This is a genomic window from Telluria sp. RT2P19, from assembly GCF_059685725.1.
The window spans coordinates 1-45,371 of record NZ_JCASIL010000029.1; the positions used below are offsets into that span (position 1 = coordinate 1).

68 protein-coding genes are annotated in these 45,371 nt (G+C 62.0%); 50 read left to right on the plus strand and 18 right to left on the minus strand.

What is annotated here, in order from left to right:
- The 8 genes from AC56KW_RS24610 to AC56KW_RS24645 form a co-directional block, all read right to left on the minus strand.
- A partial coding sequence (locus AC56KW_RS24610) for a hypothetical protein (protein ID WP_497173257.1) occupies positions 1–392 on the minus strand: 392 nt, incomplete at its 3' end.
- Positions 392–571 carry a hypothetical protein gene (locus tag AC56KW_RS24615; protein ID WP_497173258.1) on the minus strand — a complete coding sequence of 60 codons (180 nt, stop codon included), beginning with the start codon at positions 569–571 and terminating at the stop codon, positions 392–394. The genes AC56KW_RS24610 and AC56KW_RS24615, both read right to left, overlap by 1 nt.
- Positions 568–699, minus strand: a complete 132-nt coding sequence (locus AC56KW_RS24620) for a hypothetical protein (protein ID WP_497173259.1) — start codon at positions 697–699, stop codon at positions 568–570. Before AC56KW_RS24620 ends, AC56KW_RS24615 begins: the two co-directional genes overlap by 4 nt.
- 106 nt (positions 700–805) lie before the next feature.
- Positions 806–1,186, minus strand: coding sequence for a hypothetical protein (locus tag AC56KW_RS24625; RefSeq protein WP_497173260.1), 381 nt, complete (start codon positions 1,184–1,186; stop codon positions 806–808).
- Positions 1,183–1,356 carry a hypothetical protein gene (locus tag AC56KW_RS24630; RefSeq protein ID WP_497173261.1) on the minus strand — a complete coding sequence of 58 codons (174 nt, stop codon included), beginning with the start codon at positions 1,354–1,356 and terminating at the stop codon, positions 1,183–1,185. Before AC56KW_RS24630 ends, AC56KW_RS24625 begins: the two co-directional genes overlap by 4 nt.
- Positions 1,353–2,249: a recombination-associated protein RdgC gene (locus tag AC56KW_RS24635; protein ID WP_497173262.1), complete on the minus strand. Its 897-nt coding sequence runs from the start codon at positions 2,247–2,249 to the stop codon at positions 1,353–1,355. The genes AC56KW_RS24630 and AC56KW_RS24635 overlap by 4 nt, the downstream gene beginning before the upstream one ends.
- 25 nt (positions 2,250–2,274) lie before the next feature.
- Positions 2,275–2,400 carry a hypothetical protein gene (locus AC56KW_RS24640; protein WP_497173263.1) on the minus strand — a complete coding sequence of 42 codons (126 nt, stop codon included), beginning with the start codon at positions 2,398–2,400 and terminating at the stop codon, positions 2,275–2,277.
- Positions 2,401–2,419: 19 nt separating this feature from the next.
- Positions 2,420–2,860 (minus strand): hypothetical protein, encoded by a 441-nt coding sequence (locus AC56KW_RS24645; protein WP_497173264.1) that lies wholly within the window; start codon positions 2,858–2,860, stop codon positions 2,420–2,422.
- Positions 2,861–3,346: 486 nt separating this feature from the next.
- Between AC56KW_RS24645 and AC56KW_RS24650 the strand changes: the two genes are divergently transcribed.
- Complete coding sequence (locus AC56KW_RS24650) at positions 3,347–3,712, plus strand: hypothetical protein (protein ID WP_497173265.1); 366 nt, start codon at positions 3,347–3,349, stop codon at positions 3,710–3,712.
- A gap of 75 nt (positions 3,713–3,787) precedes the next feature.
- On the opposite strand, the gene AC56KW_RS24655 is transcribed toward AC56KW_RS24650, so the two are convergent.
- The 8 genes from AC56KW_RS24655 to AC56KW_RS24690 all read right to left on the minus strand — a co-directional run bounded on the left by AC56KW_RS24655 (position 3,788) and on the right by AC56KW_RS24690 (position 7,545).
- Complete coding sequence (locus AC56KW_RS24655) at positions 3,788–4,162, minus strand: hypothetical protein (protein WP_497173266.1); 375 nt, start codon at positions 4,160–4,162, stop codon at positions 3,788–3,790.
- Between the two features lie 5 nt (positions 4,163–4,167).
- Positions 4,168–4,644 carry a helix-turn-helix domain-containing protein gene (locus AC56KW_RS24660; protein ID WP_497173267.1) on the minus strand — a complete coding sequence of 159 codons (477 nt, stop codon included), beginning with the start codon at positions 4,642–4,644 and terminating at the stop codon, positions 4,168–4,170.
- The gene (locus AC56KW_RS24665; RefSeq protein WP_497173268.1) at positions 4,637–5,011 is read right to left on the minus strand and encodes a hypothetical protein; all 375 of its coding nucleotides are present in this window, start codon (positions 5,009–5,011) and stop codon (positions 4,637–4,639) included. Before AC56KW_RS24665 ends, AC56KW_RS24660 begins: the two co-directional genes overlap by 8 nt.
- Before the next feature lie 156 nt (positions 5,012–5,167).
- A complete protein-coding gene (locus AC56KW_RS24670; protein WP_497173269.1) occupies positions 5,168–5,659 on the minus strand; it encodes a hypothetical protein in 492 nt (163 codons plus the stop codon).
- A gap of 19 nt (positions 5,660–5,678) precedes the next feature.
- Positions 5,679–5,957 carry a hypothetical protein gene (locus tag AC56KW_RS24675; RefSeq protein ID WP_497173270.1) on the minus strand — a complete coding sequence of 93 codons (279 nt, stop codon included), beginning with the start codon at positions 5,955–5,957 and terminating at the stop codon, positions 5,679–5,681.
- Positions 5,958–6,034: 77 nt separating this feature from the next.
- Positions 6,035–6,460 (minus strand): hypothetical protein, encoded by a 426-nt coding sequence (locus tag AC56KW_RS24680; protein WP_497173271.1) that lies wholly within the window; start codon positions 6,458–6,460, stop codon positions 6,035–6,037.
- Positions 6,461–6,541: 81 nt separating this feature from the next.
- The gene (locus tag AC56KW_RS24685) at positions 6,542–6,790 is read right to left on the minus strand and encodes a hypothetical protein (protein WP_497173272.1); all 249 of its coding nucleotides are present in this window, start codon (positions 6,788–6,790) and stop codon (positions 6,542–6,544) included.
- Positions 6,791–6,831: 41 nt separating this feature from the next.
- Complete coding sequence (locus tag AC56KW_RS24690) at positions 6,832–7,545, minus strand: XRE family transcriptional regulator (RefSeq protein WP_497173273.1); 714 nt, start codon at positions 7,543–7,545, stop codon at positions 6,832–6,834.
- 389 nt (positions 7,546–7,934) lie between these two features.
- Here AC56KW_RS24690 and AC56KW_RS24695 point away from each other — a divergent pair, with 389 nt between their 5' ends.
- From AC56KW_RS24695 to AC56KW_RS24735, 9 genes are all read left to right on the plus strand, one after another.
- The gene (locus AC56KW_RS24695; RefSeq protein WP_497173274.1) at positions 7,935–8,219 is read left to right on the plus strand and encodes a hypothetical protein; all 285 of its coding nucleotides are present in this window, start codon (positions 7,935–7,937) and stop codon (positions 8,217–8,219) included.
- A 51-nt stretch (positions 8,220–8,270) separates the two neighbouring features.
- Positions 8,271–8,459: a hypothetical protein gene (locus tag AC56KW_RS24700; protein ID WP_497173275.1), complete on the plus strand. Its 189-nt coding sequence runs from the start codon at positions 8,271–8,273 to the stop codon at positions 8,457–8,459.
- A gap of 50 nt (positions 8,460–8,509) precedes the next feature.
- The gene (locus AC56KW_RS24705; RefSeq protein WP_497173276.1) at positions 8,510–8,713 is read left to right on the plus strand and encodes a helix-turn-helix domain-containing protein; all 204 of its coding nucleotides are present in this window, start codon (positions 8,510–8,512) and stop codon (positions 8,711–8,713) included.
- A 234-nt stretch (positions 8,714–8,947) separates the two neighbouring features.
- Positions 8,948–9,199 (plus strand): hypothetical protein, encoded by a 252-nt coding sequence (locus AC56KW_RS24710; protein WP_497173277.1) that lies wholly within the window; start codon positions 8,948–8,950, stop codon positions 9,197–9,199.
- Positions 9,196–9,918, plus strand: a complete 723-nt coding sequence (locus AC56KW_RS24715) for a hypothetical protein (RefSeq protein ID WP_497173278.1) — start codon at positions 9,196–9,198, stop codon at positions 9,916–9,918. Before AC56KW_RS24710 ends, AC56KW_RS24715 begins: the two co-directional genes overlap by 4 nt.
- Positions 9,915–10,364, plus strand: a complete 450-nt coding sequence (locus tag AC56KW_RS24720; RefSeq protein ID WP_497173279.1) for a hypothetical protein — start codon at positions 9,915–9,917, stop codon at positions 10,362–10,364. Before AC56KW_RS24715 ends, AC56KW_RS24720 begins: the two co-directional genes overlap by 4 nt.
- Positions 10,361–11,275, plus strand: coding sequence for a DNA cytosine methyltransferase (locus AC56KW_RS24725; RefSeq protein WP_497173280.1), 915 nt, complete (start codon positions 10,361–10,363; stop codon positions 11,273–11,275). Before AC56KW_RS24720 ends, AC56KW_RS24725 begins: the two co-directional genes overlap by 4 nt.
- Complete coding sequence (locus tag AC56KW_RS24730; RefSeq protein WP_497173281.1) at positions 11,272–11,700, plus strand: HNH endonuclease signature motif containing protein; 429 nt, start codon at positions 11,272–11,274, stop codon at positions 11,698–11,700. The genes AC56KW_RS24725 and AC56KW_RS24730 overlap by 4 nt, the downstream gene beginning before the upstream one ends.
- 101 nt (positions 11,701–11,801) lie before the next feature.
- The gene (locus tag AC56KW_RS24735; RefSeq protein ID WP_497173282.1) at positions 11,802–12,218 is read left to right on the plus strand and encodes a hypothetical protein; all 417 of its coding nucleotides are present in this window, start codon (positions 11,802–11,804) and stop codon (positions 12,216–12,218) included.
- Between the two features lie 14 nt (positions 12,219–12,232).
- Here the strand turns inward: AC56KW_RS24735 and AC56KW_RS24740 are convergent, their stop codons facing one another.
- Positions 12,233–12,478 (minus strand): hypothetical protein, encoded by a 246-nt coding sequence (locus AC56KW_RS24740; protein WP_497173283.1) that lies wholly within the window; start codon positions 12,476–12,478, stop codon positions 12,233–12,235.
- A 35-nt stretch (positions 12,479–12,513) separates the two neighbouring features.
- On the opposite strand from AC56KW_RS24740, the gene AC56KW_RS24745 reads away from it, so the two are divergent.
- From AC56KW_RS24745 to AC56KW_RS24800, 12 genes are all read left to right on the plus strand, one after another.
- Complete coding sequence (locus AC56KW_RS24745) at positions 12,514–13,047, plus strand: Ref family recombination enhancement nuclease (protein WP_497173284.1); 534 nt, start codon at positions 12,514–12,516, stop codon at positions 13,045–13,047.
- Positions 13,048–13,115: 68 nt separating this feature from the next.
- Complete coding sequence (locus AC56KW_RS24750; RefSeq protein ID WP_497173285.1) at positions 13,116–15,665, plus strand: DNA methyltransferase; 2,550 nt, start codon at positions 13,116–13,118, stop codon at positions 15,663–15,665.
- Positions 15,662–16,150, plus strand: coding sequence for a hypothetical protein (locus AC56KW_RS24755; RefSeq protein WP_497173286.1), 489 nt, complete (start codon positions 15,662–15,664; stop codon positions 16,148–16,150). Before AC56KW_RS24750 ends, AC56KW_RS24755 begins: the two co-directional genes overlap by 4 nt.
- A 29-nt stretch (positions 16,151–16,179) precedes the next feature.
- Entirely contained in the window at positions 16,180–16,905 is a 726-nt protein-coding gene (locus AC56KW_RS24760) for a phage antirepressor KilAC domain-containing protein (RefSeq protein WP_497173287.1), read from the plus strand.
- The gene (locus AC56KW_RS24765) at positions 16,895–17,467 is read left to right on the plus strand and encodes an HNH endonuclease (RefSeq protein WP_497173288.1); all 573 of its coding nucleotides are present in this window, start codon (positions 16,895–16,897) and stop codon (positions 17,465–17,467) included. Before AC56KW_RS24760 ends, AC56KW_RS24765 begins: the two co-directional genes overlap by 11 nt.
- The gene (locus tag AC56KW_RS24770; protein WP_497173289.1) at positions 17,460–18,143 is read left to right on the plus strand and encodes a hypothetical protein; all 684 of its coding nucleotides are present in this window, start codon (positions 17,460–17,462) and stop codon (positions 18,141–18,143) included. Before AC56KW_RS24765 ends, AC56KW_RS24770 begins: the two co-directional genes overlap by 8 nt.
- The gene (locus AC56KW_RS24775) at positions 18,140–18,397 is read left to right on the plus strand and encodes a hypothetical protein (RefSeq protein ID WP_497173290.1); all 258 of its coding nucleotides are present in this window, start codon (positions 18,140–18,142) and stop codon (positions 18,395–18,397) included. Before AC56KW_RS24770 ends, AC56KW_RS24775 begins: the two co-directional genes overlap by 4 nt.
- A gap of 1 nt (position 18,398) precedes the next feature.
- Positions 18,399–18,872 carry a dATP/dGTP diphosphohydrolase domain-containing protein gene (locus tag AC56KW_RS24780; RefSeq protein WP_497173291.1) on the plus strand — a complete coding sequence of 158 codons (474 nt, stop codon included), beginning with the start codon at positions 18,399–18,401 and terminating at the stop codon, positions 18,870–18,872.
- On the plus strand, positions 18,869–19,123 hold the full coding sequence (locus AC56KW_RS24785) for a DUF7220 family protein (protein ID WP_497173292.1): 255 nt from the start codon (positions 18,869–18,871) through the stop codon (positions 19,121–19,123). The genes AC56KW_RS24780 and AC56KW_RS24785 overlap by 4 nt, the downstream gene beginning before the upstream one ends.
- Positions 19,120–19,470, plus strand: a complete 351-nt coding sequence (locus tag AC56KW_RS24790) for a PDDEXK family nuclease (RefSeq protein ID WP_497173293.1) — start codon at positions 19,120–19,122, stop codon at positions 19,468–19,470. Before AC56KW_RS24785 ends, AC56KW_RS24790 begins: the two co-directional genes overlap by 4 nt.
- A 40-nt stretch (positions 19,471–19,510) precedes the next feature.
- A complete protein-coding gene (locus AC56KW_RS24795) occupies positions 19,511–19,975 on the plus strand; it encodes a hypothetical protein (protein WP_497173294.1) in 465 nt (154 codons plus the stop codon).
- A gap of 102 nt (positions 19,976–20,077) precedes the next feature.
- Entirely contained in the window at positions 20,078–20,620 is a 543-nt protein-coding gene (locus AC56KW_RS24800) for a hypothetical protein (protein WP_497173295.1), read from the plus strand.
- Between the two features lie 631 nt (positions 20,621–21,251).
- On the opposite strand, the gene AC56KW_RS24805 is transcribed toward AC56KW_RS24800, so the two are convergent.
- Complete coding sequence (locus AC56KW_RS24805; RefSeq protein ID WP_497173296.1) at positions 21,252–21,605, minus strand: hypothetical protein; 354 nt, start codon at positions 21,603–21,605, stop codon at positions 21,252–21,254.
- Positions 21,606–22,030: 425 nt separating this feature from the next.
- Here AC56KW_RS24805 and AC56KW_RS24810 point away from each other — a divergent pair, with 425 nt between their 5' ends.
- The 28 genes from AC56KW_RS24810 to AC56KW_RS24945 form a co-directional block, all read left to right on the plus strand.
- A complete protein-coding gene (locus tag AC56KW_RS24810) occupies positions 22,031–22,336 on the plus strand; it encodes a hypothetical protein (protein ID WP_497173297.1) in 306 nt (101 codons plus the stop codon).
- Positions 22,321–22,479 carry a hypothetical protein gene (locus AC56KW_RS24815; protein ID WP_497173298.1) on the plus strand — a complete coding sequence of 53 codons (159 nt, stop codon included), beginning with the start codon at positions 22,321–22,323 and terminating at the stop codon, positions 22,477–22,479. The genes AC56KW_RS24810 and AC56KW_RS24815 overlap by 16 nt, the downstream gene beginning before the upstream one ends.
- Positions 22,476–22,796, plus strand: coding sequence for an HNH endonuclease (locus AC56KW_RS24820; RefSeq protein WP_497173299.1), 321 nt, complete (start codon positions 22,476–22,478; stop codon positions 22,794–22,796). The genes AC56KW_RS24815 and AC56KW_RS24820 overlap by 4 nt, the downstream gene beginning before the upstream one ends.
- Positions 22,797–23,063 carry a hypothetical protein gene (locus AC56KW_RS24825; RefSeq protein ID WP_497173300.1) on the plus strand — a complete coding sequence of 89 codons (267 nt, stop codon included), beginning with the start codon at positions 22,797–22,799 and terminating at the stop codon, positions 23,061–23,063.
- Positions 23,064–23,218: 155 nt separating this feature from the next.
- Complete coding sequence (locus AC56KW_RS24830) at positions 23,219–23,674, plus strand: terminase small subunit (RefSeq protein ID WP_497173301.1); 456 nt, start codon at positions 23,219–23,221, stop codon at positions 23,672–23,674.
- Between the two features lie 10 nt (positions 23,675–23,684).
- Positions 23,685–25,391, plus strand: a complete 1,707-nt coding sequence (locus AC56KW_RS24835) for a terminase large subunit (RefSeq protein WP_497173302.1) — start codon at positions 23,685–23,687, stop codon at positions 25,389–25,391.
- Positions 25,388–25,558 carry a hypothetical protein gene (locus tag AC56KW_RS24840; RefSeq protein WP_497173303.1) on the plus strand — a complete coding sequence of 57 codons (171 nt, stop codon included), beginning with the start codon at positions 25,388–25,390 and terminating at the stop codon, positions 25,556–25,558. The genes AC56KW_RS24835 and AC56KW_RS24840 overlap by 4 nt, the downstream gene beginning before the upstream one ends.
- A 3-nt stretch (positions 25,559–25,561) precedes the next feature.
- Positions 25,562–26,806: a phage portal protein gene (locus tag AC56KW_RS24845; RefSeq protein ID WP_497173304.1), complete on the plus strand. Its 1,245-nt coding sequence runs from the start codon at positions 25,562–25,564 to the stop codon at positions 26,804–26,806.
- Entirely contained in the window at positions 26,803–27,762 is a 960-nt protein-coding gene (locus tag AC56KW_RS24850; RefSeq protein WP_497173305.1) for a S49 family peptidase, read from the plus strand. The genes AC56KW_RS24845 and AC56KW_RS24850 overlap by 4 nt, the downstream gene beginning before the upstream one ends.
- A gap of 66 nt (positions 27,763–27,828) precedes the next feature.
- A complete protein-coding gene (locus AC56KW_RS24855; protein ID WP_497173306.1) occupies positions 27,829–29,160 on the plus strand; it encodes a phage major capsid protein in 1,332 nt (443 codons plus the stop codon).
- A 61-nt stretch (positions 29,161–29,221) separates the two neighbouring features.
- Positions 29,222–29,371 (plus strand): hypothetical protein, encoded by a 150-nt coding sequence (locus AC56KW_RS24860; RefSeq protein WP_497173307.1) that lies wholly within the window; start codon positions 29,222–29,224, stop codon positions 29,369–29,371.
- Positions 29,372–29,563: 192 nt separating this feature from the next.
- On the plus strand, positions 29,564–29,980 hold the full coding sequence (locus AC56KW_RS24865; RefSeq protein WP_497173308.1) for a hypothetical protein: 417 nt from the start codon (positions 29,564–29,566) through the stop codon (positions 29,978–29,980).
- Between the two features lie 2 nt (positions 29,981–29,982).
- On the plus strand, positions 29,983–30,408 hold the full coding sequence (locus AC56KW_RS24870; protein WP_497173309.1) for a hypothetical protein: 426 nt from the start codon (positions 29,983–29,985) through the stop codon (positions 30,406–30,408).
- Positions 30,408–30,773, plus strand: a complete 366-nt coding sequence (locus AC56KW_RS24875; RefSeq protein WP_497173310.1) for a hypothetical protein — start codon at positions 30,408–30,410, stop codon at positions 30,771–30,773. Before AC56KW_RS24870 ends, AC56KW_RS24875 begins: the two co-directional genes overlap by 1 nt.
- Positions 30,774–30,783: 10 nt before the next feature.
- The gene (locus tag AC56KW_RS24880; RefSeq protein ID WP_497173311.1) at positions 30,784–32,325 is read left to right on the plus strand and encodes a LamG-like jellyroll fold domain-containing protein; all 1,542 of its coding nucleotides are present in this window, start codon (positions 30,784–30,786) and stop codon (positions 32,323–32,325) included.
- Positions 32,322–32,861 carry a head-tail connector protein gene (locus AC56KW_RS24885; RefSeq protein WP_497173312.1) on the plus strand — a complete coding sequence of 180 codons (540 nt, stop codon included), beginning with the start codon at positions 32,322–32,324 and terminating at the stop codon, positions 32,859–32,861. Before AC56KW_RS24880 ends, AC56KW_RS24885 begins: the two co-directional genes overlap by 4 nt.
- Positions 32,858–33,205 (plus strand): phage head completion protein, encoded by a 348-nt coding sequence (locus AC56KW_RS24890; RefSeq protein WP_497173313.1) that lies wholly within the window; start codon positions 32,858–32,860, stop codon positions 33,203–33,205. The genes AC56KW_RS24885 and AC56KW_RS24890 overlap by 4 nt, the downstream gene beginning before the upstream one ends.
- Complete coding sequence (locus tag AC56KW_RS24895) at positions 33,198–33,680, plus strand: HK97-gp10 family putative phage morphogenesis protein (RefSeq protein ID WP_497173314.1); 483 nt, start codon at positions 33,198–33,200, stop codon at positions 33,678–33,680. Before AC56KW_RS24890 ends, AC56KW_RS24895 begins: the two co-directional genes overlap by 8 nt.
- A complete protein-coding gene (locus AC56KW_RS24900; protein WP_497173315.1) occupies positions 33,677–33,919 on the plus strand; it encodes a hypothetical protein in 243 nt (80 codons plus the stop codon). Before AC56KW_RS24895 ends, AC56KW_RS24900 begins: the two co-directional genes overlap by 4 nt.
- On the plus strand, positions 33,916–34,314 hold the full coding sequence (locus AC56KW_RS24905; RefSeq protein ID WP_497173316.1) for a hypothetical protein: 399 nt from the start codon (positions 33,916–33,918) through the stop codon (positions 34,312–34,314). The genes AC56KW_RS24900 and AC56KW_RS24905 overlap by 4 nt, the downstream gene beginning before the upstream one ends.
- A gap of 107 nt (positions 34,315–34,421) precedes the next feature.
- Positions 34,422–34,886: a hypothetical protein gene (locus AC56KW_RS24910; protein ID WP_497173317.1), complete on the plus strand. Its 465-nt coding sequence runs from the start codon at positions 34,422–34,424 to the stop codon at positions 34,884–34,886.
- Positions 34,887–34,994: 108 nt separating this feature from the next.
- Positions 34,995–35,414: a hypothetical protein gene (locus AC56KW_RS24915; RefSeq protein WP_497173318.1), complete on the plus strand. Its 420-nt coding sequence runs from the start codon at positions 34,995–34,997 to the stop codon at positions 35,412–35,414.
- A gap of 107 nt (positions 35,415–35,521) precedes the next feature.
- Positions 35,522–35,860 (plus strand): hypothetical protein, encoded by a 339-nt coding sequence (locus AC56KW_RS24920; RefSeq protein WP_497173319.1) that lies wholly within the window; start codon positions 35,522–35,524, stop codon positions 35,858–35,860.
- Between the two features lie 75 nt (positions 35,861–35,935).
- The gene (locus AC56KW_RS24925; protein ID WP_497173320.1) at positions 35,936–36,268 is read left to right on the plus strand and encodes a zinc ribbon domain-containing protein; all 333 of its coding nucleotides are present in this window, start codon (positions 35,936–35,938) and stop codon (positions 36,266–36,268) included.
- Positions 36,269–36,335: 67 nt separating this feature from the next.
- Complete coding sequence (locus tag AC56KW_RS24930; RefSeq protein ID WP_497173321.1) at positions 36,336–41,942, plus strand: tape measure protein; 5,607 nt, start codon at positions 36,336–36,338, stop codon at positions 41,940–41,942.
- Complete coding sequence (locus AC56KW_RS24935) at positions 41,939–42,874, plus strand: hypothetical protein (RefSeq protein ID WP_497173322.1); 936 nt, start codon at positions 41,939–41,941, stop codon at positions 42,872–42,874. The genes AC56KW_RS24930 and AC56KW_RS24935 overlap by 4 nt, the downstream gene beginning before the upstream one ends.
- A complete protein-coding gene (locus tag AC56KW_RS24940; RefSeq protein ID WP_497173323.1) occupies positions 42,874–44,748 on the plus strand; it encodes a hypothetical protein in 1,875 nt (624 codons plus the stop codon). Before AC56KW_RS24935 ends, AC56KW_RS24940 begins: the two co-directional genes overlap by 1 nt.
- Before the next feature lie 12 nt (positions 44,749–44,760).
- A partial coding sequence (locus AC56KW_RS24945) for a hypothetical protein (protein WP_497173324.1) occupies positions 44,761–45,371 on the plus strand: 611 nt, incomplete at its 3' end.

Genomic DNA, 45,371 nt, shown 5'->3' on the forward strand with positions numbered 1-45,371 from the left:
TCCTCGATCGGCGCTACCTGACCGGCTTCTGCCGTGATAGGGGCGGCGCCGAGCATCGCATCCCATACTTCGATCGCAGCACTGCGGCCAATCGAGCCGCCATGGTCACAGCGGATGATGGCGCCGGCGGCGATCTGCTCATTGGTCAAGGGCAGGCGCACCAAGCCGGCCAGGTCGGTGCCTGGTGCTGGCGGCGCGCCGGCTTCGACGATCTCCATGACTTGCACTCGCTCGTGCTTGCCCGGCGCCCAGGAAAAGTCACAGCCGAGCTTTCCGATCTGGCCATGGTTCTGACTAGTCAGCAGCAGCGCCCACCGGCGAGGCGTGACGGTTGCGGCCGGCGGCGTGGTGCTGGGCGTGGCGCCGGCGGCGCGGGTGATTGCTTGGTCCATCACTTCTCCTCTCGGTATTTGCGGCGCGGCGTCGAGGCCGCTGCCAGTTTCGCTTCTGCTTTGCTGCGGAGGGCATGCTCGAGCGCGAGCAGCGCCTCCGTTACGGCCAGGTCTTGGTACAGCCTGCGGGCCAGCTTCTCCGGACAATGGTAGGTGATGCGCAGTTCTTCGAAGGTCACGGCTCCCCATCCCCATACATCTGGTAGGCGCCGCGCATGGCCTCGGCATCCTCGACGCGCTGGACTTCGGCGACGATAATCAGGAAGGCCATCACCAGCACTAGGGCCTGGGCGAATCGGCGCTTCACAGCGGCCACCCGTTCACGATTAGCGCGGTGCACACGACCACCAGGGCTAGCACCTTGATCGAGAAGCGCCGGGCGGCGGCGATGTCGTGCTCGCTGTATGGGCCGTTCATGGCTGTTCTCCCAGCGCGGCCAGGGCGGCGCGCAGCTTGGAATCGGCCGCGGACATTTCGCGCTGGACGCGGGACAGCGTTGCCTGCGCGGCGAGCACCACCAGCATCGGCGCGCGCGACACCTCATCTACCGGGATGGTGAACAGCGTGCGCATCTCGAAGCGCTCCGGCGAGGCTTGCACGTAAGCGAGCAGTTCCTCGGTCTTAATGTCCGACCAGAGGCGGTGGCGCTCGTCGTGCGGGCGGTACTGGTGGACCGCGCTCGACGCGGGCAGCGGCGTGCCGTCCTCGCCCCACCATAGCGGCTGGTCGGGCAGGGGCAGGTCGTCGACGCGGCGCTGCAGCGCGCCAGGTGCTGCTGTGCTGGTGGTGGTCATTTCGTGGAGCTCCTTGGGCTGGCGTTGGCGAAAGACTTCTCTACGGCGACTTCGCGCTGGTAGCGGCTTGACTGCGCATTGACGCGCGACTGGCGGACGGCATCGCGGTCGGCCGGCGTCATGGCCTGCCAGTCAGCGCTCGGCACGCGGCGGGTGCGGCTCTTCTTCATGCCTTTGCCTCCCCGCCAAGCGCTTCGACCACGTCGGCCAGCATCCTGGCCAGCTCGCCCGACATCAGCGCGAAGTCGCTGTCGAAACGCTCGTCGGCGTCATGCGTAGGCGCGTTGCTCTCCTTGAGCACGTCCAGCGGCTTCACGCCCTTGATGGCCAGCGTCTCATCAAGCACAAAGCTGATGCGGTCGTTCCAGGTCATGGCGAGGCGTGTGCACTGCTTGCCGGCTGCGATGTGGCGGCGGATGTCGTCCGGCTCGAGCGTGTGCGACTTGTACCCGACCTGCGCGCGGCTCTCGCCGGTGGCGCGCAGCGTTGCATCCCGGTCGATCGTGAAGCCGTACGGCGCCTCGTCGACCTCCAGCCAGCCAGTCATCACGGCCATGGGTGACTTCTGCACGCGCAGCGACTCCAGCGGCATCTTGTCCACCGCTTTGAGCAGCAGCTTGACCACGTCGTTGGCCTTGGCCGGGCTGGCCGCATCGACCACCAGCCAGCCATTGACCGGATCGATCCACACCGCGACCGCTGTTCGGATCGGGAACGCGCGCGGCAGCAACTCGTCGGTGACCCGCTCCTTCAGATCTTTCATTGCCTTCTTCCCCGGCCGGAAGCCTTGCTGCTCTTCGAGTTCGTCGGCACGCGCAGCGGTGACCTGGTTGATCACCTTCGCCGGCAGCACCTTCTTCTCGGTGACCAGCTGCAGCAGGAACTGGCCGTTCACCGCGTGCACCAGAGCGCCGTCGGCACCGCGTGGACGGTCCCAGCCTTGGCGAAGCAGCTCGTTGCTCGATGCCGGTGCGAACATCTGCGGCAGCAGGGCCTCGGCCAGGCGATCGGCGGTCATCGCGTACGGCGCCGGGAGGCGGTAAATCTGGAGGTTGCGGAACATCGTCAGGTCCTTGTGGTTGGCGTGGTTATGGCTGCGGTGCGGCCGGGTCGATCGCTCCGCCCAAGCAGATCAGGCTGAACAGCAGGGCCAGCATCACGCGGGGGTGGCGCTCGCACCAGTCGAGGCGGAAAAAGAGCAGGAAGTTGATCATCGTGTTCTCCGGTGTCGGGTCAGTGGGCGTCGCGCAGGTCGGTCAGGCGCTGGATCGCGGCACGCACGATGGCGGCCATGGTCGCGGCGTCCGCATTAGGGTGATCGGCGTAGTGCTCGGTCACATTGCGCCGGCCGCCGCCACCGACGCCAACGGAGACGGTCTGCTCCTCTGCGTCGTGGCGAATGCTCAGGCCCAGCTCGGTGCTGAGCGGGCCGGCCGAGTTCCAGTTGCGGCGCCAGTGCGGCGGCACCTGAGGTGCCACGGTCGAGAAGGTCAGCCGCGGCGAGCTCGCGCTGCCGAAGTGGTTCGCGGTGCGCGCGCCCACCTGCAGCGGCGCGTCCATCGCCAGCGTGGCTGGTGCCTTGAACGTGCGCTTCCACTTCGGATGAAGCTTCGCCAGCGCGATCTCGTCGGCGAAGACTTCTTTCAGGTATTCGTTGTCCCACTGCTTGGTCATTGCGATCTCCAGTTCTGCGGCTCGGGAGGTGCTGAGCTCGCTTCGTTGACCTCATTATTAGGCATCCCTAAAAACAAATCAATAAAAATATTGAGGTATGCCGAAATATTTAGGTAAAATGGGTCCATCAGCCGATTCTGGCTGTTTGCACGCCTGGAGCAGGGAGGGGAAACCGCCGACGCCCAGGCCTAAGAGCCAAGGACGTCCGGCAGGGGCACAGCGTGGGTGGGTCGTAGAGCGCGCCGGGGGCAGGTGGAAACACCTGGATAGTCTGCGAACAAGCGAAAGTGTCCGAAGGCGAAAGCATGGGATGCGGTAGCTCTCCACACAAGCCGATTTCTTGTCGGCCTATAGGGAGGGTTACGCTCTGGAACCGAGGCTCTGCTGGGATAAAACGAAGCCAGTAACTTAGAAATACCTACCTGAACAGCCAAGAACAGAACCTGAACAGTACCTCTACAGGGTGCGTAGGAAAAAGGCCCGAAAATGTCGCAAAAATTGACGCTCGCGCGCTACCTGGAGGGCAGGGGATTAGTGAAGTCGCTGACCCGAATCGAGGCAGAGGCCTTCGGCGTACCGTACCCGCTGGTGTCGGGCTGGCCGTCTCGGTACGGTCCGGTGGAGATCACCGATGCGATGCTGCAAGATTTGGCGACCCGCGTCGCGCGCGCTAAGCGGTCGACCGCGATCAAGGCGCAGCGCGGGCTAGAGGGGGTGGCGCACATGTCGTCGATCGCATTGGTTTCAGATAAGTCCCCTCAGCAGGAAATTAACGTAGCGCGGCGACCGGGGGCAGCTACTGCATTTCCAGGATTTACAGTGCGTACTGCACGGCGTTATTGCGTACTTTGATTGCATTAAGGAAATGTGGAAATGCCCCGACTAGCGGGGCACTGTTGGTAACAAGTGAGGGTATACCTTACGTCCTCAAGTGTTTTTTTCGTCTGGTTTATCTGAAGGTTGGATAAAGTTTGGAGCTGGAGTGATCGTTACATCGGACAATAGTCGGGATAAGTAATCCGTTTGCAGGTCATAGCCGTGTTTTAATCCTGCCGCGTTCTCAGTGGCAAATGCAAGGATATTTCTACACATTTCCAGAAGAGCTCCTGTCGGAATAATCACGCGCTGTTGTGTGGCGCGTATCTCTCTCCCATCTTCAGTGGCACCGTCCATCGAGTAGAATGTAATTTTTGAGATAGGTGAGCCCAAAAACATTTCATGAACGCCATCGGCATATACCTCGGGTAGCTTTCCCGTGTCTTTTACGATATGTCCGCTAGTTAGCACCGATTGAGATTCCATAATGATTATGCCCGAATTTTAAGACTTGTTAAATTGGCTTTGGGTGATGTCACAGAAACGATAAAGGGTCGATTCGTGTTCGATGAGGGTACACGCAGTACGATACTAGAGCTCGCCGCATTGATTTTTGGGAGTGACTCGTGCCTAGATTCGCAGACCAACCGCTCTGACGATAGACCAATAAAATCATTGACCGCATCGCTAATTGAATTAAATGAAACAAATAAGTTGACATCAAAAGATTGGGCCAACTTTCTCAATGTCTTTAGCGTGAGCGATTCAAAGTCAGCCGATTCTATTTTTGAAATTCTAGCTTGCTTCATTCCAGATTGATTTGCCAAATCATCTTGGGTCCATCCACGGGAATTACGTAGTGCCCGCACCTGGGCAGCAATTCTCATGTTTGAATTTTCTTCCAAGTAAGCATGTGCGTACTCAGCATCTTCGAAATCTTCCGCTAGTTCTTTACGCAGTTCATTCATGTGTGCACCTCCTGTTTTTATTTCCTGCAACGGTCGCCTTGCGAACGTTTGCAGTTTCCGGGGCGTCCTTCGGCTCAAATTCATTGCCGATCTCTTTCGCGCCCATTAGGAATGTATATTCATCTTCTCCATGCGGCCCTCTACAAAGGAGAGGGCGAAGTTGAACGTTTCCTTTAACTCTAATTTTTCTGATGCCGCGCACTGGCGTGTCTGTCAATACCTCCGGGAACAATTCTTCACCGTGCAGTCGCAACATATCAATTTTAGATTTAAGCTTAGCTTTTTGTATTTTTTCTAGCTGTTTTGTCCATAACTTGAACTGATTCTCGCCAGCCGCGTCTAGGTAGTCGTACAAGTCGTAGGGCATATCACAAATTAATTATATCAGTCAATGCGGCCGCGAGTGCGGACGTTACAAAATTGTTGGCCTGCATCAGTGTGATAGTGGCCAACAGCAATGATAAAGCTTAAAGTTGTCAAAATAGTCACCAATACTCACGCGTCACGGTATTAGGCTCGTACCTCACCGGCTTGAGGCATTGGTCCTCGCCAATCGCCACAACCCATGCAGCCGGCTGACATCGGTACGGAGGGCGCCGAAACCGTTCTTGAAGTGGAAGGATCCACGCGGCAAGGAGAAGGAAAACTCATCTCCTTTGCCCCAGTTCTTGAAGTAGGGCGGCATCTCGGCACCGCCGAACTCGGCCAGGCCGGCGATGCGCTGCTGGCAGGCGAGCAGCGCGGCGCTGACCGCTCGATCGTGTACCTGGCTATCGCTCGGTACCGCCACACGGTAGACGATCAAGCCGACCAGGGTGACGATGGCGGCCAGCGCTCCGAACGCGAACCATTCCCGCGGGCCGAGTAGCGACGGCCGGTTACTCGCTGCTGCAGCCGCTTTCGCCTGGTGCTCGCGCAGGAACGGCGGGTCCATGAAGGTCTGGCACTGCGGGCAGTTGATCAGCCCTGGGACGGTGATGTGGGTTTTGCAGCCTGGGCACTGGACCGATGCCATCGTTTACCCCTATGCGCGCTTACACGCACTTGAATGTCAGTTCAGCCTTCGGGTAGTTCCCCAGGATGAAAGGCGGCTGCGCCTCCTTTTCACCGGTGACCGAGGCGGTTTTGCCTTTCCCGGTACAGAATGCGCCAGCCTCGGCCATCGCCTCGGCCTTCAGGGTTCCGGATCCAGAGAATCCGGTTGCCGCCTGCCTGGACACAAAGAAGGTATCTGGGCCCATGGCGACGACGCCAGAATTGCTGGCGCAGCCGGTGAGAGCAATGGCGGCGCCTACGAACAGAATATATTTCAAGGTAATTCCTAACTCGGCATCTAAGCGTGCCGTTTCGCTCGCGCAAATGCATGAAAGCACGGCGCGTGGAATTTCGTTTATGCGCTGGCCTGCAACGCAGCACCACAGCGGCCACACTCAACATCATCACCGCTGCCCATACTGCGACACTTCGGGCAAATCGAGACCGCAGAGGGCTCAGCTGCAGCTGGAGCGGCCTGCTTCTCGTTCAAGAAATCGAGCAGGCCCTCTCCGTCTTTCAGGGCAACCGGCGCCGGCGCGGGAGCAGCAGGGCGCATTGAGGCGAAGCCGGTCAAGATCGCGCCTACGACAGAAAGCACTCCAGCAAAGATCAGCAGGTTTTGTCGCTGTTCCATGAGGCCAACGTTTGCTACGCTCATGGCCGGCGTGCGGATCCCGTAGCCGAAGTCCTTGGACTCCACGTCGACATGGACCTTCATATTCAGCGCAAATACGCTGAGCGCCAGGCCGGCCACGAGAATGAGGATGCCGAAGAACTTCATGTTGATACCCTGTAAAGATCCGATGGATCGCGCGAGTATAGATGAGCAAGGGCAGCTAAATTCTCGCCAATGTCCACAATCTTAAAATGGCAGGTCTGGCTCGACCAGTTCAGGTAGCGGCTCCCACTCCACCGGCTCCATGGAGTTCCACTCGACCAGGTCGGCCACATAGGGCGCGGTCGGAAAGTCCGAAAAGCCGGCCGCGTCCTGGAGATCCATGTACTCGAACGATACCAGCAAGATCGGCAGGATCCCGAACCGCGGCTGCAGCTCACGCAAAGTCCGCGTGGCGCGGGGATTGACCAGGCATGCGCGGTCGACCTTCACCACTGCCACGCGAACGCAGCAGAGGTCCATAACTACGCACCGCACTAATAGTGCTCTCGCTCACTTCGAACTACGCGGCCGATGATGATGCATTCGGCGCCCCTGCATAGTTTCCGATGGAATTGCTGCTGATTCGGATTGTCAGACGTCAGCCACCAGTCGCCGGCATCGCGAGACAGGCGCTTAATTACGTCCTCGCCCTCATAGTTGATGACGAACACAGCACCGTCAAAAGGCTCCGTGTCCTTCTTGTTGATGAACACCGTGTCGCCCTCATTGAATGTGGGTTCCATGCTGCGTCCACGGACACGAATTGCGATCAGGTTCTCGGCCCGCAGTTGCCGACGTCGCAGCCAATCGGCAGGGACGGTCGCGGTCGTGCCATCGTATGGCTCCGGCTCGACTCCAAAACCGCTCACGCCGGCTGAAACGAGCAGCCGAACCTTCGGGATGTGCACGAAGGTGGGGCTGTCTGGATCGGCGGCCAGGACTGGTTTGAGATCATCAATACGATCAGGCGATGGCGCCTTCGCGGGCCCCGCGCCCTTGCCATGCAAAAGCCACGTCGGATCAATTCCCAGTACCTCGCAGACCTTGGTTAGTCGAATCCCTGATATTTCTTTAATACCGCCATCAGCCACGCTTTTTTCCCAGTCGGTCGCGGTCGGTGCCGAGATGCGAACTGCCTTCGCAAATTCGCTTTTGCTCATGCCTTTCGCGGTGCGTGCTGCAGCCAATCGTTGTTTCCATTCTTCCATTAGGCAATCCTAATCTTTTTTTGATGAGGCAAGCCTAAAAACGCTTGCTTTGTAATTTAGGTATGCCTAAAATAGGCCAATGGAACGAGAGACCACGCCCGACGAAATCATTGACGCCCTGGGCGGGACGTCAGAAGTAGCGCGCCTTTGTGAGATCCAGCCTCCTTCGGTATCCGAATGGCGCAAGTTAGGCATACCGAAAGCGCAGCTCAAATTTCTTAGGCTTGCGCGTCCGGCTGTCTTCGTCGCGCTTGGACTAGCTGATCCGCCTCCAGCTCGCCGCTCCACCGATCCGTGCCCGGTTCGTGAGTAGAAAAAAGCCGACCAAGCAACCTCTAGCAAACAGCCGTTTCAACCATTCCTGTAACCCGCATCACTAGGAGAAAACCATGAACAACCCGAACGCCAAAACCATCTCGGTCAAAGGCTACCTGTCGCCGGACGTCTACCTGGCCATGAAGGCCGTCTTCGATCCGGTCGGTTTGTCGATGAGCGCCGCGATCGGCTTGAGCCTTCAGCAGCTGTCGTCTTCGATCCGCGAACTCGACCCTGCACATCGTACCCGGCGGGAGGGTCCCGGACGTATGCCCAAAACGGGCCCGATCCGGACCTGGCCGCCGTCGAGTGCGCGCCGGACGCGCGGCGGCGCCCCCAAGCCTTTTATGCGGGTTTGAAGGCTTCCGGGTGTTGGGCGTATCGAAAAGCGAATAAGGGGAGGGAGGTAGATGGACGAACAAAAGGACACGGACAAGGTGGTGGCGAAGGCGCGCAAGTGGGCGTCGAGCCGGCGCGCCAAGGCCGCAGCCACCGGCACAGATCGGGAGCGCGCGCAGTCTCGCCACCGGCAGGACGGTAATGAGTTGGCGGAGGCGGTCGAGAAGCTTGAGAAGAGCTTCCAGAAACAGTCGACGTAGGCAGCACCCAGGCGGCGGGATGGCGCCGTCACCAATACGGAGGAGTGAACTTGAAAAACGTACCGAGGCTGTTGGACATCCTGCGCGAGCGGTTCCGGATCAAGAACGATGCGGCGCTGGCGCGGGAGTTGGGCATCACCCCGCCGCAGATCAGCAAGCTGCGCAGCGGCGCACCGCTGGGCCCGACCGTGATCTTGAGCATTCACGAGCACCTGGGCGTCCCGGTCAAAGAAATACGCGAGCTGGCGGAGTAAAGCCCGCTCGCCACCAATAGCACGATACCCCGGCGCCAGTCCGCAAGTCTGCGCCGGATCAGAAAAGGAGAGTGGATGGATCAACCCGAAGAAAGCGGCAGCACGCCGGCGCCGATCGAGCCGGGTCATGTGATGAGCCGCGAGAAATACGAACAGATGCTCGAAGAGCAGCAGATGTGAAAAGACCCGGCTGCAACCGGGTCCCGTAAAGCAAATTCCTTGGAAGGAAATCAAATGTTAGCACAATCGAATCCACCGGCGGTGCACGCCGGTGAGGCCCAGTCTTCGCCCGGCGCGTTGGCTACAATCCGCCAGTGGTCCACTGAGCCGCCGGAACCAGAGGCGCACTCGCTGTCCGAACTGGCCAGCGCACACCAGTGGCTCCGTCCAGGCGATGTCGTGTACACCGTTGACGTCCGCCGCCACACCCTCACCGAGTCGGACCTGAATGCGGCTGCGCGCGCCGTGATCGGTGGTGAATCATGACCGTCAATAAGCACGCCAACCTGAGTCTGACGGCGAAGCTGTTGCCGATCATCGCGCCCTTCATCGCCAAGGCAGACATCCGCTATTACCTCAACGCGATCAACGTCCGCCCGCACAAGGACGGCGGCGCCATCATCTGTGCCACGAATGGTCATGCGCTCGGCGCAATCTACGACAAGGATGCAGTCTGCGAGCATGAGGTCATCCTGCGCTTCGATTCGAGGATGCAGCAGGCTTGTGCGGCCGGCCTGAAAGATGACCGTCGCATCGTCATGATCGGCGATCGGCTCGCGGTGGTCGAAAATGGCGACAGTGACGTCTATATCCAGCCAGGCCGCCCAGAAGTCGAAGCAACCTACCCACGGTATGAGCGCGTGATCCCGAAAGCGGACGTGCTTGAGCCGGGGCTGCCTGGAATGTTCGGCGCACCAGTCATTGAACTGGCGCAGAAGGCCGCAGCCGCCGCAGGCAAGATGCTGAGGCGCAGTACGCGCGGTGCTGTCGGCATGAACTTTTACACGAGCAAGGACACCACAGGCTCCAGCGCCGTGTTTCGTCTGGACTGCGCGCCCGATTTCATCGGGGTGCTGATGTCGATGCGAGACGACAGCAAACTGGGCGCAACGCCAGCTTGGGTCTCTACCTTGCCCGCCGGTGACGATCTCGTCGCCATGACGAACCCCGCACCTGCAGAGGAAAAAGCCGAGGTGCCAGCATGACCCGCGCCAGCTACGTCACCCCTGGCCAGACCGCTGCGCGCATCGACAACCTACGCCGCCTGGTCGCCGCGCTGTTGGTCGGCCCACTGAGCCGCGAGGCCATCGGTAACATCCTCGAAATGGGCCCATCGGGCGTGCGCAAGTACCTCGCCGACCTGGGTGAGCGCGTCACCTCCGTGCGCGGCGCAGAAGGCCTCATGTGCTACCTGACCATCACGCCGGACCAGGCCCGGGCCTACCTGGCCCAGCTTGCCGCCGCGCCGGTATCGCGCCCCACCGGCCTGCCGAAGCGCGCGAAGGATGTCGCCACCATCGGCGCCGGCCGCCACATCCATGTCATGCAGGACGACAGCCACTTCGCGGTGCGCCTGCACTCGGCACCGGCAGCGCGCGATCCGCTAGTTGCCGCGCTCTTCGGCCAGCGTGCGGTGGAGGTGCGTCCATGAAAGCAATCGACCTGTTCGCCGGCGCCGGTGGGTTCAGTACCGGGGCTGGCATGGCCGGCATCGAAGTCGTGTGGGCCGCCAACCACTGGCCGGCCGCCGTCGCGATCCACTCGCAGAATCACCCTGGCGCCGCGCATCTGTGCCAGGACCTTCAGCAGGCAAACTGGCGGGACGTGCCCGCGCACGACATCCTGCTGGCGTCGCCGTGCTGCCAAGGCCACAGCAAGGCGCGCGGCAAGGCCAACGGCAACCCGCAGCACGACGCCAGCCGTTCGACCGCCTGGGCCGTCGTATCGGCCGCTGAATACCACCGGCCGCCGTTCGCTGTAATCGAAAACGTGCCCGAGTTCACGTCCTGGGCCCTGTATCCAGCCTGGTGCGCAGCAATGGATGCATTGGGCTATGCGCTTGCGCCGATGATCGTCGACGCTGCTGACCACGGCACCCCGCAGCACCGCGAGCGCCTGTTCATCGTCGCCGTGCTCGCGAAGCATCCGCTGATGCTCGATCTGGAAAAGCGCCCGCACGTCCCTGCCAGCAGCTTCGTCAACTTCGGTACCGGCAACTGGCAGCCGATCGAGAAGCCTGGCCGCGCCGCGAACACACTGGCGCGCATCGCCGCCGGCCGCGCCGCCCATGGCGACCGCTTCATCAGCAGTTACTACGGCGCCGAGAAGGGTGGACGTGCGCTTTCGCGCCCGGTGGGCACCATCACGACGCGAGATCGGCACGCGATCATCGACGGCGATCGCATGCGTATGTTCTCGGCGCAGGAATGCCGCGCCGCGATGGGCTTCCCCGAGACGTACATCCTTCCGGCGAAGCACTCCGAGGCCGTGCACATGCTGGGCAACGCCGTGTGCCCGCCGGCCGCGCGTGACGTCATCGCCGCAATGCTGGAGGCCGCATGACGCCGCGGCGCGAAGAAGGCCGGTTTCTTCCGGGGCATAGCTACTCCCCAAGCACGCAATTCAAGAAGGGTGTGCACGCCGCTCCGACTACTGAGTTTAAGGCCGGCCAGGAGGCGCATAACCGCCTGCCGATAGGGTCGGTGCGCGTGCGCCGCGAGACGCACACTGGCCTGGATCGCGCATGGGTGAAGACCGCTGAGCCAAATGTGTGGCGCAAGCGCGCAGTTGTCGTTTGGGAGGCAGCTCATGGCCAGGTGCCGCGCGGATCCGTCGTGCACCATCGCGACCGGGACAGCTTGAACGACGATATCGGAAACCTGCAGGCGTTGACACGAAAGCAGCATGCTGAGGAACACAGGGACGAACTGCTGGCTGCCCGCGCGTGTTGCGCGCGCGAGCGGCAGATCACCGGGGTGGCCGCATGACCTGCATCCGCCACTCCATGCTCGGCTGCACTGCCTGCGGCCGACCACAGTGCCGCACGTCGCAAGCCACATCACAAAATTCAATTTTCGGAGGCCCGACCATGGGCAAGCACATCAATCCAACTCGCGCGGCTGGCCGCGGCACGCCAGCCTACGCCGCCGGCGAGTACCTGTACAAGCACGGCGCCACGACGGCGCGCCGGTTGTTCGAAGTCGTGGACTTCGGCCGCAAGAGCACTCCCAAGGAGGAAGCGCTGCAGCGCGCGCTGAGCTATGGCTGGCTGCTCGAGCGCGAGGGCAAGATCGACATCAGCCTGGCCGCCCGTGCTCACTTCGACGCGCTGGCCGGCGTCGAGGTCGTGCAGCCAGTTGGCCAGATCGCTGCGCTGCGCCAGGTACCCGACGTATTCACGCGCCCGCCGCTGAGCAAGAAGTACATCCCGAACCCGCGCGGCACCCGCCAGGACATCCCGGCGTGGTCGGTGCGCACTGGTCAATCGTTTCACACGAAAGCCTGACGATGGGTGCGATCTTACTCAGTACGCGCGTCAATCCATTCGTGCGCACGAACCGAGGCATCGCGTTTTGCCTCATCCGCTGTCTCGCAAATAAACCCATCCTTGATGCTTTCGCGGTGAACGAGCCCCGCGTCACCGGTCAAGCTCGGGTCATTTCGGCGGTGTATCGAAAACACACTGAAATAGCGATTCTCGGGCGCGGGAAGGGCGCCGACCACGATGAGGTAGTTGCCGTACTCCTGCGGCGGTTCCGTGTTCATAGGTGCTCCTTTGGTGGCGAGATGGGGATCGTAGCATGATGCGCCGCTCCTCTCTAAAGCAGGGCAAGCCCCTCGAGAGCAAGACGCCGATGGCGCGCGGCACCGGATTCAAGTCGCCCGTCGCCGGCGCCGGCCTGCTGCGCGTTGCTGCCGTCCAGGCACAGGCACGTGCCCGCGAGCCGAAGCCGCGCAAGCCGATCGCATCGCGCGGGATGAAGGGCCGCGCGCCCACCACTGACGAGGCCCGCTTCATGAGCGCGATCGCCGACCTGGGCTGCATCGCTTGCCGGAAGGATGGCTGGCACAACCCGGACGTCAGCGTGCACCACATCGATGGTCGCACGAAGCCGGGCGCGCATCTGCTGGTGCTCCCGCTGTGCGCTGGCCACCACCAGGACGGCACCGGCCCAAATCCGACGCTCATTGCGGTCCACCCGTACAAGGCGCGCTTCGAGGAGCGCTACGGCGCCCAGCTCGTGTTGCTGGCCGAGTGCCTGGCCATGATCAGAAATAACGAGACCGCGGCGGTTGCACCCGGCGCGGCCTCTGAACAAATCACAGTGGAGTAATTATGTCTGCCAATATTTTAAGCGATTACAACGATTTTCTCCGCGCCAAAATCAAGCTGGCGCCGCGCATGGGTTTCGACGTCCCGCTCGAGCAGATCAATCCGGGGCTGAAGCCGCACACCCGCGACATCGTCCGGTGGGCGCTGCAGGGCGGCCAGCGCGCAGTGTTCGCATCGTTCGGCCTGCACAAGACCAGCACGAACCTCGAGGTGATGCGCCAGATCGGCATCCACCGCCCGTGCCTGCGTCTGATCGTGCTCCCGCTGGGCGTGCGCCAGGAGTTCACCCGCGAGGTGGCGAAGCGCTTCACCGGCGATTGCGCGGTCGACCTGAAGTTCATCCGGTCGGACGCCGAGGTTGTTGGGCCCGAGACCATCTATATGACGAACTACGAATCGGTGCGGGATGGGAAGGTCGACGTCCGCCGCTTCGGCGCCGCGTCGCTGGACGAGGCGAGCATTCTGCGCAGCTTCGGCAGCAAGACCTATCAGGAGTTCCTGCCGCTGTTCGACCAGGTTGAGTTCAAGTTCGTCTTCACCGCTACGCCGAGCCCGAACCGATTCAAGGAGCTGATCCACTACGCCGGCTTCCTGGGCGTGATGGACACCGGCCAGGCGCTGACCCGATTCTTCCAGCGCGACAGCGAGAAGGCTGGCAACCTGACACTCTACCCGCACAAGGAAACCGAGTTCTGGCTGTGGGTGGCCAGCTGGGCGTGCTTTATTCGCCGCCCGAGCGACCTGGGCCACTCGGACGAGGGTTACGACCTGCCGCCGCTCGAGGTGCACTACCACGAGGTGCCGAGCGACTATGAGGCGGCCGGCGCCGAGAAGAACGGCCAGGGGCTGCTGATCCCGAACGTCGCCATGGGCCTGTCGGCCGCTGCTGGCGAGAAGCGGCAGAGCATGGCGGCGCGCGTCGCCAAGGTCGCCGAGATCGTCGCGGCGGATCCGGCGGACCACTTCGTGATCTGGCACGACCTCGAGGACGAGCGTCACGCCATCCAGGCGGCGCTGCCAGCCGCCGTGAGCGTGTGGGGCACGCAGGACCTGGACGAGCGAGAACAGCGCATTGCCGACTTCAGCGACGGCAAGTTCCAGATCCTGTCGACCAAGCCGATCATCGCCGGCTCTGGCTGCAACTTTCAGGTGTACTGCCACCGCGCGATCTTCGCTGGCATCGGGTTCAAGTTCAACGACTTCATCCAGGCCATCCACAGGATCCAGCGCTTCCAGCAGACGCACCCGGTCCGGATCGACATCATCCACACCGAGGTCGAGCGCGCGGTGCTGGCCGAACTGCAGGAAAAATGGCGTCGTCACGATGAGATGCAGGACAAGATGGGCGAGATCATCCGCACCTATGGGCTGGACCAGCTGTCGATGCAGGACAGCCTGGCACGCACGATTGGCGTCGAGCGGCACGTCGTCGCCGGCGAGCGCTTCACCGTGGCCAACAACGACTGCGTTCTGGAGGCGCTCGAGCAACCCGATAACTCGGTCGGCATGATCCTGACCAGCATCCCGTTCGCGAACCACTACGAATACACGCCCAGCTACAACGATTTCGGCCACACCCAGGACAACGGCCATTTCTGGGCGCAGATGGACTTCCTCACCCCGCAGCTGCACCGGATCCTGCAGCCGGGTCGCATTTACGCCTGCCACGTGAAGGACCGGATCAACTTCGGCAACGTGACCGGCGCCGGCGTGCCGACCGTCAGCCCGTTCCACGCCGAAGCGCTGTTTCACGGGATGAAGCACGGCTTCGACTACCTGGGCATGATCACGGTCGTCACGGATGTGGTGCGCGAGAACAACCAGACCTACCGTCTGGGCTACAGCGAAGTGTGCAAGGACGGCACGAAGATGGGCGTGGGCTCGCCAGAGTACATCCTGCTGTTCCACAAGCCGCAGACCGACCGCAGCCGCGGCTACGCCGACGTGCCGGTGACGAAGGCGAAGCCGCTGTGCCAGGCGGACGACGGTGGGCCGGTCGACTTCGACCGCAAGCTGGCGCCGATCCCTGGTACCGGCTACAGCGTAGCGCGCTGGCAGGTCGACGCCCATGCGTTCTGGCGCTCAAGCGGAGACCGCCTGCTGGGTGCGGAGGAGATCGCCGCCTATGGCCCGGCCAAGCTGGCCAAGATGTTCACCGACATGTCGCTTGCCAACGTCTATAACTATGAGCTGCACGTCGCTGTCGGCGAGCAGATGTTGGCCAACAAGGCTCTGCCGGCCGACTACCTCAGCTTGGCGCCGGGTAGCGCCGACCCGATGGTCTGGCATGACATCGTCCGGATGCGCACCCTCAATGGCGAGCAGTCAGCGCGCGCGGTGGAGAAACATGTTTGTCCGTTTCAAGTAGATATTGTTGATCGCCTTATCAACCGCTACAGCAATCCCGGCGACGTTGTGTATGACCCGTTTTGTGGGCTGGGCACGGTACCGGTCCGGGCCATGAAGCTGGGCCGCCGCGGCGGAGGTTCAGAGCTGAACCCGGGCTATTTCGCTGACCAGGTGCACTATTGCCGCGCAATGGAGCGCGAGCTCAGCATCCCAACATTGTTCGATTTCGAGGCTGTCGACGCGGAGCAGCCGGAGCGGGAGGCGGCATGAAAAAGGTGCGAACGAAGAAATACCGCCCGAAGTATGTTGCTCGCAACGTGCTGACGACCGTATTTGGCGGGATGAGCGGCGACCACATCGAGCACCTGCGCCTGATCCAGATTCGAAGCCACAAGGCGCTCGCCGACATGGCCAAGGGCGCCGGCACGCGGGAGGGCTGGGATCTGCTGGTCGGCGCGATCAACATGGCGAACGTGATGTGCGAGCAGGGCATCGGTGACGAGTTCCGCCAGGTCACGATCGCCGCGCGCGACGCGCTGCTGGAAGTGGGCAAGCGAATCCTGAAGCTCGACCGCGTGCTCATGAAGGGTGGCGAGCTCAATGCCATCCGCGAGGCGCTGGAGTGTCACGACGCCCAGCTCGAGAACGTGCGCGCCATCGACGTCGAGCGGGCCTGCCGAGAGGTCGATCGCCGGGTTCGCCATCACATCAATTCCACCAGCGTCGTTCGCGAGCTGGCCAGGGAAGCCGCCTGACGCGGCGCCATTGCAAGAAAGGAAGCGACATGGGAAGCATTTTGAATCTGCAGCCGGCCGCCACCACGATGTCGAGCCGCGAGATCGCAGAACTGACCGGCGCGCCGCACGACAGCGTGCTGAAAACGGTGCGCCGGCTGATCGCTGAGGGTATCGTTTCTGGGAACGAGACCCCCTACCAGCACCCGCAGAACGGGCAGTCTTACACGGAGTTCTGGCTGTCGTTCCGCGACACAATGGTGGTGGCATCCGGGTACAGCGCGGAGCTACGCGCTCGGATTATCGACCGTTGGCAGGCACTGGAGGCTACCTCAGCCGCTCCGGCGCCGGCGCCAGCGCTCACCGTGCCGCAATCGTTCGCGGCCGCGCTTCGTTTGGCGGCCGAGCAGCAGGATGTGATCGAGGTGCAAGCCGCCCAGCTCGCCGCCGCGGCGCCGGCCGTGGAGTTTGTCGAGCGCTACGCCGACTCGACCGGGACGAAGGGCTTCCGCCAGGTGGCGAAGCTGCTGAAGGTGAGGGAGCCGGAGTTCCGCCGCTTCCTACAAGCGGCAAAAATTATGTACCCACTGGGCGGCGAGTGGACCGCGTATTCCGAGCATATTGACGCCGGCCGTTTCGAGGTGAAGGTCGGCACTGCCCCAAACAGCCATGCCTACAACTCCGCGCGCTTTACGGCCAAAGGTGTGAAATGGATTGCTGGTGAATTGGCAAAGTGGCAGCTTGCGCAACGCGATGGAGGTGCACATGCCTGCTAAAACAATTTCCACTCCGACTCAGGAGCAGTTGCGGAGCGTGATCTCATATAACCCAGGGACCGGAGTGTTCACACGACTACATGCAACAGGATCGCAAGGCCCAGCAGGTCCGATCGAGGGATCGATCCGGCGCAACCATTGCGGAAAAGCGTACAGATGTTTCAAGGTTTTCGGTAGGTCCCACGCCGCGCATCGATTGGCCTTCGTATTCATGAGCGGTGAAGCGCCAGAGCAGGTCGACCATAAGAACGGGAATGGCCTCGACAATCGCTGGGACAACCTTCGCGCCTCAACAAACGATCAGAATGCGAAGAATCAGCGTCTTCGAAAGAGCAATACCAGCGGCCAGCTCGGTGTGTCCTGGCATAAGAAATCGCAGCAGTGGGCTATTCGAATCAACGCGGGCGGCCGGCGCATAAATTTGGGGTACCGCAAGTGCTTGGAAGACGCAATCGCCGTACGGAAGGCAGCGGAGCGCGAGTATGGCTACGCCGATAACCACGGAGAAGTTCGCCCTATCTACAGCGGTAAAAATCTTGAGGAGGGGGTGCGCCATGCGTGATTACTCCCCCCTGCGCGGCCTTGCCGCCGCCGGCCCGACCGTGCACCTGAAGTCAACCACCGTCGTGGAGCTGCTGGACGAGCTCGATCGCCTGCGCGCCGGCAGCGCCAAGCCGGCCAAGGTGAAGCGCAACGACTACCCAGCCGACTTCGAAGCGGTATGGGAGGTCTACCCCGCGCGCCCTGGCGACAGCAAAAAGGCCGCGCACAAGGCCTGGGCCGCGCGGCTGGCGGCCGGCGCGCTGGTATCGGAGCTGCTCGCCGGCGCCCAGGCATACGCTGCCTACGTCAAGGCGCTGAAGATCGAGCCGGTGTTCGTCAAGCAGTCGGCCACGTTCTTTGGGCCCAGCGAGTTCTACCTCGCCGACTGGACGGCTCCCGAGATCCAGAAGAAGGCGGCCGGCGGCAACTGGTGGGCGACCGACGCCACCATCCTGGCCAAGGGCGCGGAGCTGGGCTTGTCGCCGCGGTCGGGCGAATACATGGGGCAGTTCAAGGCCCGGATCGAGCTGGCCCTAGATCCTGGGATGGCGTCGCCGACTGCAGCTGCGCCCATCCGTCCGGTCGTCACGCCGCCGGCGCAGGCCCAGCCCGAGCAGCGCGCGCGCAAGCCCGAGGGGATCGGCGCCCTGAAAGATCTGGTGCGCCGTGACCCGCCACCGGCGAGAGCAGCATGAGCGAAAAGTCGTGCGCCCTGTGCGGCCACTTCAAGATGAAGGAGTACCCCGAACATGCCAAGGTCGGGGTAGGGCGCTGCGAGGGGCGGGCCGCCGACCGCGTCGACATGATCAAGCCCTTCGTGCCTTGGAACAGAGCGGCGTGCGAGAGGTACGCAGTTCCGACCAACCTCGAGGACCGCAAGGCCTGGGCGGAGAAGCGTGCCAACCCTGAGCAGAAAAACAATGCAGCAAAACCCAAGACGAAAGGATGAGATGAGCGATTCGCATGAAATGTTGACGTTCCACGCGCTGGACGACGAGAAGCCGACGAACCCGAAGGACCTGGTCGGCGTGCGCAAAGCGCCGATGTCGACCGTGCCGGCGACGGTGCTGGCCGAGATCGGGGTGGCGATGCTGGAGGGTGCGAGCAAGTACGGCAGGCACAACTACCGCGTGGTGGGCGTGCGTGGTTCCGTCTACTACGACGGCGTGATGCGCCACCTGATGGCCTGGTGGGAAGGGGAGGACATCGACCCGGATTCTGGCATGTCGCACGTGACCAAGGCGATCACCTCGCTCGTGGTGCTGCGTGACGCCATGATGCAGCGGAAGTTTACCGACGACAGGCCGCCGCGCGCGCTGCCGTTCTACCCGGCGCTGAACGCCGCCGCCGCCGACATCATCGACCGGTACGTCGATCGCAATCCGGTGCACTACACCATCACGCACGGAGGAATGCCGAAATGACCCAGACCCGACTCGGCTCGCTCATCGAGGCCATCATCAACGTCCTGATCGGGTTCAGCATCAATTTTTCGGCGAACATGCTGATCTTCCCGTTGTTCGGGTTCCACATCACGCCGGGCGCGAACTTCGCCCTGGGCCTGATCTACACCGTGATCAGTGTGGTGCGGTCGTATGCGGTGCGGCGTTGGTTCAATGCCAGGCTGCAGCGGTTGGCCAGCGCGGTGGCGACCTCGATCGAGGCGCGCCAATGACCGCGAAGCGCGCGCTCCAGGCACTGGGCCGGCTCAAGACCGGCACGATGAACAAGACCGAGGCCGCCTACGCCGCCACGCTTGACGCCCGGCGCCACGCCGGAGAGGTCGCCTGGTTCAAGTTCGAAGGGATCAAGCTGCGGCTGGCTGACAACACCTTCTATACTCCAGACTTTGCGGTAATGCTGGCGGATGGATCTCTCGAGGCTCACGAAGTGAAAGGCTTTTGGGCGGATGACGCCCGGGCGAAGATCAAGATCGCGGCAGACCTTTACCCATTTCGATTCATCGCAATTAGAGCACAGACGAAAAAGGACGGCGGAGGATGGGCCGTCGAAGAATTTTAAATGTATAGTGTCATTTCAATAATTCTTAAAAGAGGACGACATGAGGCGCTCTGAAATTTCCGATTTCCTTCAGCACTCGGCTGCTACAACGGCGCTCGCAGAGAAAATCCGTGCTGCAATATTGGAGGAGCCGAAAGGCAATACAGTTTCGCAACACGTGACTTACAGCAGTCTCCCGCACCATCCGACTAGTTTCGCTGCTGATTCACTTCACGCTCGCTTCATCGGCAGGCTTGAGTATATAAAACTGAAGGTCGAAGGGAAGGAGCTCTTGGCGGGGCAATATGTGTTTAGCAGGGTTATTGGTAAAGAAGAGTTCAAACTCCATCAACGGATTCGGTTCGTTCGCCCTGGAATGGTAGTTCTCCCAGATGAGACTCAGCTCAATCTGGATGATGATGATTGGGACGGGCCTTATGCACGTCAGATAAAGGATTCTTTATCCGCATTGCTTCTTTCAGATGTAATTGTTGATCTGGATGTATGGCAGCCAAATCAGTCATAAATCCAACTGATCAGTGGCGCGTGGTTGTAATTTGGAAAATCTCGGACGCAACTCATCTATTTGTGCTCGATGGTAATCTTGTGGAAATTCCACGGAGAAACCATGTTCGCCGAGCGCTACCTCAACGCACTGAGCACGTCCAACCTGCAGGATGACGATCAGCACCACCAGACGGAGCCGCTGGTCGCCGCGGCGCTTGCCGATCTGTCCGGCGGCTCGGGTGAGCTGTTCGGCACGATGTTGTTGCGCGCCCACATCGCCGGCGTGCCGCGTCAACCAGTTGAGAGTGCCGCGCGCGAGCTAGCCATACTGCTGCGCATCTGGACGGGCGAGGTAGCGCGCAAGGGCTTTGACCGCAAGTGGCTGGTGATTCAGGCGGAATGGGACATCAAGGCTGCTTACGGACGGTATGCCAAGATTGCCCGTATGAGCCTGGCGCACTGGCTAGGTGGCGAGTGTGGTACGTGCAATGGCACGAAGATGATCGAGCGCCGCACCTGCACGCACTGCGGCGGTACTGGCCGTGAGCCGATCCAGGGCGGCGCCCTCGAGCGGGAGAAGATTGCCGATATGGTGAGCGAGCTGGAAGGACTATTCCAGGCGCACAGTGCCAGGGCCGGCGCCAGGATGCGAAGGGCCGCATGACGCCAGTTTATAGCTGAGCAGTATTGCAAAGCGCAGAGACCCGGCGTAAACTACAGCCTTCACATATCCCTTGGTCACCGTAATGCGCGCTTCGGCGCCAACGCCAGCCAAGGCAGTCGAGCAGTCCAGCCAGCAGTAAAGCCGGCGCTCGCCCTGAAATATGTGCAGTACCCTACATCTTGGCCCGCCACTTCGGCGGGCTTTGTCGTTTACGCCCGAGGAGGTGTGCCATGAAGCGATAGATCCCGCCCGGCCCGGTCATCACGTAGAAGCGCGACGAAACGCGCACGGGATCACGGTTGCCCGAGAAGTGCCGGAGCGCCCGCTCGGCGAGACTTCGAAGAAGGCGCACACGAATACGAGAACGCGAACTGGCATCGGCCAGATCAGTCGAGCGCACCCAGCGCGCACCGACGCCGGACGCTGTAACCGGCAAGCCGCCCACTTGGCAGATAGCCCTAGGGCGCTGATAACGATGGCGAGATAGGCCCTCGGAAACGGGATGTATGCGGGCACCGCCATCGATAATCGGGAGTCGCGATATCACCCATCTGTTGAGTGCTTTAACTAGCCTGAAGAAGCGCGAACGGTTGCACGGCCGTGTATGTTAGCCGTTATTCCTTGCTCTCAGTCAGCTGGGCCATGGCGAGTTCTCACCTTTCCACGTCCACACCTTGAAATTTCGTGACAGCATGCAGAACGCAGTGAACAAAACTACTGCCTGGAATGCGGCGGTAAAGAGCAGTCCCTCCGTATCTTCACCGCTGAGATCAAAGATGTGATTGACACCAGCGATGTACAGGGCGGCAGCGACAAGAAGCAGAAGCATGTCGCGACCACGCTTCGGCGAAAGTGTATTGGCGCGCGAGAGCAAAATTACAAGGATAAAAGGGCTAAAAAACCAGCCGATGAACGGGAGCGACAATGCAATAGCTCCCGCGAGGTTCGCTTGAGTCTGGTTCGGCAGGTTGGTTGGTGGTGGCATGTAAAGACCTTGATGTATGGTTATAGTTGAGTCAGGATGCGACAATTGCTGGGTGAATCGATATCTTGAATGCTGCAACGCGGATTCTAGTCCGTTGCAGTACGTACAATTCTCTCCAATTATCACCAATTCTCACATATTTATTTCGGGAAATTTGGCTGGTCGCATCGATTTGATTTTCAGACGATAAGTCTCGGCGCCGAGCAATTTGCTGTCTCCCCGGTAGGTAGCATTGAACCCTTCGGGCTAGCCGCAACTTTCCTCCAGTCCCAATTCGTTTTTGCCGCCCCTGCAGTACTGCGCCGGGCGGCTTTTCTTTTTCCGAGGTCAGTCATGCGCATCAGCGTCGAGCACGAACTGGCATGGCTGCGCTACACGGTGCAACGCCAGCGTGAGCAAGCGGCCCATCAAGCCCGAGGTACTGTATGAACGAAATCGCCCGCGCGTACCGCGCCGAGATCCTGCGTGCTGTCCTGGGTGGCAATCCGCACCCAGCCAAAGCACACAACCTGACGCGCCTGAACCAGATCGCCGAGCACCTGGCCGAGTGCGAGGAAGTGCAGGTGATCCTGCGTGCAAAGGGCCACGGCCGCGCCGGCATGTCGTTCGTCGACATCGCGCGCAGCGTGCCCGAGAACGTCAAGCAGATCCTGCGCGATATCTTCAAGACGAAGCCCGCGCCGATTGCCCCTGACATCTCCGAGGCACACGAGCCATGGAAGGCAAGCTAATGGCGGCGGTGACAATCAAGCTGCGCACCCGCGTCGCCTGGTGGGTTCAGCCCGCTCTCGCAGCGGCCTTCGTGCTGGCCATGCTGGCGGACCGCTGGATCGACGCCATCGTCGACCGAGGCATCAAGGTCGAGTCAGTATGAAGCTCCAGCAGCTACGGTCAAACCTCCCACCCGCAGCCAGCCGGGTCAACATGTTGCCCACTCAACGTCCGGATGTGATCGAACGGAAGCGCGGCTCGGCGGGCGTTCGTGATCGCGATCGCATCCGCGCCCGTGACTGCGGCCTGTGCCAAGAGTGCCGGCGCCAGGGCAAGACAACCCTCGGCGGCCCGGTCGACCACATCATCCCGCTCTGGAAGGGCGGCAGTGATGACGAAAGCAACAAGGAAGTGCTCTGCGTTCCATGCCACGACGCCAAAACGGCGCGAGAGGCAGCAGAGCGCGCTCGAGGATACTAGATGAATCCGATCAAACTGAACACCCGGCGGCTCGATCAGACGGTTCACCACGCTGTTCTGGACCACGAGCAGCTGAAGGCTCTGGTCCTTGACGCCGTGACGAAGGCTGCGGGCGTGACCGTCGACCGTCGTGCAGTCCGCGTGGATCAGCTCTACCTGAGCAGCAGCATGGGCAGTACCGGGACTGAATACCGGGCAACCTGCACGATCGTCATCGACCATCAGGCGCAGCCGACCAATCCGGACGACGCGGCGGGTCCCGGCTGAGTTGCGTGGGAGAAACTATCGGAGCCGAAAGTTTCGATTTGGAAATGTTTCTAGGATGAAATGGGGAGGGGGTGTTGCATCTCTGCAACCCCTTCCGCAAGGACACCGACTCCTCCCTCACGCGCAGAAAAAAGTCCCCCTGGAGGAAATTGTTAATGGCTTTAACAGGCAAAAAGCGAGCCTTCGCCGATGCCGTTTTGGCCGGGTTCTCCAATAAGGAAGCGGCGATTCGCGCCGGCTTCAGTGAAAAAACTGCGTCGGCTGCCGGGTCTCGAAATGTTAAAGACCCGGATGTTAAAGCTTACCTCGAGGAACGGCGTGGAAGTGCTGGCGGCACCCTCGCTGGCGCGAAGGTTGGCCCAGCGCCGACGCCGCCAGAGAACCTGGTTGATATCCCTTCGACCACCGATCCGATGGAGTTCCTGACGAACCTCATGAACGAGCCGACAGCCGATATCCGCATCCGCGCGGACGTGGCGAAGGCGATGTTGCCGTTCAAGCACCAGAAGCTGGGCGAGGGCGGTAAGAAGGATCAGAAGAATGAGAACGCCAAAAAGGTCGCTAGTCGCTTCGCCGCTGCGGCGCCGCCACAGCTCAAGGCAGTGAAGTAAGGATAACGATATGGAATGGTCTACCGCCTGTCCGGATTGGGAAGACAGGTTGAAGGCCAAGCTGTCGATCATTCCGCCGCCCATCTTCCCCGACCAGGCGGAGCAGGCGCTGCGGATTTTCAAGCAGCTCCGGGTCTGCGACCTCCCGAAATCGATTTGGGACGAGGATCTAGGCGAATACCGGAGCCCGAACTTCGGCGAATGCAGCGAGCAGTGGGTGTTCGACTTCGTCGCTGCGATCTTCGGCGGATACGATGCGGAAACCGGGCAGCAGCTTATTCGTGAGTACTACCTGCTGATTAGCAAAAAGAATACGAAATCGACGATCGCTGCCGGAATCATGCTGACCGCGGTCATCCTGTGCTGGCGCAGTGAGGAGGAGCACCTGATCTTGGCCCCGACCAAGGAGGTCGCCGACAACAGCTTCAAGCCGGCCGCCGCCATGGTGCGCGCCGACGACGAGCTGATGGCAATCTTCCACGTGCAGGACCACGTTCGAACCATCACGCACTTGGTGTCGAAAGCATCGCTCAAGGTGGTCGCGGCGGACACCGACACAGTCTCCGGGAAAAAGTCCGGGAAGGTGCTCGTCGATGAGCATTGGCTGTTCGGGAAGCGCGCCAACGCCGAGGCGATGTTCATGGAGGCGCTTGGCGGCCAGGTGTCGCGAGATGAAGGATGGGTCATCTTCCTGACCACCCAGAGCGACGAGCCGCCGGCTGGCGTGTTCAAGGAAAAGCTCAATTATTACCGTGATGTCCGAGACGGCAAGATCGAAGATCGGAAGTCGCTGGGGGTGCTGTACGAGTATCCGCCGGCGATGGTGAAGGCGAAAGCCTACTTGGACCCGTCGACCTATTACCTCACGAACCCGAACATTGATCGCTCCGTCAGCGCTGAGTGGCTCGCAGATCAGCTCAAGAAGCTGCTGCACAAAACCGACGGCACGCTGCAAATCTTCCTGGCGAAGCACTTGAATGTGCAGATCGGGATGAATCTGCGTGCAGACAGATGGGTCGGCGCTGACTTCTGGGAGCGCCAAGCAAAGGCGCCAGGCATCACGCTCCACGAGCTGCTCGAGCGCTGCGAGGTGGTCACTGCCGGCATTGATGGCGGCGGCCTAGATGACTTACTGGGGCTGGCTTTCGTAGGTCGCGAGCGGGGCACCGGTAAATGGCTCGCCTGGACGCGCGCCTGGGCGCACCCGATCGCAATGGAGCGCCGCAAAAGCGAAGAGAGCAAGTACGACGACTTCCAGGAGCAGGGCGACCTAGTGATCATTGAGGAGTTGCCCGGCGACGTCGCCCAGGTGGCCGCCGTGGTCAAGGAAGTCAACGAGTCCGGCCTGCTCGCATCCGTCGGCCTGGATCCAGAAAAGACCCACAAGGTCATGTTTCAGGCGCTCGTCGACGCGGAGATCGATGAGAAAAAGTGCTTTGGCGTCTCACAAGGCTGGAAATTGATCGGCGCAATCAGCGTCACTGAGCGGAAATTGGCCGAGGGCGTGCTGCTGCACGGCGGCCAGCCGCTCATGAACTGGTGCGTCGGCAATGCCAAGATCGAGCCGCGCGGGAACGCTGCGCTCATCACCAAGCAAGCGTCGGGCAGCGGCAAGATCGACCCGCTGATGGCGCTTTTCAATGCCGTCCAACTGATGGCACTGAACCCGGAGCCAGCACAAACCACTTCAATTTACGACGAGGGCGTAACGATATGAGCTTCATCGACTGGGCGACCCTCGTCGCCGGCATTCTCGGCCTGGCATCGATCACGATCGGCGCTGGCATGATCTATCTGCCGGCCGGCTTCATTGTCGCTGGCGCTGGCCTGCTGTCATGGTCGTACATCGTCGCTCGCGCCCTGGCGCGCGGCGGCAAGGGGTAACGGATGTTCGCCAAACAGTTTTTCAGCCCACAGATCGCGACCGGAAATGGCGGCTGGTTATCCGGCCTGGGTGGCGCCCGGTCCGAAGCCGGCCCACTCGTTACAGTCGAGTCTGCTCTATCGCTGACCGCGGTGCAGAACTGTGTGACCCTGCTCGCGGAAAGTATTGCGCAATTGCCGCTTGAGCTTTTCCGCCGCACCGAAGACGGCGGCAGGGAGGCGGCAAAGGATCACCCGCTGTATCGCATCCTCGCCTATACACCGAACGAGTGGCAAACGCCGCTCGAGTTCCGCGAGCAAAGCCAGTTGTCGGCCGGTACCCGGGGCAACTCGTACAGCATTATCGGTCGCGACCCGGACGGAACCGTTACCGGTCTATACCCGCTCTCGTGCGAGACGGTGCAGGTGATGAAAGGCCCGGACCTGCTGCCGTATTACCGGATCGATGGCCAGGATCCTGTCCCCCAGCGCATGATTCACCACGTGCGCTGGTGGAGCCTGAACGGCTACGTCGGCGTCTCGCCGATCATGCTGCATGCGAATTCCATCGGATACGCGCAGGCGATCCAGCAGTACGCTGGCAAGTCGTTCCTGAACGGCACGGCGCTCTCTGGGGTGATCGAGCGGCCTCGCGAAGCGGCACCGATCAAGGACCAGGGCGTGATCGACAGGATCACGGACAAGTGGCAGCAGATGTACGGCGGCAGCAGCAACGCGAAGCGCGTGGCCATGCTTCAAGAAGGAATGACCTTCAAGCCGCTGTCGATGACCAACGTCGACGCGGAGCTGATCCCCGCGCTGAAGTTGACGTCTCTGGACATTGCGCGCATCTACAAGGTCCCACCGCACATGATCGGCGAGCTGGACAAGGCGACGTTCTCGAACATCGAGCACCAGGCTATCCAGTTCGTCATTTACACCCTGCTGCCGTGGATAAAGCGGCACGAGCAGGCCATGATGCGCGACCTGCTGCTCCCGAATGAGCGTGATGAGTATTACATCGAGTTCAACGTCTCCGGGCTGCTGCGCGGTGATCAAAAGTCGCGTTACGACGCCTATGCAGTGGCGCGCCAGTGGGGCTGGCTGTCGGTGAACGACATTCGCCGGCTCGAAAACCTGCCACCGATCAAAGGCGGCGACGTCTACCTCCAGCCGCTCAACATGGTCGACGCGGCGAAGCCATTGCCGGCACAAATGCCAAAGGCTACCGCCGAGGCAGTGGCCGAAATCGAAGGAATCCTCGCATGAAAAACCGTTTCCGCATCGCCGGCATGATTTTCAATCAGCCGCTGATGGTGACCGAGTCAATGCTGGACCAGGCTGCGGCCTGGGCCAACCAGCAAATGAGCCTGAATATCGTCAACCTGAGCGTCAACGGCGGCCAGCCGAAGATGATGGAAGACGACGACGGTCCTTACGAAAGCGCGGCGATGCGCGCTGAATCGGCGCGCCGCCAGACGATCGCCGACACCGGCGTCGCCATCATCCCGGTACACGGCGTGCTGGTGAGCCGCAGCATGCAGTTGAATCCCTGCGAGACGATGACCAGTTACGAGCAGCTGCGCAGCCAGGTGAACGCAGCGCTCGCCGATCCCGCCGTCGAGCAGATCGCCTTCGACATCGACAGCCCTGGCGGTAGCACCGTTGGCGCTTTCGAGCTGGCCGACTTCCTGTACGAAGCACGAGGTGTCAAGCCGATGAGCGCGATCACCCACTACAGCGCGTATTCGGCCGGCTACCTGTTGGCGTCGGCGATCGGCAATGTCTCAATGTCGCGCACCTCGGGCGTTGGCTCGGTCGGCGTGATCGCCAAGCACCTGGATGTGTCTGCCCGCAACGAGCAGATGGGCGTCAAAGTGACCACGGTCTACGCTGGCGCTCACAAAAACGACCTCAGTCCGCACGAGCCGCTGTCCGACCAATCGCTGAAGTTTCTGAACGACATGGTGCAGGGATACTACGGCCAGTTCGTCGACTCGGTTGCTAGGTACCGCGGAATCAGCGCTGACGCTGTACGCGGCACTGAAGCCGGTGTGTTCATGGGGAAGCAGGGCGTAGACGTCGGCTTCGCCGATCGCGTCGAGACGCCGCAGGCGACCATAGACCGTATCGCCGCACAGGCCCGCGAGGCTCGGGTCGCCCGAAGTACCAAACAATCCATCGGCGCCCGCGCGAAAGCCATGGCGCTCCAGTCCCAAATTTGACCGCGTTCGCGGGACAAGCAACCAAGCCGCCCTCGAGGCGGCTTTTTCAATTCTAGGAGAGGCAATATGCCAACCATCAATGAACTCCGCAGCGAACGCGCCAAGGTCAACGCCAGCGTCCAAGCTCTGGCCCAGATCGAAGCCGGCGGCGGCGAACTGACCGCCGCCCAGTTGCAGGAATTCACCGACCTGCAAGCAACCTTCGCCAACCTGACCGCGCAAATCGCACGCATGGAGGCGGCCGAGAGTATCGCCGCTGCCGCGGCCGTGCCGGTCGACCGCGCGCTCGCCGCCTCGCACCAGCCGGCCGCGCCGCCGGCTGCCGCTGCTCCCGCAAGCATGCCGGCGCGTCCCCGCACCCCTGACCTGCCTGGCGCTGGCATGTCGCGTATGGTCCGCGCGCTTGTCGTCGCCGGCGGCAATCAGCAAGTCGCCGCCAAATTCGCCATGGACAACCAGTTCGGCGAGGAAGTGGCGATGGCCCTCAATACGCTGACCCCTGGCGCCGGCGGCGTTCTGGTGCCGTCGAACATGGCCCGCGAAGTGATCGAGTTGTGGCGACCGCAGTCGGTGGTGCGCCGCCTGGGCGCGCGCTCGCTGCCGCTCAACAACGGCAATATCACCCTGCCGCGCCTGAAGGGCGGCGCAGTGGTCGGCTACACCGGTAGCGACACCGACATCCCCACGACCGGCCAGACGTTCGACAACCTGAAGCTGTCGGCCAAGAAGCTGACGGGCCTGGTGCCGATCTCGAACGACCTGTTGGCATATTCGGGCACTAGCCCGAATGTCGACAAGCTGGTCGTGGATGATCTGACCGGTGCCATGAGCTCCCGCGAAGATAAAGCTTTCATTCGCGATGATGGCACTCTCGATACCCCGAAAGGCCTGCTGGCCTGGGCGCTCTCGGGCTTCAAGATTGCCGCTTCCGCCGGCGACACGCTGCAGAAGATCGAGACCGATCTGAACAAGCTGATCCTGTGTCTCGAAGGCGTCAATGCCAACATGGGCGCCCCCGGCTGGATCATGTCGCCACGCACCTTCCGCTTCCTGGAAGGCCTGCGCGACGGGAACGGTAACAAGGTCTATCCGGAGATGAAGGATGGCAACCTGAAGGGCTACCCGATCGGCAAGACCACCCAGGTGCCGAACAACCTGGGCGCCGGCTCGAACGCGTCCGAGCTGTACTTCGTCGACTTCAATGACTGCTTCATCGGCGAAGACGAAACCCTGATGATCGATTATTCGAAGGAAGCGACCTACAAGGATGACGGCGGCAACGTGGTCAGCGCCTTCCAGCGCGACCAGACCCTGGTGCGCGTGATCGCCAAGCACGACTTCGGCCCTCGCCACCAGGAATCGATCGCGATCCTGACCAGCGTTACCTGGGGCGCGTAAAGCCGCCCGAGCGCCGGCCTGCGGCTGCGGGCCGGCTCAATCCCTTCGATAGGAACCCATCATGCAAACGGTTGAATTCATCAAGCCATGGAAAATCTACAGCCCTGGCGATATCGCCGGCTTCGAACCAGAACAGGCCAAACGCCTAATCGAGGGCGGCGCCGCCAAGGAAGCGCCGGCGGAAGAGAAGCCAGCTAAAACCACCAAGTAACCCATGAGCCCCGCACACGTCGCCCGGCTCGCCAAAGTGCGCGCCGAGGCGGAAGTGCCGGGCACGATCGTCGTCATGCTGGCCCGCCCTGGCGCCACATGTCGATTTCCCCAGATGACATAGTCGGCAAGGCCGACGACGAGTTGCTGGCGTTCATCGCCGCGCGGCTCGCCGAGCAATGAAAGGCCGCACATGGCAATCCTGCAAAAACTCCCTGCGTTCGCCAAAGCGGTGCTGCGCGGCGTGCACAACTTCGAATCGCACGCTTTCAAGGCCGCGCTGACGAACGTGGCGCCGGCGGCGAGCGCTGCAGTGCTGGCCGACATCAGCCAGGTGAGCGGCGGGGCGTACCCGGCTGGCGGCTATACCCTGAAGGGCGTCACATTGACCGATGCCGCTGGCGTCGCTAAGGTAGCGATCGCCGATGAGGTGATCACTGCCACCGGCGGGGCCGTCGGAGGCCTCCGTTTCGCTGTCGTGTACAACGATACCGCCGCGGGCAAGCCACTGGTCGGCTATGTCGACTACGGCTCGAGCATCACGCTCAACGATGGCGAGGATCTGAAGCTGGATTTCGACCCTGATGCCGGCGTGCTGACGTTGACCTGACCATGACCCCAGACCAACAAGCGGAACTGCGCCAACAGGCGCTTTCCCGGCCGGACTGCGCCGCGGCGCTGGCGGACAAGGACTGCCAGGCGCTGGCCGAGTTGCTGTCGGCGGGCCGCGCCCGAGGCAACGACCGCGAGGTCGGCTACGGCACTATCATCGATGTGATTGGGATCAGCGCGGGCAACCAGTTGATCGACTTCATCCAGGCCCAGCCGGAGATGCGCCACGTGCGCCCGCTGCTCGAGCAAGGCCGGCTGCGCATAGGCTCGGCGCTGGTTCAGGCCTCACTGCAGGCGTTTGTCGTCGCCGGGGCCGTGACTCAGGCGAACGCCGATGCGCTGTGCGCCCTCGGCCTGCATCCCGACCCGCTGACCGCTCAGCAGGTGGGCGAGGCCCTGTTCCACCCCGACGGGAGCGAGAAATAATGGCGATCACGAAACAGCCTGTCACCATTCTGGCATCGACCAACGTCCCAGCCGGCACCACCGCTGCGGCGCCGGTCGCCGGCGCCGCCATCGACGTGCGCGCCTTCGCCGGCGGCGAGTGGACGTACAAGATCACGAACGGCACCAGCGCGCCGACCGTCCCATGCACTCTGGTGCTGCAGACGTCGCACGACGGCGCCAAGTGGTACGACTACTTCATGGTCGGCGGCACAACCGGTGCGAGCGGTGTCTCGAGCGGCTCGGTCGCAATGAGCGCGGGCGTGATGTACGCGCGCTTGATCGCCTACGGCAACACCACGAACGCGGTAACGGTCGAGTCGTACCTGCAGGCCAAGGTGGGCTGATATGCCAGGGATGCGCTATCAGCCGCAGCGGCTCATACGGCTGAACCGCAGCAACCCACTCGGTGCGCGAGTCCTGGAGTACCTTCCGCTGGGCATCGCCCAGAGGGGCCTGGTGTCCGGTGATCCGATCACGTTTGGCCCTGGCGGCTCGATCCAGGCCACGCCGCGGGGTATCGCCCTGCGAGGTTCAGGCAGTGGCGAGCGAGCACGCGTACCGTTTAACCTGTCCGACAAGCCGAAGCTGTCGATCGCATTTTGGTTGTCGTGGGACGCCTTCGCAAACGATGATCGACTTGCATTTGAGCTAACGCCCGATGCGGCGCCGAGTTTTTCAGGCGGGTTCGCATTCGATCCTAATAGCTCGTCGGGTCGGGTAGAAATTTTCGGCGCCTACCGTAACACGGCTACTTTTTCATCAAATTTTGCCCGGCCGAGTGCGGGCCAATTGCACCGGTACATGATCGTGTTCGACGGGACAACAGTTCCGGCGCTATACATTAACGGGGTTGCGCAAAGTCCGGCTATCGCGCTGGATCCGGGCGGAGCAGGCGAGGGCTGGGCAAGCGGTGCGACTCTCAATTTATTGAGCCGAAACGGCACTGCGCTTTTTGGCCTGGGCAGCTTGCAAGACGTCGTTTTCTACGATGGCGCACTGTCCGCTCGCGAGGCGCTGTCCGACTACCAGAATCCCTGGCAGATATTCGAGGGCGAAGACGACGACGCTCCGGCCGAAGCGGCTGCCAGCTACTCGCTGACGGTCGACCGCGCTGCGCTGACTGTGACCGGTGGCCAGGTGGGCATGAAGGTGTCGCGCCGGTTGCGCGCGGCACCGGCGGCGCTGACGGTGGCGGCCGGCCTGGTCGCAATGCGCGCGGCGCGTCGTCTGCGCACTCAGCCTGCCGGGCTTGCCCTGGCGACCGGGCCTGTCTCGGTGCGCGCCTCGAGGCGCTTGACTGTGCAGCCTGCTGCCCTCGATGTCCTGGCTGGCCAGGTGCGCATGGCGGTGTCGCGGCGGCTCGGCGTGCAGCCGGCGGCGCTGGCCGTGACGGGGCAGGGAGTCGCGTTGCGCGCTGGTCGGCGCTTGAAGGTTGCCCCGGCGTCCCTGACGTTGGCCGCTGGCCCGGTGGGCATGCAGTACGCCCCCGCGCCGCTGGCGGGCTCGTACACGCTGCCAGTCTCCGCCGCGGCGATGACCCTAGGCGGCGGTAGCGTCCGCATGCGCGTGACGCGCCGGTTGCCGGTGGTTGGCGCGCAGCTGCAGCTTGCCGCCGGCGCTGCTCGCATCCTGGCTGGCCGCCGTCTCGTCGTCTCGCCGGCGCCGCTGGTCATGTCATTCGGCCAGGCGGGCATGCGCGCCGCGCGCCGTGTGCGCGTGGGCACTGCGCAGCTGGCGATCGCCGGCGGCAACGTGCAGCTCCGATACAGCTCCCAAGTCGAATACACCCGGGCGCCGGTTGGCGCTGGCTACGCGCCGCAGCGCGCGGCAATCTCGACCCGCCCGGCACAAATCGGTGGCCACCGGCCGCCAGCAATACAGGAAACGACCCGATGAGTTGGAAACTGATCACGCCGCCCGATGGCCTTGCGGTGTCAATCGGCGCTGCGCGTGGCGCCGCGCGCGCCAGCGGCACTTCGCTCGACGCGGAGCTGGAGGGGAAGGTTCGCGGGTACGCGGAAGAGGCCGAGCACGAGATTAGCCGTGCGCTGATCCATCAGACCTGGCGTTTGACCCTTGACCATTTTCCAGCCGCCATCCAGCTGCGTTATCCGCCGCTGGTGCGGGTTGATCATGTCAAGTTCTACGATCAGGCCGGCGCGCGGCAAACGCTCGACCCGCAGGACTACCTGATCGACGGCGAGAGCGAGCCGGGATACATCGTGCCGGCGCCCGGCCGCACCTGGCCGGCGGCGGCCCGCCGGATCAACGCCGTCGAGGTGCAAGTCGAGTGCGGATACGGCGCCGACGAGACGGCCGTGCCGCCATCCATCAAGGAATACATCTTGGGCATGATTGCAAACGATTACTACCCCAATCCGAACGTGAAATACCTGAGGCGCTTGCTTCATCGCCATGTGGTGTACGGATGACTGCGCCGTTCCGACTCGGCGAACAGGCCACGATCGAGAGGCGTGTTGTCGGTAGAGACCCGGATTACGGCACCCCCATCGAAAGCTGGGAAGTAGTGGCCAAGGATATCTGGTGCAACGCGCAGGACCAGCTGCCGAGCCGCGGCGAGTCCGTGAGCAACGGGCTGGCCACCTCAGTGACGCGCACGCGCCTGCGGATCCAGAACGACGATCGGATCACGACGGCCATGCGGGTCATCCTGCATGGCAAGCGCGATCGGGTCATGCAGATCATCGCCGGGCCCGCGCAGCTAGACGATCGGCGGCATACCGAATTCATGTTGGAGGGCTTCAAAAATGGTTAACCAAACTATCGTGGGCGGGCGAGAGCTCGACGCCATGCTGAAATCTCTTCCTGTGAAGACCGAGCGAAATATTTTGCGCGCCGCCCTGCGTGCGGGCGCCGCCGTCTTCCGCGAGGAGGTGAAGGCCAAGGCGCCCGTCGACTCGGGTGCTCTGCGCCGGAGCATCAAAGTCTCGACGAGCTCAAAGAAAGGGCGCGTCACCGCGAAGCTCATGGTCGGCGGCAAGCTTGCGCCTCACGCCCATCTGGTCGAATTCGGCACGAAGCCGCACACAATCAGATCGAAGAAGGGTGGAGGGCTGACTATAGGCGGCGGCGTCGTCTTTTCAGCCGACCACCCGGGCGCGAAGCCGCACCCGTTCATGCGGCCGGCGTTCGACGCCAAACCGCCAGCGGCCATCCAGGCCGTCGGCCAGAAGATCCGCGAACGACTCACCAAAGAGGGGCTTAACGTTCCGGCACCGGAGGCAGAATGAAAATCCGAATGACGCAAACGGTGCAAGGCTCGCTAGATGGCGTGACCGTGCGCGAGCTGGTCGAGGGCAGCGAGTACGAGACGGTCGACTCGCCGCGCGGCGCGCGCTTGGCCCGCCACCACATCAAGCAGGGCGTCTCCGTGGCGGTGGTCACGGAAGCCCCTGAGCCTGAAGCAGTTGATCCTGGCGCTGCTGCTGTACCTGAGCCAGGTCCAGCAAAGTCCAGGCGGCGCAAATGAGCGCGGTCATGATCATGCGCTCGCTGTTGGTCGGCCATGCGCCCCTATGCGCGCTCGTGCCGCCGACGAGCATTGTGGCCGGCGACGTCGATCTCGACTCACTTCCCGCCATCGGCATTCGAGAAATCAGCGCCGTCGAGCAGGACACCGTGGCCCGGGCAGGCAATTCGCTCGTTAAGGCGCGTGTACAGGTGACCGTCTACGCCAAGTCCTACCCGCAGCAGAAGGCCATCCTCCGCGCGGCCAGGCTCGGCGTCGGAGTGTTCACCGGCCAGATCGCCGGCTATGCGGTGCGCAGCGTCTTGCGGGAGGGCGTCGGCCCCGACATGGGCGACCCGGCGGTACCGACGTTCGAGCAGTCCCGCGACTTCATCGTCGCCTACATCGAGCCATAGCCAACTCGATCCTTCATACAGCCGCCTCCGGGCGGTTTTTTTACGTCCGTTTTTGCAGCCCGCCCGCTCCGCATCCAGCAGCGGGCTTTTTTCATAGGAGTTTGACCATGGCAGGAATTGATTTCGATACCGTCGCCGGCAGTAAGTTGTACATCTCGGTCGCGGCGCCGACCGTCGCCGAGGGCGCGGGCGCCGCAGCAGCATTCGCGCTGCTCACCTGGGTGGAGGTCGGCCAGCTGACCTCCGTTGGCAGCGTGGTCGGTCGCGAGTATGCGACGTCCTCGCTCACCACCATCGGCGATGCGCAGACGCGCGAGAAAAAAGCGTCGTTCAAGCTGCCCAACGCCGAGTTCGAATGCGCCTGGGCCGAGGATGACGCCGGCCAGATCCTGATCGCGGCCGCGTCGAAGGACTACTCGGTCCCGTCGTTCAAGCTGGTCAAGCAGGACACCGAGACCACCCGCTACTTCACGGCGCAGGTTTCGAAGTTCGTCGAGAACAACGGCACCAGCGATGACGCCGTCAAGGGTGCCTTCACCCTGCTGCGCCAGACCGACTCGGTCACCGCTTAACCATCAAGGCCAACTGGCCATCACCTGGCACCGACCGGCCACCGTCTTCCTTCGCGGGAGCGGTGGCAGGCACGGGCATCATTTTTTACCCGCGAAAAAGGAAATACCATGGATAACCAAAACACCGCCGCTGTTGCCGCCTTCATCCCAGCCGCCTTCAGCCTGGCCGACTTCGAAGCGCAAGACACCGCCTTCCTGGAAGTGCAGAACAAAAAAGGTGACGGCCCGCTGCTGCTGAACGGCCTGCCGGTGCGCGTTGAGATCCGCAGCCCAGGCACCAAGGAAGCCGCGCAGGCCCAGCACAAGCTGGAAACCGCCGCCACCACCCGCACTTACGCCGCGATGCGTGGCAAGGCCAGCAAGGAGACGGTGGAAAGCAAGCGCGCCGAGCGCATCGAGAAGCTCGAGGCCGTCACCGTGCGCTTCGAGAATTTCCCGGTCTCGCCGAAAGAGGTCTACGCCAACTCGAAGATGGATTGGCTGACCGACCAGGTGGCCGCGTTCCACGGTGACTGGGCAAATTTCTAACAGTCGCCGGCGATGATCTGAGCCTGTATGTCCGGCACAGTGCCTGGCTCAGCGCTGCGCCGGAAAAGGCCGAATCCGATAAGTCGAAGGCGCCCTCCAAGACAAGGGTGCAGCGCCTGAAGGATTCCGCTCGCGACGAAGACTTCGAGCCCGACATGCCGCCGGCGGGCGCCGCCGAGTACCTGCTGCGACACTTCTGGCAGGCCGGGCCGACGAAGGGTGACGCTGCGATCGACAACACCGAGCTTCGGCACTACCAGGAAAACGAGGGCATCAGCCTGTCGCCCTGGGAGTGCAAGACGTTGCGCCGGTTGTCGATCGAGTACTTGAACGAATCGTTCAAGGCCACGAAGCCAGATTGCCCGCCGCCGTTCACGGAGTCGACCGACGCCGCGAGGCTCAAGCAGGCCGAGATGGACCGCGCGCTGAGCGTGTTCTTCAGCTAGCGCGAATCGCTGACCAGGAAACGCAGATAGCTATTCGCGCTGGTGTAACATTGCCTTCTCATAACAGGAGGCAGCATGGCATTGGTCGATTGTAAGGAATGCGGCAAATCAGTTTCGGACAGCGCTCTGGCATGCCCGCATTGCGGGGTTGGCCTGCCAGCGATGTCTGCCACTGAGAAAAAGGAAATGGCAGTTGAGATGCAGCGGGCGAGCTACGGCCGAATTGGCGGTTTAGCTTTTTTCGCCGGCATCGCTTGGGTATGCCTCCCGATGCTGACCGGCGAAGGGAAAGAGGCGGTCGTATCTGCATGGGGACCCGCTAAGTATTTGATCTTTGGCGGGCTACTCGCCTATGTCGTTGCAGAAATAGACCGGAATTTAAAACTTCGGCGTACACATAAAAAGTAGCGCTGCTGGCCAGGGCAGAATTTTACAAAGCCACCTTTCGAGGTGGCTTTTTTTATTGGGGAAACGAATGATCGTCGGGAATCTGGAAATTCGTTTGATGGCGGATGTCGCTCGTATTACCCGTGACATGGCTGCCGCGCGCCAGGCTGTAGGCAATGCCACTGCCGGCATTGAACGCGCTGCCAATGCTGCTAAGTCGGCGCTGGCCAGCATCGGCGCCGGACTGATTGGCGGCATGGGCTTGTCCCAGATCGTTCGGATGACCGACGAATACACCAGGTTCACGGCGCAGCTCAAGCTCGGCACGAATTCGCAGAAAGAGTATGCGCGGGCGATGGAGGACGTGAAGCGCATATCGACCGCGGCCCAAAATGACATGGGCACGACCGGCGTTCTCTACGCGCGGATCATCGCCAGCACGCGAGACTTGGGCGTAACGCAGTCCCAAGTCGCCAAAGTCACTGAGACCGTCAATTTGGCGCTAGCAGCTACCGGCGCCGGCGCGACCGAATCTGCATCTGCCATGCTGCAGTTGTCGCAGGCGTTCGGGTCCGGCGTCCTGCGCGGCGAAGAATTCAATGCGGTGTACGAGGCGGCGCCTGAGCTCTTGCGGATCCTGGCCCGGAGTCTGGACATTCCAATCGGCCGGCTGCGCAAGCTGGCAGAGGAAGGAAAGCTCACCTCCGACAAGCTGGTTACGGCATTCTCCGACGACCAAGTCATCGCCAAGTTGCGCGAGAACGTGGCCCAGATCACGACGTTCTCCGGGGCGATGACGGTATTCCGGAACAATTTGGTCGAGGTCATCGGCCAGCAGCTTCACGCCAGCGGGGTAGTTGCGACTTTCACCAGCGCGATCCTGGCCGGCGCTGGTGCGATCAAGACCATGATCGATGTGCTTGCCATGGCCGCTAAGGTCGCCGCCGCTTATGTCGCGTTGCTCGTCATCGCACCGCCGCTGATCACGGCCACGGCTGCGGCCATGACGCGCCTCGGCCACGCCATGGCCGTGTACGCGATGAACGTGATGATCGGGCAGGCCAACACGATCAAGTTCAATCAGGTGCTATTCGGGACCTCCGTTGCGGCGGGCCTGGCGGCCGGTGCCATCACCAGAGTGGGCCTCGCGCTCAATGGCGTGTTCGCGCTGTACTTGGGCTGGCAGATTGGCAAGTACCTGAACGATCAGTTCGTCGAGGTTGAAGTCGCCGGAGAAATCATGGCCGGGGGGCTGCTCGAAGGCTGGGAAATGCTCAAGTTCGGCGCCAAGGTGGCGTTCGATGGAATGACCGTATTTGCGCGCGAAGCTATCGCCACGATCGCAAGCGCTTTCGCCACCTGGTTTGAATTCGTTGCCAAGGGCATGCGCCTGATCGGCGACGATGTGAAAGCTGATGCGCTGGTCGATTACGCCGACAAGATTCGCACTGCCACCGCTGTATCGGGCACGTTCGCCGGCCGTACCGCCGAAGCGCGCGCTGAGATGGAAAAGAACATCAAGGTCATCGATCAGGATACCGAGCGCCGCATCGCCGCCGCTTTTGCCGCGGATCGCGAGGGCGTTAAGCTGACGGCCTCAGCTGAGGCGCGCCTAAAGGCAGGCGAAGCCGTTACCGGCATGACGGAGGAGCAGAAGAAGGCTTACGAAAGTGCAGTCAAAAGTGCCAAGGATTACATCGAGAGCCTGAAGCGTGAGCGCCAGGAACTCGGGCTGGACGACGACCAGCTGCGCATGCTGAACGCATCGCGCGCCGCCGCGCTGGCACCGACCGCAGCGCTGCGCCGGGAAATCATGGAAAGCGCCTTGGCGCTGACCGTCGAGAAGCAGGCCGTCGACGCGGCCAAACTGGGGCGCGAGCAGTACGAGGCCGCAATCAAGGCCGAGGCGGACGCCCGGGCCCAAGAGCAGTCGAGCCTGCAGGACAGCATCGATCGGATGCGGGACGAGATCGACACCTACGGCATGGGCGCCGCCGCCATCACTCGGTACAACCTGGCCAAGCTCGAAGCACGCCGTGCCGACCTGATCGCGGCAGACAATTACGGTACCGAAATGCTCGCCGTGATGGATTCGATCGACAAGCTCACGCAGCTGGAGGGGCTGCAGAATGTACGCGACGACCTCGATAGCCTGTTCGAGACGGGGCGCGTCGAGACTTTCGGGCAAGCGCTCCGTGACGCGTTCGGCAATGCAGGCAGCGCCCTGGGTGAGCTGACCGGTGCGTTCAAAGACTACAGCGACAAACAGGATGCAGCCGAGATGGCGCGCGCGAAGGTGCGTCTGAAGTATGGCGACGACGAGAAGCGTATTGCACGCGAGGTTGGCAAGATCAATGCGCTGGAAGAGCGCGACCGCGTGTCTGCGTATGCTGATATGGCTGGCGCCGCGAAAGGGTTCTTCAAGGAGAACTCCACCGGTTACAAGGTCATGGAGGCGGCCGAGCGCACGTATCGTGCGATCGAGCTGGCCAATCAGATGCAGTCGCTGTACACGCACCTATTCGTGACCACCACCAAGGCCACTGCCACGGCGACTGGACAAGGCGTGGAAACCGCCGCGGTCGTGGCCGGAGAAGCAGCGCGCAACACGGCCAAGGTGCCGGGCGTGTTCATGGCGTTCATGAGTGCGTTGGGTCCGTGGGGCATGGCGGCGGCAGCAGTGGCGATCGCTGCGGTACTGGGCGGCGGGTTCGGCGGTGGCAGCAGCGTCAGCTTGTCGCAGCAGCGACAGGAGAAGCAGGGCACCGGCTCGGTGCTGGGCTCGGACGCGAAGTCTGAATCGATCTCGCGCGCGCTCGACGCTATCGAGGGCGCCACGCTCCAAGGCCTGGGCATCAGCAATGGCATGCTGACCTCGTTGCGCAACATCGAGGCCGGCATTGGGCAATTTGCGTCGCTGCTGGTGCGCACCACTGGCGTGACCGGCGACTTCGGCAAGGGCATGGGCAAGAACGTGTTCGACTCGAAGGCAATCGGCATCGGTGGCGCGGCCGGTGGTGCAGTGCTTGGCGCGATGGGCGGTGCTTACGTCGGCATGGGCGCCAGCCAGATCGGGCTCATGCTGGGCGGTCCAGTTGGCTTAGCGATCGGCGCCGTTCTGGGTGCTGTGCTGGGTAAGCAGGTCGGCAAGGTGATGACGAGTGTTTTCGGCGGCAAAAAAACCGTTGAAGACACCGGCTTTACTGTCCGCCCGATCTCTTTCCAGGGGATTCAGGACGGCCGCACCGACGCCATGCAGTATGCGGACATCAAGACGTCCGGCGGCTGGTTCGGGAGCGACAAGACCAAGCCTGCACTCGAAGGCCTGGGCCTGGAGGGCAATCGCCAGATCGCCAATGTCCTGATGTCGCTGTACGACACCGTCTTCCAGGCCGGCGGCATGCTGGGGATCGGCGCTGACGGCTTCGCCGCGCAGCTCAATAGCTTCGTGGTCGACATCGGCAAGGTGAGCCTGAAAGGATTGTCAGACGACGAGATCCAGGAGGAGCTGTCGGCTGTCTTCTCGAAGGTCGGCGACGACCTGGCCAAGTTCGGCGTGGGCGGCCTGGAGCAGTTCCAGAAGGTGGGCGAGGGCTACCTCGAAACCCTGACCCGGGTGGCCACCAACTACCAGGCTGTGACGGTGGTCACGGATTCGATGGGGATGACGTTCGGCTCGCTGGGCTTGGCCTCGGTCGGCGCGCGCGAGCGGCTGATCGACCTGGTCGGCGGCCTGGACGAATTCACCTCGAGCGCTGACCAGTTCCTGTCGGATTTCTACACCGACCAGGAGCGGGCGAACTCGCTGCGGGCGCGCATCACGCCAACGCTCGACCAGTTCGGCATCAAGACCGGCTCGGAAGACTCGCTGAAGCAGTTCCGCAGCGTGGTCACCGGGCTGGACCTGACGACCATGGCCGGCGCGCGTGCATACGCGACCCTGATCCAGATCGCCCCGGCGTTCAAGCAGATCGCCGACGTCGACGCGAAGGTGTTCGAAGAGCGGGCCGAACTGCAGGAGCAGCTCGACAAGCTGATGCTGACGTCGTCGGAACTGGCGGCGAAAGCCCGGGTGAAGATCGACGATCGCAACAAGGCGCTCTACGACGAAGTCCAGGCCCTGACGCTGGCGCAGGACGCGCGCGCCCTCGATATCCAGATCATGGAGCTCATGGGCGACAAGGCCGGCGCGCTGGCCGCCAACCGAGCAATCGAGCTGGCGGCGCTGGACCCGGCGCTGCGCGGGCAGCAGCAGCGCATCTACGCGTTGCAGGACGAGGCAACGGCGCTGACCGCCGCCAACTCGCTGCTCGGGATCCAGGCGCAGATTTACGAGCTGACCGGCGACAAGGCCGGCGCCGCCGCGGTGCTGGCGCAGCAGCAGGCCAACGCCCTGGCGGTGCTGGATCCGGCGCTGCGCGGCGCGACGCTGCAACTGTGGGGCCTGCAGGCTGCCGCCAAGGCAACCGAGCAGGTAAAAACGGATGCAGCCGCGCTGATGGGCGGCGTGGACGGTGCGTTTTCGGTGCTGCAGAAGGTCGTTGATCGGCAGAAAAAGGCGCTCCAAGGAGAAATCGACGTACGGATCAAATCGATCCAGACGATCGATGCGCTGTCGCAGTCGCTGCGGTCGACCCTGGACGGCATGACGGTGCAGGGCCGCGAAGCTGAGGACCGCCAGGCCGCCCAGGCTCAGATCCAGGCAGCGCTGGCCATGGCTCAAGCTACCGGCAAACTGCCGGATGCCGACGACTTGAAGAACGCGCTATCGATTGTCAGCAAGGATTCTGTTGCGCTATTCGCCACGCAAAAGGACTACCTGCGGGACTTCTACGCTACCCGAAACGGTATCGAGGACCTGTCGGGCCTGACGGACAAGGCGCTGACGGTGGAAGAGCGCAGCCTGAAATCGCTGGAGGACCAGGTCAAGCAGTACGACCTGATGCTCGAGCGCGAGCAGGAGCAGATCGACGTCCTGAAGGGCATCAGCGTGACGGGGCTCTCGATCGAGCAGGCCCTCGAAGCGCTGCGCAGTGCGGTGCTGGCCGCCGGCTCCAACCCGGTCAATTCAGCCGGCTCGGCAATTAGCGACGCGTACAAGTCGTCGCTGGGTCGGGCTCCGGACCCGGCCGGACTGGAATTCTGGAAGGACAAGGCGGCGTCGGGCATTTCCGTCGACACCATCGTGGGGGCCATCAAAGGCTCCCCCGAGGCGCAAATCCAGAAGCTCTACAAGGACGTTCTGGGCCGCCCTGCTGATTCTGGCGGAATGCAGTTCTGGCTGGACAAGGCCAACAGCGGCATGTCGTTTGACACCATTCGAGAGGCAATGCTTACGACCGACGAAGCCAAGAGAAAGCTGCGTGGCTTCGACGTCGGAACGAATTACATCCCGATCGATATGCCTGCAATGGTCCACCAGGGCGAGCGGATCATCCCTGCGGCTGACAACCGTGAGCTGATGCGCCGCCTGGCCAGCCCAGAACAGGGTAGCGCGGCACTCACCGCCGAGATCCGCATGCTTCGCGAGGAAGTCGCGGCGTTGCGCGGCGCGGCCGACCGTGGCGCCGAAGCGGCTGAGCGCACTGCTGGCAACACCGAGCAGCTTGCCGATCAGTTTGACAACGCTACGGATGGCGGCAATGCGATGCGTGCAGACGTAATCAATACAGTCCAGACAAGGGAGATTGCATGACGACAAGCGCACGGGTGATGGTGCCGATCAACATCACCGCGAGCATGCTCAAGGCAGGGACGACAACGCCAGAGCCGGATCTGGAAAACGGTGAGTTTGCATGGGTTGCCGCCGCGACCTACACGGTCGGCAATCAGCGAACTTATAACGGCTCCGTTTGGGCGTGCAAATTGGGGCACATGGGCCGCTCGATCACTCCGGATCGCGACATCAATTACTGGTATCGCGAGGGTCCGACCAACCGCATGGCGCCATTCGACGACTATTCGAACACGAAAGTCTCCGGTGTCGGCTCCCTGACGTACGTAATCCAGCCAGGGTTCGTGAATGGGCTTGCGATATATGGGATGGAAGGCTCGAGCTACAGCATTGTTGTTCGCAAGGCGCCTGGCGGTGAGGTGGTGCGCTCATGGAGCGGCGACCTGTACGGCCAGGCGGCAGGCCTTTACGAGCTGCTCTTCTCTGCTCTCGTTCCAACCGAACAGATGTCGTTCGATGGCATCCCAATCTCTCCGGATGTCGAGGTGACCATTACGCTTTCAGCGGCGCCGGAGGGTAGGGTGGCTATCGGCACGATCAAGCTGGGGGACTGGCGCCAGTTCATCGGCGAAGGCGAGATCGGCGGCGTGAATTACGGCGCTGAATCGGATCGCAAGACGCGGACGCTGAGGACCTACAACCCGGACGGTACGTACAAGATTGTGCGCCGCGCCACCAGCCGAGACGTGAGCTGCAGCATCGTGATCGATGCTGAGCAGGCCATGCGTGCCGACGCGCTTCTTGGCGAAATTATCGACACAGCAGTCCCGTTCGAAGCGAGCGGCCTGCCGCGATATGGATACCTCAATACGCTGGGATTCGTTACCGGAAGCATACGTGCTGACACGTTCGGCACAACATCAATCAATCTGAAAGTCGAGGGCAATATCTGATGGCAATTCAACCCGTACCGCAGATGACGGAGGTCCCGTCGTTTCCAGCGCTTTCCGATCGGGCAGCCGGTGACTACAACGCCAAGGCTTTTGCGTTCGGCACGCACATGGCTGAAAAGTTCAATGACGAGGTGCAGGCCGTAGCTGTGAGCGCGATGGAGAATGCAGCCGAGGCTATGGCAAAGGCAGTGACTGCAGAATCTGCGGCGCGGGCTGCGACTGCCTCGATGGAGGCGGCAATTTCCGTCGTCGGTGCGCCGCTGTGGGCTCCTGGCGTGCACATCCCCAAAGGGAAGTCGGTAATCGGTTCGATGGATGGCCATACCTACCGCAAGCTAACTGATGTCATCTGGACCGAGGATCCATCCGGCGACAAGACCAACTGGATCGATCTCACCGCTGCCAACAAGGATGGGGTTGAGAGTGCCGGCGCCGCGGCAGCGGCCGCGCGCGCTGGCGCAGAGGCCGCGCGCGACGCCGCACAACTTACCGCCGGTATTTACCGCGACATTCAGGCTGGACTCGCTGCCACGGCGACGGGTCGTTTCTTCAGCGTGCCGGCAGGCGATGGCAAAGATTCGATGATCATGTACCGGAATAACGCGGGCACGGCGGTTGAAGTGTCGCGGTACCCGGCTGCTGCAGAAGTGCGCGCCATCGGCGAGCGCATTAGCAAGAAGCTCCCCGATGTGAATCTGGCGGCGGTACCGGAGGATCTGCTGGTATCCATTGTCGATAGCGATATGCGCCGCACCTGGCTGGAAGCGCGCGCTGCTGACGGCGGACCATCGGAGCATGCTCAAGCCCATGTGCGCCGTGCTGCGGGGCTGGACGACGAGCACGTGCATCAGGGCATCCTGGCTGGCGTGATGGATAGCGAAGGGCGCCTAACGGACCTCGTGGTGCGCGATTCCGATGGTCAGGTACCCGATTGGGTAATTGAACGATGGGCGCCGCGCATTGCCGAAATGCAGCACAAGCTGGCGCTGAGGCGAGTGTCGGTTGTGGAGAGCTATACGCCCGGCTCCGATCTGCAGCCCCTGTACCCGACCATGACGACGATGGCAGGCTGGGGATCCTCCTCGATGGAGGGGATCCAGTCCGAAATCACCAATATGGCTGTCAGCTTCGGCGTGGCTAGCTATTTCAATGGTGGTCGCGGTGGTGAATGGTCAACTGATTCGTGCGCGCGCATGGGGTCGATCCCGGCAGTTCTGAGGGTTTCCGGCGGAGCAATCCCGCAGTCCGGTCCAGTCGCGGTTACTTGCACGAACACGACCCTGACAAACGCCTTGCTCCCCTATACGGGAACTATCAACGGCGTGCACGGGACGCTGATGCCTGGAGGGGGCGGGCACACCTTCACGCGTTCGGTCGCAGGTAGCGCCGTTCAAATGGAGGCCGAGCACCCCATGATCCCCGACAAGGGGATGGAGAACCGCGCATCGGTCGCGCTGCTCTGGCTCGGGAAGAATGATCTGTCATCAGGCATTTCTGCAGCCGATGTAATCGAGCGCACGGATTGCTCGTTCGAATGGCTTGCGCCAATGGTGAAGCGCTGCCTCGTGATCGGCCAATTCGTCAATGGCGGAACCCCCGCCAGCTCACAGGTCCGAGAAAAAATTTACGCCGTCAATGCTCAGCAAAAAGCGCGATATGGGCAGTTGTTCATTGATGTCCACGAGCTCGTTACCAGTCCGAACGTCTGGGCGGCGACCGGCATTACGCCAACCCAAAATGATCTGAATGAACAGGCACTTGGAAACAAGCCACCGTCTCTGTCGACCGACTCAGGTCATTTCAATGCAGCCGGCTATACGCTCGTACGACGCGCGATTGAGGCGCGAATGAAATCTCTCAAATGGTACGTTTAATCAAGGGAATTTATGAACACACTTATTTTTAAAGCTCCTCGCGCGATGTCGGCCCCTATCGCAGGGACCCCAGTGCTTCCCTTGATTGGCGACGATTGGGAGTTGGCCCTGTTTGCAAGCGATTTCGTCAATATGTATGCCGACGGCGCCGTTACATCAAGCCTCGCAGCGAGGGGTACGACTGGCTCGAACGATGCGCGGACCTTCAAGACTCGCTCTGGATGGAACGGTGCAGTTCTAGACCATGACGCAGCACCAGGCGGCAAGCCGGCGCTCATCTTTAACGGAAACGCTTCGATGGAGGCTCAACTATATTTGCTGCCCCAGCCTTCCACTGTTGTAGTCATGGTTCGAATGGACGAATACATCAGCAACGCAACGCCGCGAATTTTTGGGGGTGTGGGTGGGTACATCAATAACATCGACGTTCTCGGCGCTAATAAGCTGCGGCTTCGAGCATGGACGGATTCACCTGGGCCTGATTTCGTCGGCCCGCCAATCGGTGTATGGACTCCAATCGTAGTGGTTTTCAACGGCAGTCAGTGCAAGGTCAAAGTGGGCGGCGGCTCGATTTCGACGTTCAATGAAACGAAGAGTGAATCGATGTTCTTGATGGCGCTCGG

Bases quoted from the DNA above. Each gene is read 5' to 3' on its own strand.
- AC56KW_RS24775 (WP_497173290.1), top strand. From the start codon at position 18,140: ATGAGCGAAAAGTCGTGCGCCCTGTGCGGCCACTTCAAGATGAAGGAG.
- AC56KW_RS24785 (WP_497173292.1), top strand. From the start codon at position 18,869: ATGACCCAGACCCGACTCGGCTCGCTCATCGAGGCCATCATCAACGTC.
- AC56KW_RS24750 (WP_497173285.1), top strand. From the start codon at position 13,116: ATGGGTTTCGACGTCCCGCTCGAGCAGATCAATCCGGGGCTGAAGCCG.
- AC56KW_RS24660 (WP_497173267.1), bottom strand. From the start codon at position 4,644: ATGAATGAACTGCGTAAAGAACTAGCGGAAGATTTCGAAGATGCTGAG.
- AC56KW_RS24735 (WP_497173282.1), top strand. From the start codon at position 11,802: ATGGGCAAGCACATCAATCCAACTCGCGCGGCTGGCCGCGGCACGCCA.
- AC56KW_RS24715 (WP_497173278.1), top strand. From the start codon at position 9,196: ATGACCGTCAATAAGCACGCCAACCTGAGTCTGACGGCGAAGCTGTTG.
- AC56KW_RS24765 (WP_497173288.1), top strand. From the start codon at position 16,895: ATGCCTGCTAAAACAATTTCCACTCCGACTCAGGAGCAGTTGCGGAGC.
- AC56KW_RS24665 (WP_497173268.1), bottom strand. From the start codon at position 5,011: ATGCCCTACGACTTGTACGACTACCTAGACGCGGCTGGCGAGAATCAG.
- AC56KW_RS24790 (WP_497173293.1), top strand. From the start codon at position 19,120: ATGACCGCGAAGCGCGCGCTCCAGGCACTGGGCCGGCTCAAGACCGGC.
- AC56KW_RS24900 (WP_497173315.1), top strand. From the start codon at position 33,677: ATGAAAATCCGAATGACGCAAACGGTGCAAGGCTCGCTAGATGGCGTG.
- AC56KW_RS24640 (WP_497173263.1), bottom strand. From the start codon at position 2,400: ATGATCAACTTCCTGCTCTTTTTCCGCCTCGACTGGTGCGAGCGCCAC.
- AC56KW_RS24860 (WP_497173307.1), top strand. From the start codon at position 29,222: ATGCAAACGGTTGAATTCATCAAGCCATGGAAAATCTACAGCCCTGGC.
- AC56KW_RS24885 (WP_497173312.1), top strand. From the start codon at position 32,322: ATGAGTTGGAAACTGATCACGCCGCCCGATGGCCTTGCGGTGTCAATC.
- AC56KW_RS24700 (WP_497173275.1), top strand. From the start codon at position 8,271: ATGGACGAACAAAAGGACACGGACAAGGTGGTGGCGAAGGCGCGCAAG.
- AC56KW_RS24815 (WP_497173298.1), top strand. From the start codon at position 22,321: ATGGAAGGCAAGCTAATGGCGGCGGTGACAATCAAGCTGCGCACCCGC.
- AC56KW_RS24695 (WP_497173274.1), top strand. From the start codon at position 7,935: ATGAACAACCCGAACGCCAAAACCATCTCGGTCAAAGGCTACCTGTCG.
- AC56KW_RS24830 (WP_497173301.1), top strand. From the start codon at position 23,219: ATGGCTTTAACAGGCAAAAAGCGAGCCTTCGCCGATGCCGTTTTGGCC.
- AC56KW_RS24730 (WP_497173281.1), top strand. From the start codon at position 11,272: ATGACGCCGCGGCGCGAAGAAGGCCGGTTTCTTCCGGGGCATAGCTAC.
- AC56KW_RS24670 (WP_497173269.1), bottom strand. From the start codon at position 5,659: ATGGCATCGGTCCAGTGCCCAGGCTGCAAAACCCACATCACCGTCCCA.
- AC56KW_RS24845 (WP_497173304.1), top strand. From the start codon at position 25,562: ATGTTCGCCAAACAGTTTTTCAGCCCACAGATCGCGACCGGAAATGGC.
- AC56KW_RS24810 (WP_497173297.1), top strand. From the start codon at position 22,031: ATGAACGAAATCGCCCGCGCGTACCGCGCCGAGATCCTGCGTGCTGTC.
- AC56KW_RS24850 (WP_497173305.1), top strand. From the start codon at position 26,803: ATGAAAAACCGTTTCCGCATCGCCGGCATGATTTTCAATCAGCCGCTG.
- AC56KW_RS24740 (WP_497173283.1), bottom strand. From the start codon at position 12,478: ATGAACACGGAACCGCCGCAGGAGTACGGCAACTACCTCATCGTGGTC.
- AC56KW_RS24915 (WP_497173318.1), top strand. From the start codon at position 34,995: ATGGATAACCAAAACACCGCCGCTGTTGCCGCCTTCATCCCAGCCGCC.
- AC56KW_RS24890 (WP_497173313.1), top strand. From the start codon at position 32,858: ATGACTGCGCCGTTCCGACTCGGCGAACAGGCCACGATCGAGAGGCGT.
- AC56KW_RS24840 (WP_497173303.1), top strand. From the start codon at position 25,388: ATGAGCTTCATCGACTGGGCGACCCTCGTCGCCGGCATTCTCGGCCTG.
- AC56KW_RS24655 (WP_497173266.1), bottom strand. From the start codon at position 4,162: ATGGAATCTCAATCGGTGCTAACTAGCGGACATATCGTAAAAGACACG.
- AC56KW_RS24910 (WP_497173317.1), top strand. From the start codon at position 34,422: ATGGCAGGAATTGATTTCGATACCGTCGCCGGCAGTAAGTTGTACATC.
- AC56KW_RS24630 (WP_497173261.1), bottom strand. From the start codon at position 1,356: ATGAAGAAGAGCCGCACCCGCCGCGTGCCGAGCGCTGACTGGCAGGCC.
- AC56KW_RS24855 (WP_497173306.1), top strand. From the start codon at position 27,829: ATGCCAACCATCAATGAACTCCGCAGCGAACGCGCCAAGGTCAACGCC.
- AC56KW_RS24905 (WP_497173316.1), top strand. From the start codon at position 33,916: ATGAGCGCGGTCATGATCATGCGCTCGCTGTTGGTCGGCCATGCGCCC.
- AC56KW_RS24690 (WP_497173273.1), bottom strand. From the start codon at position 7,545: ATGGAAGAATGGAAACAACGATTGGCTGCAGCACGCACCGCGAAAGGC.
- AC56KW_RS24835 (WP_497173302.1), top strand. From the start codon at position 23,685: ATGGAATGGTCTACCGCCTGTCCGGATTGGGAAGACAGGTTGAAGGCC.
- AC56KW_RS24925 (WP_497173320.1), top strand. From the start codon at position 35,936: ATGGCATTGGTCGATTGTAAGGAATGCGGCAAATCAGTTTCGGACAGC.
- AC56KW_RS24625 (WP_497173260.1), bottom strand. From the start codon at position 1,186: ATGACCACCACCAGCACAGCAGCACCTGGCGCGCTGCAGCGCCGCGTC.
- AC56KW_RS24875 (WP_497173310.1), top strand. From the start codon at position 30,408: ATGGCGATCACGAAACAGCCTGTCACCATTCTGGCATCGACCAACGTC.
- AC56KW_RS24795 (WP_497173294.1), top strand. From the start codon at position 19,511: ATGAGGCGCTCTGAAATTTCCGATTTCCTTCAGCACTCGGCTGCTACA.
- AC56KW_RS24820 (WP_497173299.1), top strand. From the start codon at position 22,476: ATGAAGCTCCAGCAGCTACGGTCAAACCTCCCACCCGCAGCCAGCCGG.
- AC56KW_RS24755 (WP_497173286.1), top strand. From the start codon at position 15,662: ATGAAAAAGGTGCGAACGAAGAAATACCGCCCGAAGTATGTTGCTCGC.
- AC56KW_RS24895 (WP_497173314.1), top strand. From the start codon at position 33,198: ATGGTTAACCAAACTATCGTGGGCGGGCGAGAGCTCGACGCCATGCTG.
- AC56KW_RS24870 (WP_497173309.1), top strand. From the start codon at position 29,983: ATGACCCCAGACCAACAAGCGGAACTGCGCCAACAGGCGCTTTCCCGG.
- AC56KW_RS24760 (WP_497173287.1), top strand. From the start codon at position 16,180: ATGGGAAGCATTTTGAATCTGCAGCCGGCCGCCACCACGATGTCGAGC.
- AC56KW_RS24645 (WP_497173264.1), bottom strand. From the start codon at position 2,860: ATGACCAAGCAGTGGGACAACGAATACCTGAAAGAAGTCTTCGCCGAC.
- AC56KW_RS24725 (WP_497173280.1), top strand. From the start codon at position 10,361: ATGAAAGCAATCGACCTGTTCGCCGGCGCCGGTGGGTTCAGTACCGGG.
- AC56KW_RS24770 (WP_497173289.1), top strand. From the start codon at position 17,460: ATGCGTGATTACTCCCCCCTGCGCGGCCTTGCCGCCGCCGGCCCGACC.
- AC56KW_RS24800 (WP_497173295.1), top strand. From the start codon at position 20,078: ATGTTCGCCGAGCGCTACCTCAACGCACTGAGCACGTCCAACCTGCAG.
- AC56KW_RS24745 (WP_497173284.1), top strand. From the start codon at position 12,514: ATGATGCGCCGCTCCTCTCTAAAGCAGGGCAAGCCCCTCGAGAGCAAG.
- AC56KW_RS24720 (WP_497173279.1), top strand. From the start codon at position 9,915: ATGACCCGCGCCAGCTACGTCACCCCTGGCCAGACCGCTGCGCGCATC.
- AC56KW_RS24780 (WP_497173291.1), top strand. From the start codon at position 18,399: ATGAGCGATTCGCATGAAATGTTGACGTTCCACGCGCTGGACGACGAG.
- AC56KW_RS24680 (WP_497173271.1), bottom strand. From the start codon at position 6,460: ATGAAGTTCTTCGGCATCCTCATTCTCGTGGCCGGCCTGGCGCTCAGC.
- AC56KW_RS24635 (WP_497173262.1), bottom strand. From the start codon at position 2,249: ATGTTCCGCAACCTCCAGATTTACCGCCTCCCGGCGCCGTACGCGATG.
- AC56KW_RS24805 (WP_497173296.1), bottom strand. From the start codon at position 21,605: ATGCCACCACCAACCAACCTGCCGAACCAGACTCAAGCGAACCTCGCG.
- AC56KW_RS24880 (WP_497173311.1), top strand. From the start codon at position 30,784: ATGCGCTATCAGCCGCAGCGGCTCATACGGCTGAACCGCAGCAACCCA.
- AC56KW_RS24825 (WP_497173300.1), top strand. From the start codon at position 22,797: ATGAATCCGATCAAACTGAACACCCGGCGGCTCGATCAGACGGTTCAC.
- AC56KW_RS24865 (WP_497173308.1), top strand. From the start codon at position 29,564: ATGGCAATCCTGCAAAAACTCCCTGCGTTCGCCAAAGCGGTGCTGCGC.
- AC56KW_RS24650 (WP_497173265.1), top strand. From the start codon at position 3,347: ATGTCGCAAAAATTGACGCTCGCGCGCTACCTGGAGGGCAGGGGATTA.
- AC56KW_RS24930 (WP_497173321.1), top strand. From the start codon at position 36,336: ATGATCGTCGGGAATCTGGAAATTCGTTTGATGGCGGATGTCGCTCGT.
- AC56KW_RS24935 (WP_497173322.1), top strand. From the start codon at position 41,939: ATGACGACAAGCGCACGGGTGATGGTGCCGATCAACATCACCGCGAGC.
- AC56KW_RS24940 (WP_497173323.1), top strand. From the start codon at position 42,874: ATGGCAATTCAACCCGTACCGCAGATGACGGAGGTCCCGTCGTTTCCA.
- AC56KW_RS24710 (WP_497173277.1), top strand. From the start codon at position 8,948: ATGTTAGCACAATCGAATCCACCGGCGGTGCACGCCGGTGAGGCCCAG.